Origin of the sequence: Streptomyces fulvoviolaceus (assembly GCF_000718165.1) — a bacterium.
In the GTDB taxonomy this organism is placed as follows: domain Bacteria; phylum Actinomycetota; class Actinomycetes; order Streptomycetales; family Streptomycetaceae; genus Streptomyces; species Streptomyces fulvoviolaceus.
The window spans coordinates 113,909-162,498 of record NZ_JOEY01000046.1; the positions used below are offsets into that span (position 1 = coordinate 113,909).

The 48,590-nt window shown below is 69.0% G+C and carries 38 protein-coding genes and 2 pseudogenes (1 of these 40 cut by a window edge); 31 read left to right on the top strand and 9 right to left on the bottom strand.

What is annotated here, in order from left to right; translation table 11 throughout:
- Positions 1–92: the 5' portion of an SDR family oxidoreductase gene (locus IG08_RS0139635; protein WP_030614705.1), read on the bottom strand. The gene continues 682 nt to the left of window position 1, outside the view; the window shows 92 of its 774 coding nt (coding positions 1–92); the start codon lies at positions 90–92; the stop codon falls past the left edge of the window.
- 100 nt (positions 93–192) lie between these two features.
- Here IG08_RS0139635 and IG08_RS0139640 point away from each other — a divergent pair, with 100 nt between their 5' ends.
- The 3 genes from IG08_RS0139640 to IG08_RS0139650 all read left to right on the top strand — a co-directional run bounded on the left by IG08_RS0139640 (position 193) and on the right by IG08_RS0139650 (position 2,235).
- Complete coding sequence (locus tag IG08_RS0139640) at positions 193–1,002, top strand: AIM24 family protein (RefSeq protein WP_030614708.1); 810 nt, start codon at positions 193–195, stop codon at positions 1,000–1,002.
- A gap of 74 nt (positions 1,003–1,076) precedes the next feature.
- Positions 1,077–1,703, top strand: coding sequence for a dihydrofolate reductase family protein (locus IG08_RS0139645; protein WP_030614711.1), 627 nt, complete (start codon positions 1,077–1,079; stop codon positions 1,701–1,703).
- Between the two features lie 142 nt (positions 1,704–1,845).
- The gene (locus IG08_RS0139650; RefSeq protein ID WP_030614715.1) at positions 1,846–2,235 is read left to right on the top strand and encodes a guanyl-specific ribonuclease; all 390 of its coding nucleotides are present in this window, start codon (positions 1,846–1,848) and stop codon (positions 2,233–2,235) included.
- A 71-nt stretch (positions 2,236–2,306) separates the two neighbouring features.
- Here IG08_RS0139650 and IG08_RS0139655 read toward each other — a convergent pair whose 3' ends face one another.
- On the bottom strand, positions 2,307–2,507 hold the full coding sequence (locus tag IG08_RS0139655; protein ID WP_030614718.1) for a hypothetical protein: 201 nt from the start codon (positions 2,505–2,507) through the stop codon (positions 2,307–2,309).
- Positions 2,508–2,676: 169 nt separating this feature from the next.
- Between IG08_RS0139655 and IG08_RS0139660 the strand changes: the two genes are divergently transcribed.
- From IG08_RS0139660 to IG08_RS0139670, 3 genes are all read left to right on the top strand, one after another.
- Positions 2,677–3,936 (top strand): sensor histidine kinase, encoded by a 1,260-nt coding sequence (locus tag IG08_RS0139660; protein WP_030614721.1) that lies wholly within the window; start codon positions 2,677–2,679, stop codon positions 3,934–3,936.
- A gap of 92 nt (positions 3,937–4,028) precedes the next feature.
- Entirely contained in the window at positions 4,029–4,709 is a 681-nt protein-coding gene (locus IG08_RS0139665; protein WP_030614724.1) for a response regulator transcription factor, read from the top strand.
- A 226-nt stretch (positions 4,710–4,935) separates the two neighbouring features.
- A complete protein-coding gene (locus IG08_RS0139670) occupies positions 4,936–6,120 on the top strand; it encodes a cytochrome P450 family protein (RefSeq protein WP_030614727.1) in 1,185 nt (394 codons plus the stop codon).
- An 82-nt stretch (positions 6,121–6,202) separates the two neighbouring features.
- On the opposite strand, the gene IG08_RS0139675 is transcribed toward IG08_RS0139670, so the two are convergent.
- Complete coding sequence (locus tag IG08_RS0139675) at positions 6,203–7,225, bottom strand: Gfo/Idh/MocA family protein (RefSeq protein ID WP_030614730.1); 1,023 nt, start codon at positions 7,223–7,225, stop codon at positions 6,203–6,205.
- A gap of 130 nt (positions 7,226–7,355) precedes the next feature.
- Here IG08_RS0139675 and IG08_RS0139680 point away from each other — a divergent pair, with 130 nt between their 5' ends.
- From IG08_RS0139680 to IG08_RS0139745, 12 genes are all read left to right on the top strand, one after another.
- Complete coding sequence (locus IG08_RS0139680) at positions 7,356–8,093, top strand: GntR family transcriptional regulator (RefSeq protein WP_106981115.1); 738 nt, start codon at positions 7,356–7,358, stop codon at positions 8,091–8,093.
- Between the two features lie 201 nt (positions 8,094–8,294).
- Positions 8,295–9,299: a sugar ABC transporter substrate-binding protein gene (locus IG08_RS0139685; RefSeq protein WP_030614736.1), complete on the top strand. Its 1,005-nt coding sequence runs from the start codon at positions 8,295–8,297 to the stop codon at positions 9,297–9,299.
- Positions 9,296–10,342, top strand: a complete 1,047-nt coding sequence (locus IG08_RS0139690; RefSeq protein ID WP_030614740.1) for an ABC transporter permease — start codon at positions 9,296–9,298, stop codon at positions 10,340–10,342. The genes IG08_RS0139685 and IG08_RS0139690 overlap by 4 nt, the downstream gene beginning before the upstream one ends.
- A complete protein-coding gene (locus IG08_RS0139695) occupies positions 10,309–11,109 on the top strand; it encodes an ATP-binding cassette domain-containing protein (RefSeq protein WP_078655919.1) in 801 nt (266 codons plus the stop codon). The genes IG08_RS0139690 and IG08_RS0139695 overlap by 34 nt, the downstream gene beginning before the upstream one ends.
- Positions 11,110–11,224: 115 nt before the next feature.
- On the top strand, positions 11,225–12,373 hold the full coding sequence (locus IG08_RS0139700; RefSeq protein ID WP_030614745.1) for an ROK family glucokinase: 1,149 nt from the start codon (positions 11,225–11,227) through the stop codon (positions 12,371–12,373).
- Positions 12,370–12,954, top strand: a complete 585-nt coding sequence (locus IG08_RS0139705; protein ID WP_030614748.1) for a hypothetical protein — start codon at positions 12,370–12,372, stop codon at positions 12,952–12,954. Before IG08_RS0139700 ends, IG08_RS0139705 begins: the two co-directional genes overlap by 4 nt.
- Positions 12,955–13,059: 105 nt before the next feature.
- Positions 13,060–15,888 (top strand): DEAD/DEAH box helicase, encoded by a 2,829-nt coding sequence (locus IG08_RS0139710; protein ID WP_030614751.1) that lies wholly within the window; start codon positions 13,060–13,062, stop codon positions 15,886–15,888.
- A 968-nt stretch (positions 15,889–16,856) separates the two neighbouring features.
- Positions 16,857–18,380 (top strand): SWIM zinc finger family protein, encoded by a 1,524-nt coding sequence (locus tag IG08_RS56090; protein ID WP_420823308.1) that lies wholly within the window; start codon positions 16,857–16,859, stop codon positions 18,378–18,380.
- Positions 18,381–19,759: 1,379 nt separating this feature from the next.
- Positions 19,760–21,241, top strand: a complete 1,482-nt coding sequence (locus IG08_RS0139730; protein ID WP_199820986.1) for a DUF3375 domain-containing protein — start codon at positions 19,760–19,762, stop codon at positions 21,239–21,241.
- Positions 21,238–21,861: a DUF4194 domain-containing protein gene (locus tag IG08_RS0139735; protein ID WP_030614761.1), complete on the top strand. Its 624-nt coding sequence runs from the start codon at positions 21,238–21,240 to the stop codon at positions 21,859–21,861. Before IG08_RS0139730 ends, IG08_RS0139735 begins: the two co-directional genes overlap by 4 nt.
- The gene (locus IG08_RS0139740; RefSeq protein WP_199820987.1) at positions 21,858–25,274 is read left to right on the top strand and encodes an ATP-binding protein; all 3,417 of its coding nucleotides are present in this window, start codon (positions 21,858–21,860) and stop codon (positions 25,272–25,274) included. Before IG08_RS0139735 ends, IG08_RS0139740 begins: the two co-directional genes overlap by 4 nt.
- A gap of 1 nt (position 25,275) precedes the next feature.
- Positions 25,276–26,460 (top strand): Wadjet anti-phage system protein JetD domain-containing protein, encoded by a 1,185-nt coding sequence (locus IG08_RS0139745; RefSeq protein WP_030614767.1) that lies wholly within the window; start codon positions 25,276–25,278, stop codon positions 26,458–26,460.
- 50 nt (positions 26,461–26,510) lie between these two features.
- Here IG08_RS0139745 and IG08_RS0139750 read toward each other — a convergent pair whose 3' ends face one another.
- The 3 genes from IG08_RS0139750 to IG08_RS0139765 form a co-directional block, all read right to left on the bottom strand.
- Positions 26,511–27,899, bottom strand: a complete 1,389-nt coding sequence (locus IG08_RS0139750) for an HNH endonuclease signature motif containing protein (RefSeq protein WP_030614770.1) — start codon at positions 27,897–27,899, stop codon at positions 26,511–26,513.
- Positions 27,900–28,686: 787 nt separating this feature from the next.
- A complete protein-coding gene (locus tag IG08_RS0139760) occupies positions 28,687–28,974 on the bottom strand; it encodes a hypothetical protein (RefSeq protein ID WP_030614773.1) in 288 nt (95 codons plus the stop codon).
- Between the two features lie 1,065 nt (positions 28,975–30,039).
- Positions 30,040–31,107: a DUF5937 family protein gene (locus IG08_RS0139765; protein ID WP_030614776.1), complete on the bottom strand. Its 1,068-nt coding sequence runs from the start codon at positions 31,105–31,107 to the stop codon at positions 30,040–30,042.
- 116 nt (positions 31,108–31,223) lie between these two features.
- Here IG08_RS0139765 and IG08_RS0139770 point away from each other — a divergent pair, with 116 nt between their 5' ends.
- The 4 genes and pseudogenes from IG08_RS0139770 to IG08_RS57805 all read left to right on the top strand — a co-directional run.
- A complete protein-coding gene (locus IG08_RS0139770) occupies positions 31,224–33,140 on the top strand; it encodes a CocE/NonD family hydrolase (RefSeq protein ID WP_234343079.1) in 1,917 nt (638 codons plus the stop codon).
- Entirely contained in the window at positions 33,137–34,498 is a 1,362-nt protein-coding gene (locus IG08_RS0139775; RefSeq protein ID WP_030614780.1) for a CapA family protein, read from the top strand. The genes IG08_RS0139770 and IG08_RS0139775 overlap by 4 nt, the downstream gene beginning before the upstream one ends.
- Positions 34,499–34,529: 31 nt before the next feature.
- On the top strand, positions 34,530–36,077 hold the full coding sequence (locus tag IG08_RS0139780) for an AbgT family transporter (RefSeq protein WP_030614782.1): 1,548 nt from the start codon (positions 34,530–34,532) through the stop codon (positions 36,075–36,077).
- Positions 36,078–36,224: 147 nt separating this feature from the next.
- A pseudogene (locus IG08_RS57805) lies at positions 36,225–36,404 on the top strand (transposase family protein); the annotation flags it as partial.
- Positions 36,405–36,483: 79 nt separating this feature from the next.
- Here IG08_RS57805 and IG08_RS0139785 read toward each other — a convergent pair.
- A complete protein-coding gene (locus tag IG08_RS0139785) occupies positions 36,484–37,407 on the bottom strand; it encodes a substrate-binding domain-containing protein (protein ID WP_234343082.1) in 924 nt (307 codons plus the stop codon).
- A 48-nt stretch (positions 37,408–37,455) separates the two neighbouring features.
- Positions 37,456–37,647: pseudogene (locus IG08_RS61770) on the bottom strand (LacI family DNA-binding transcriptional regulator); the annotation flags it as partial.
- Between the two features lie 95 nt (positions 37,648–37,742).
- On the opposite strand from IG08_RS61770, the gene IG08_RS0139790 reads away from it, so the two are divergent.
- The 7 genes from IG08_RS0139790 (at position 37,743) to IG08_RS0139820 (ending at position 44,304) form a co-directional block, all read left to right on the top strand.
- Positions 37,743–38,600: a nitrilase family protein gene (locus IG08_RS0139790; protein ID WP_234343080.1), complete on the top strand. Its 858-nt coding sequence runs from the start codon at positions 37,743–37,745 to the stop codon at positions 38,598–38,600.
- A gap of 68 nt (positions 38,601–38,668) precedes the next feature.
- Positions 38,669–39,955 carry a substrate-binding protein gene (locus IG08_RS0139795; protein WP_030614790.1) on the top strand — a complete coding sequence of 429 codons (1,287 nt, stop codon included), beginning with the start codon at positions 38,669–38,671 and terminating at the stop codon, positions 39,953–39,955.
- A 2-nt stretch (positions 39,956–39,957) separates the two neighbouring features.
- Positions 39,958–40,818 carry a branched-chain amino acid ABC transporter permease gene (locus IG08_RS0139800; RefSeq protein WP_030614793.1) on the top strand — a complete coding sequence of 287 codons (861 nt, stop codon included), beginning with the start codon at positions 39,958–39,960 and terminating at the stop codon, positions 40,816–40,818.
- Positions 40,815–41,855 (top strand): branched-chain amino acid ABC transporter permease, encoded by a 1,041-nt coding sequence (locus IG08_RS0139805; protein WP_052425050.1) that lies wholly within the window; start codon positions 40,815–40,817, stop codon positions 41,853–41,855. The genes IG08_RS0139800 and IG08_RS0139805 overlap by 4 nt, the downstream gene beginning before the upstream one ends.
- 5 nt (positions 41,856–41,860) lie before the next feature.
- Positions 41,861–42,577 carry an ATP-binding cassette domain-containing protein gene (locus IG08_RS0139810; RefSeq protein ID WP_043456371.1) on the top strand — a complete coding sequence of 239 codons (717 nt, stop codon included), beginning with the start codon at positions 41,861–41,863 and terminating at the stop codon, positions 42,575–42,577.
- On the top strand, positions 42,577–43,278 hold the full coding sequence (locus IG08_RS0139815) for an ABC transporter ATP-binding protein (protein ID WP_030614800.1): 702 nt from the start codon (positions 42,577–42,579) through the stop codon (positions 43,276–43,278). The genes IG08_RS0139810 and IG08_RS0139815 overlap by 1 nt, the downstream gene beginning before the upstream one ends.
- A gap of 3 nt (positions 43,279–43,281) precedes the next feature.
- The gene (locus IG08_RS0139820; protein WP_052425051.1) at positions 43,282–44,304 is read left to right on the top strand and encodes an asparaginase; all 1,023 of its coding nucleotides are present in this window, start codon (positions 43,282–43,284) and stop codon (positions 44,302–44,304) included.
- A 519-nt stretch (positions 44,305–44,823) separates the two neighbouring features.
- Here IG08_RS0139820 and IG08_RS0139825 read toward each other — a convergent pair.
- Entirely contained in the window at positions 44,824–45,498 is a 675-nt protein-coding gene (locus tag IG08_RS0139825; protein ID WP_030614805.1) for a GntR family transcriptional regulator, read from the bottom strand.
- 78 nt (positions 45,499–45,576) lie between these two features.
- On the opposite strand from IG08_RS0139825, the gene lhgO reads away from it, so the two are divergent.
- Both lhgO and IG08_RS0139835 read left to right on the top strand, forming a co-directional pair.
- Positions 45,577–46,827: an L-2-hydroxyglutarate oxidase gene (lhgO, locus tag IG08_RS0139830; protein ID WP_030614807.1), complete on the top strand. Its 1,251-nt coding sequence runs from the start codon at positions 45,577–45,579 to the stop codon at positions 46,825–46,827.
- 118 nt (positions 46,828–46,945) lie between these two features.
- Positions 46,946–48,316: an MFS transporter gene (locus tag IG08_RS0139835; RefSeq protein WP_234343081.1), complete on the top strand. Its 1,371-nt coding sequence runs from the start codon at positions 46,946–46,948 to the stop codon at positions 48,314–48,316.
- Positions 48,317–48,590: the final 274 nt, after the last annotated feature.

Here is a 48,590-nt window from a genome sequence, read left to right on the forward strand (position 1 = left end):
CCGATGCCGCGGCTGCCGCCGGTGACCAGGGCGACCTTGCCGTTCAGAGTTCCGTAAGACGCGCCGCAAGTGATTCCGTCAGTGGTTGTCATGCGTCCATCCCACCGCCCGCGGCGCCGAAGCGCTGGCGGCCGACGGACACCGATCTCGACCGACCGGAACCCTTCCCTCCGCCTCGCTCGTTCTCTTCACGTGACACTTCAGCAAGAGATCGTGGGCAACGCCATGCAGATGGCGGTCGTCAGCCTGCAGCCGGGGCAGACCGTGTACTGCGAGGCCGGGAAGTTCCTCTTCAAGACGACGAACGTGACCATGGAGACCCGCCTGAGCGGCCCGTCGAACGCCGACGGACAGCAGCAGCCCCAGGGCGGCATGGGCGGCATGCTGCGCCAGGCCATGGGCACCGCCATGCAGGTCGGCCAGCGCGCCCTCGCGGGCGAGTCACTGGCGTTCCAGTACTTCACCTCGACCCGCGGCGAGGGCACCGTCGGCTTCGCGGGCGTCCTGCCCGGCGAGATGCGTGCCCTGGAACTCGACGGCACGCGCGCGTGGTTCGCGGAGAAGGACGCGTTCGTCGCCGCGGAGTCCACCGTCGACTTCGGCATCGCTTTCCAGGGCGGCAAGACCGGCCGCAGCGGCGGCGAGGGTTTCGTCCTCGAGAAGTTCACCGGTCGGGGCACCGTCATCATCGCCGGCGCCGGCAACTTCATCGACCTCGACCCGGCCGACTTCGGCGGCCGTATCGAGGTCGATACGGGCTGCGTCGTCGCCTTCGAGGAGGGCATCCAGTACGGCGTTCAGCGCGTCGGCGGGCTGAACCGCCAGGGCCTGATGAACGCCGTCTTCGGCGGCGAGGGTCTCTCCCTGGCCACCCTGGAGGGCAACGGCCGCGTCATCCTGCAGTCCCTGACCATCGAGAGCCTCGCCAACGCCCTCAGGAAGGCCCAGGGCGGCGACAAGCAGGGCCCGACAGGCGGTCTCTTCTCGACGCACGCCGGCTGAACCGATGAGTTGCGGGTGTCGGTGGGGTCTGAGCTGATGGCAACAGACCCCACCCGAGAGAGAAGGCACCCCTCATGGGCAAGCTCGTCTCCCAGATCTTCGTCAGCCTCGACGGCGTCTACCAGGCACCCGGCGGCCCCCAGGAGGACCCCCGGGACGGCTTCGACCAGGGCGGCTGGACCGTCCCGTACAACGACGAGGACTTCGGTCGGTTCGTCACCGAGGTCTTCGGCAGCGTCGACGCGTTCCTGCTCGGCCGCCGTACGTACGACATCTTCGCCGCGTTCTGGCCGAAGGTGACCGATCCGGCCGACCCCGTCGCCTCGAAGCTCAACGCCCTGCCGAAGTACGTCGTCTCGTCGACCCTCACCGACCCCGAGTGGGCCGGCACCACCGTGATCAGCGGCGACCTCGCGAAGGAGGTCACCGCCCTCAAGGAGCGCACCGACGGCGAGGTCCAGCTGCACGGCAGCGGCGCGCTCGTACAGTCCCTGCTGGCACTGGACCTGATCGACACGATCCACCTGTTGACCTTCCCGGTCGTGCTCGGCGCGGGCCGCCGCCTCTTCGTCCAGGGCTCGGTGCCCACCGCCTTCAAACGCACCGGCGGGCTGATCACTTCGACGGGCGTCTCCATCCAGTCGTACGACCGCGCGGGCCGCCCGGAGTACGGCACCTACGAACTGCCCGAGAACGCCTAGCCCGACCTGCGGTCCTGCCGTCCGGCCGTTTCGTAAAGGCGCCGGGCGGCAGGTTAACTTCGCGAAAACTCATCGGACTTGACGGGAAAATCTCCGGAGTTGTCATTGACATGCCACTGTCTACGCGCGTCATCATGTGGTCATGAGATTCCCCCCACGAATCACCCGCATCGGCGCCGCAGCCGCCGTACTGTCCGCCCTCCTCGTCGGCGGCACCGTCGCCACCGCCACCCCGGCGGCCGCCGCGGTCGGCAGCATCTGCTACAGCGACCTGCCCTCCCAGGCGTACGACACCCTCGAGCTGATCGAGGCCGGCGGTCCCTACCCGTACTCCCAGGACGGCACCGTCTTCCAGAACCGGGAAGGCATCCTGCCCTCCCAGTCGACCGGGTACTACCACGAGTACACGGTCATCACTCCTGGTTCGTCTACGCGCGGAGCCAAGCGCATCGTGACGGGCGAGGAGGCTCAGGAGGACTACTACACGGCCGACCACTACGAGTCGTTCGACCTGGTCGACTACGGCTGCTGAGCCGAGCCGTTCACGGTCGCCCGCCGAGGTGACCTGAGGAACCGTGCGACCGCCGGAGGTCCGGTCCGCGTTCAGCCGGACCTCCGGCTCCCGGCGGCGGCGAACAGCGCGAACGCCAGCACGATGAGGGCGACGCTCGCGTAGACCTCGTAGCCGTCGAGAAAACCGATCCGCTGTACGAAACCGATGTGCCAGTCGGCGAACTCGTGCAGCAGCCCCATGACGCCCTGTACCAGGGCGAGGAAACCGATCAGCTCCAGCAACTGCTTCATGGGAAGACTCTCGCCCCGCGGACCCCCCACAGACATCGGCCGCGGGGCGAGCCCCGTCCCGCGAAAGCATCGAGCGTGCCGGGCCGATCGCGTCGAAAGTCTCGGGCAGTGCGACTTTGGTCGCCGATCGCGGGCACAGAGAGGTGCGGCGGGCCCTCACTGCGTAGATTTGTCGACCGTGAGTGTTGACGAGACGGTGCCCGAGCCGCCCGCCTTCCCCGGCCGGCGCTGGCTGATGCCGTCCGCCGTGATCCACGAGTTCGCCCCGGACACCGGACGACCCGGCCGGCGGCCCCGGCGCACCGCGCGCGACTGGATCGTCGACTTCTCCTGCTTCCTGCTGGCCGTGCTGGTCGGCATAGCCGGAGCGGACGCGCTGACCGACAACCCGCACGTCTCGCACGACCTCGCCGTCGTCGACCAGCTGCTCGGCGCGCTGGCCTGCGCGGCCGTGTGGCTGCGCCGCCGCTGGCCGGTCGGGCTGGCCGTCGCGACGATCCCCGTCGGGTTGGTTTCCGACACCGCCGGCGGCGCCTGCCTGATCGCCCTGTTCACACTCGCCGTGCACCGCCCCTTCCGGTACGTGGCCTGGGTGGGCGGTATCTCCGTCGCGCTGACCCCGGTCTACTTCTGGCTGCGCCCCGACCCCGAGCTGCCGTACCTCGTCGCGGTCGCCCTCTTCGGGCTGCTGACCGCGGCGGTGGTCGGCTGGGGCATGTTCGTGCGGTCCAAGCGACAGCTCATGCTGAGTCTGCGCGACCGCACCCGGCGCGCGGAGACCGAGGCTCGGCTGCGTGCCGAGCAGGCGCAGCGGCTCGCGCGCGAGGCCATCGCCCGCGAGATGCACGACGTCCTCGCGCACCGGCTGACGCTGCTGAGCGTGCACGCGGGTGCCCTGGAGTTCCGGCCGGACGCACCCGGGGAGGAGATCGCGCGGGCGGCCGGAGTCATCCGGGAGAGCGCGCACGAGGCCCTCCAGGACCTGCGGGAGATCATCGGCGTCCTCAGGGCGGGCGAGCCGGACGAGGCGGGCCGCCCCCAGCCGACGCTCCCGGCGCTGGACACGCTGGTCGCCGAATCCCGCGAGGCCGGCATGAAGGTCACCCTCGACAACCGCGTCACCGACCCCGCCGCCGTCCCCAGCTCCGTCGGCCGCACCGCCTACCGCATCGCCCAGGAGTGCCTGACCAACGCCCGCAAGCACGCCCCCGGCACGGAGGTCACGGTGACCGTCACCGGTGCCCCGGGCGAGGGCCTCGTCGTCTCCGTACGCAACCCCGCACCCGAGGGCGAGGTGCCGCACGTCCCCGGTTCCGGCCAGGGCCTGATCGGCCTGGGCGAACGCGCGATGCTGGCCGGAGGTCGGCTGGAGCACGGGCCGGAGGAGGACGGGGCGTTCCGGGTCCGGGCCTGGCTGCCGTGGGGATGACCCACGAACTGGCGCTGCCCTCCGGGGTGTTCGGGACGCCGGCCGCCGCGGCTTGCGCAACTCACCCGCCCCAAGCGTGATTACGTGAGCCCATGACTGCCATCAGACTGCTCCTCGTCGACGACGACCCGCTGGTGAGGGCCGGCCTGTCCCTGATGATGGGCGGCGCCGACGACATCGAGATCGTCGGCGAGGCGGCGGACGGCAGCGAGGTCGAGGCGGTCGTCGACCGCACCCGCCCGGACGTCGTCCTCATGGACATCCGCATGCCCGCGGTGGACGGCCTCGCGGCCACGGAGCGACTGCGCGGCCGCAAGGACGCCCCGCAGGTCGTCGTCCTGACGACCTTCCACGCGGACGAGCAGGTGCTGCGCGCCCTGCGCGCGGGCGCCGCCGGGTTCGTCCTCAAGGACACCCCGCCCGCGGAGATCCTCGACGCGGTCCGCCGGGTCGCGGCCGGCGACCCCGTCCTGTCGCCCACCGTCACCCGTCAACTGATGGAGCACGCGGCCGGCACCGCCGCCGACACACGACGAGCACGCGCGCGTGAACGCATCACCGCCCTCAACGACCGCGAACGCGAGGTCGCCGTGGAGGTCGGCCGGGGCCTGTCCAACGCCGAGATCTCCGCCGCCCTCTTCATGAGCGTCGCCACCGTCAAGACCCACGTCTCCCGCATCCTGGCCAAGCTCGACCTCAACAACCGTGTGCAGATCGCCCTGTTGGCGTACGACGCGGGACTGTTGGAGGAGACGGAGGAAGACGGGCACTAGCGCCCGTCCGGCGGGTCATGCCGGCGTCGCGGGGTCTGGCACGCGTTGTCGTTGGTCGCCGACGCTCTGCGTCACTCTCACCTCCGCCCTGCAGCCGCACGCACCAGACCCCGCCCGGGTTGCCGACGGGCGCCGCTTCTTACCGCCGGCCTGATCCGCCGGACGGGCACTAGCGGTGGATGCCGGGCGTTGTCAGTGCGAGAGGGAACCGGGGGAGGGGACGGCGATGACAGAAGTGATCGACCTGGGGGAGTACGGCGACGCGTTCCGCACGGACCCGCATCCGGTGTACGCGCGCCTCCGTGAGCAGGGCCCCGTGCATCGAGTACGGCCGCCCGGTTCCCGCGCCGACTACTGGACCTGGCTCGTCGTCGGGTACGAGGAGGCGCGCGCGGCGCTCGCCGACCCCCGCCTGTCCAAGGACGGCAGCAAGATCGGGGAGGCGTTCCTCGACGACGACCTGATCGGCAGGCATCTGCTGAGCGCCGACCCGCCCGAGCACACCCGCCTGCGGGGGCTGGTCTCGCGCGCCTTCACCATGCGGCGGGTGGAGGCACTACGGCCGAGGGTCCAGCAGATCACCGACGACCTGCTCGACGCCATGCTGCCGCTCGGCCGGGCCGACCTGGTGGAGTCGCTGTCCTACCCGCTGCCGATCACTGTGATCTGCGAACTCCTCGGCGTGCCCGAGATGGATCGCGCGGAGTTCCGGAAGCTGTCGACGGAAGTGGTGGCACCCACCAGCCCGGACAGTGTGTACGACGCCTATGTGCGACTCGCCGAGTACCTCAAGGAGTTGATCGAGGACAAGCGGTGCGCCGGACCGAGCGACGACCTGCTCAGCGACCTGATCCGCACGACGGCCGAGGACGGCGACCGCCTGTCCCCGCAGGAACTGCGCGGCATGGCCTTCATCCTGCTGATCGCCGGCCACGAGACGACGGTCAACCTCATCACCAGCGGCGTCCACGCCCTGCTCACCCACCCCGACCAACTCGCCGCCCTGCGCGCCGACATGAGCCTGATGGACGGCGCGGTCGAGGAGATGCTGCGCTACGAGGGCCCGGTGCAGAACGCGACCTTCCGGTACGCCGCCGAGCCCCTGGAGATCGCCGGCACCCGGATGGAGGCGGGCGACCCGGTGATGGTCTGCCTCACCGCGGCCGACCGCGACGCGGCCCGCCATTCCGCCCCCGACCGCTTCGACATCCACCGCGACACCCGGGGGCATGTCGCCTTCGGCCACGGCATCCACTACTGCGTCGGTGCGCCCTTGGCCCGACTGGAAGCCCGCACGGCGATCCGGTCGCTGCTGGAGCGCGCCCCGAATCTGAGCCTGGACGGCCCACCCGGTGAGTGGCTGCCGGGGATGCTGATGAGGGGGGTGCGGAGCCTGCCGGTGCGTTGGTAGGTCTGGTCGAGGTCCACTTCCTGGCCGACCGAGACGGGCGGCGGGTGGGCAACGGTCCCGGGGTCCAGGGAGCGGAGCCCTTTCACAGCACCGCGGCTCCGGCACCTCCCGGGAGCTCCGCCAGCCGCACAGCGCGCCGCTCCCGCCGGGACACCTCACACGCCTCCGCGATCCGCAGCGCCTGCAACGCCTCACGCCCGTCGCACGGGTTCGCCCGCTCCCCCCGGACGACCTCGACGAACGCGGCCAGTTCAGCCTCGTACGCAGGCCCGAACCGCTCCAGGAACCCGGTCCACGGCTTGGACGCCGCCGGCGGCCCCGTCGGCTCCGTGGACGCGATCGGCGTACGGTCGTCCAGCCCGACCACGATCTGGTCCAGTTCCCCGGCCAGCTCCATCCGGACGTCGTAGCCCGCCCCGTTCAGCCGCGTGGCCGTGGCCGTGGCGAGCGTCCCGTCGTCGAGCGTGAGCAGCACCGCTCCTGTGTCCACGTCACCCGCCGCCCGGAACATCGCCGGACCGGCGTCGGACCCGGCCGCGTACACGTCGACCACCTCGCGCCCCGTCACCCAGCGCAGGACGTCGAAGTCGTGGATCAGGGTGTCCCGGTACAGCCCGCCGGACAGCGGCAGCCACGCGGCCGCCGGCGGCGCCTGGTCGGACGTCAGCGCCCGGACGGTGTGCAGCCGCCCGAGCCGCCCCGAGCGCACCGCCTCCCGCGCCCCCGTGTAGCCCGCGTCGAAGCGGCGCTGGAAGCCCATCTGCAGGACCGTCCCGGCCGTCTCCACCTCGGCGATCGCCTGCAGCGTGCCGGGCAGGTCGAGCGCTATGGGCTTCTCGCAGAACACGGGGAGCCCCGAGCGCGCCGCCCGGCCGATGAGTTCGGCGTGCGCCGACGTGGCCGTCGTGATCACCACGGCGTCCACGCCCCACTTGAAGATCTCGTCCACCCCCGGCGCGGCCGTCTCTCCCAGGCGGTTGGCGAGCTCCTGGGCCCGCGAGGGGTCCGCGTCCGTGAGGATCAGCGAACCGACCTCCCGATGACGGCTCAGCGTGTTCGCATGAATGGTGCCGATGCGGCCTGTACCGATGACCCCGATGCGCATGTGAACAAAATGTGGGTAAGGCCCCCACGCTGTCAATGCGTATGTCCGGACAATCGAACTACACGACTTCCCGTCAACAACTCACGGAGCTACGCTCGGCCCCGTGCCGAAACCAGGAGTGGACCCGACCGTGACGCTCGAGCTCAGTGTGGACCGGAGCAGTCCGGTGCCCTTGTACTTCCAGCTGTCCCAGCAGCTCGAGGCCGCGATCGAACACGGAAACCTCACCCCCGGCAGCCTGCTGGGCAACGAGATCGAGCTGGCCGCCCGGCTCGGCCTCTCCCGGCCCACGGTCCGCCAGGCCATCCAGTCGCTCGTCGACAAGGGTCTGCTCGTGCGCCGCCGCGGCGTCGGCACGCAGGTCGTGCACAGCCAGGTCAAACGCCCCCTGGAGCTCAGCAGCCTCTACGACGACCTGGAGGCGGCCGGTCAGCGTCCGGCGACGAAGGTCCTGGTCAACGCCGTCGTCCGGGCGACCGCGGAGGTCGCCGCCGCACTCGGCGTCGCCGAGGACAGCGACGTGCACCGGGTGGAACGGCTGCGGCTCGCGCACGGCGAGCCGATGGCGTATCTGTGCAACTACCTGCCGCCCGGGCTCTTCGACCTGGACACCGCGCAGCTGGAGGCCACCGGCCTGTACCGCATGATGCGCGCCGCGGGGATCACCCTGCACAGCGCCCGCCAGTCCATCGGCGCCCGCGCGGCCACCGCCGCCGAGGCCGAGCGGCTTGCCGAGGAGGCGGGCGCCCCGCTGCTCACCATGCAGCGCACGACCTTCGACGACACGGGCCGTGCGGTGGAGTTCGGCGACCACATCTACCGCCCGACCCGCTACTCCTTCGAGTTCCAGCTCCTCGTACGCCCCTGAAGGTCTTTTGAAGGCCCTCGTACGACCCTGAAGCCGGGGCTCCGGTTCGTCGCAATGTCAGGACAATGCGACCGTCTCGCGCTCCCCGGTCACGGGCTGTACGACCCCTGTGTTCAAGAATGGGACGTTTGGGGCTGGTGAGGTCAACAAGGTCATCAGCCCCTTGCGCACGTCAGAACACAGCAAGAAGGGCACGGCCTCGTGGCACGTTTGAGGACCTTGGCAGGAATCGCGCTGGCAGGGGCACTCTCCGTGTCCCTGGCCGGCTGCAGCAGCACCGGCGGCAAGCGCGCCGAGGACGCCCGCGAGGCCGCGTCGGCCCAGGGGAAGGCGGCGGTGAACACGCCCCGCTGGACCTTTGCGATGATCACCCACTCGGGCGACGGCGACAGCTTCTGGGACATCGTCCAGAGCGGCGCCGAGCAGGCGGCGGTCAAGGACAACATCGACTTCCTGTACTCCCACGACGACGAGGCCCAGCAGCAGGCGCAGCTCGTGGACGCGGCCGTGGACAAGAAGGTCGACGGCATCATCGTCACGCTCGCCAAGCCCGACGCGATGAAGGCCGCGGTAGCCCGAGCCGAGAAGGCCGGCATCCCCGTGATCACACTGAACTCGGGCTCGGAGGAGTCCAAGGAGTTCGGCGCCCTCGCCCACATCGGCCAGGACGAGACCATTGCCGGCCAGGCGGTCGGCGACGAACTCAACGACCGCGGCCGCAAGAAGGCGATCTGCGTCCTGCACGAGCAGGGCAACGTCGGCCACGAACAGCGCTGCGCCGGCGTCAAGGAGACCTTCGACGGCACGGTCGAGAACCTCTACGTCAACGGCACGAGCATGCCGGACGTGCAGTCCGCGATCAGCGCCAAGCTCCAGGCCGACAAGTCGATCGACACGGTCGTCACCCTCGGTGCCCCGTACGCCGACACCGCGGTGAAGGCCAAGCAGGACGCGGGCAGCAAGGCCGAGATCGACACCTTCGACCTCAACGCCAAGGCGGCCGCCGAACTCAAGGTCGGCACCCTCGGCTTCGCCGTCGACCAGCAGCCGTACCTCCAGGGCTACGAGGCCGTCGACCTGCTGTGGCTGTACAAGTACAACGACGACGTCCTCGGCGGCGGCAAGCCGGTCCTCACCGGCCCGCAGATCATCACCAAGGACCAGGCGGCCGCCCTGGAGGAGTACACCGAGCGGGGCACCCGATGAGCGCCACCGCCTCCGCCTCCGCCTCCGCCGACGAACGGCTCCTCGAGACCTCGCCCCTGCGCAAGCTGCTGGGCCGCCCCGAACTCGGCTCGGTGGTCGGCGCGATCGCGGTCTTCGTCTTCTTCGCCCTCGTCGCCGACGGCTTCCTGCGCGCAGCGAGCCTGAACACGGTCCTCTACGCCTCCTCGACGATCGGCATCATGGCGGTCCCGGTCGCCCTGCTGATGATCGGCGGCGAGTTCGACCTGTCGGCAGGCGTCCTGGTGACGACGTCCGCGCTCGTGTCGTCGATGTTCAGCTACCAGATGACCGCCAACACCTGGGTCGGCGTGGGCGTGTCCCTGCTGGTCACCCTCGCCATCGGCGCCTTCAACGGCCTCATGCTCACCCGCACCAAGCTGCCGAGCTTCATCATCACGCTCGGCACGTTCCTGATGTTGACCGGGTTGAATCTCGGGTTCACCAAGTTGATCGACGGCACGGTCTCGACGAAGTCGATCTCCGACATGGAGGGCTTCCCGAGCGCGCAAGACGTCTTCGCGTCGACGTTGACGATCGGCGACGTCAACGTCAAGATCACGATCCTGTGGTGGTTCGGCCTGGTCGCGGTGGCCTCCTGGATCCTCCTGCGCACCCGCGCCGGCAACTGGATCTTCGCCGTCGGCGGCAACCAGGACGCGGCCCGCGCGGTCGGCGTCCCCGTGACGAAGACCAAGGTCGGCCTCTACATGGGCGTGGCGTTCGGCGCCTGGATCTCCGGTCAGCACCTGCTCTTCTCGTACGACGTCGTCCAGTCAGGCGAGGGCGTCGGCAACGAGTTGATCTACATCATCGCTGCCGTCATCGGCGGCTGTCTGATCACCGGCGGCTACGGCAGCGCGATCGGCTCGGCGGTCGGCGCGTTCATCTTCGGCATGACCAGCAAGGGCATCGTCTTCGCCGAGTGGAACCCCGACTGGTTCAAGTTCTTCCTCGGAGCGATGCTGCTCCTCGCGACCCTGCTCAACGCCTGGGTCCGCAAGCGCGCGGAGGCGACCAAGTGACGCTCGTCGAGCTGACCGACGTCAGCAAGCACTACGGCAACATCCGCGCCCTCGAGGGCGTCTCCCTGGAGGTCCACGCAGGGGAGATCACCTGCGTCCTGGGCGACAACGGTGCGGGCAAGTCAACATTGATCAAGATCATTGCGGGACTGCACCAACACGACGGCGGTGTCCTTCGTCTCGACGGCGAGGAGGCGAAGCTGTCCTCCCCGCGCGAGGCCCTGGACCGCGGCATCGCCACGGTCTACCAGGACCTGGCCGTCGTACCGCTCATGCCGGTCTGGCGAAACTTCTTCCTCGGCTCCGAACCACGCAAGGGCCCCGGCCCCTTCAAGCGCATGGACGTCGACTTCATGAAGAAGACCACCCACGCCGAACTCCTGAGAATGGGCATCGACCTACGAGACGTGGACCAGCCCATCGGCACCCTCTCGGGCGGCGAACGCCAGTGCGTGGCGATCGCGAGGGCGGTCTACTTCGGAGCGAAGGTCCTGGTCCTGGACGAGCCGACGGCAGCCCTGGGCGTGAAGCAGTCGGGCGTGGTCCTGAAGTACGTAGCAGCCGCACGCGATCAGGGCCTGGGAGTCGTGTTCATCACCCACAACCCGCATCACGCGTACATGGTGGGCGATCGTTTTGTCCTCCTGAAGCGAGGGACGATGGTAGGCAACCACACACGTGACCAGATCACCCTGGACGAGCTGACACGCCAAATGGCAGGCGGAAATGAGCTGGACGATCTACGCCATGAACTGCAGCGGACCTAAGGGGCGCGGGGAACTGCGCGACCAGCCCCCACGCACCCGCACCCGGCAAACATCGCGCACCCCCTTTGCTCCCCCGTTCGGCAGCGCCCCCGCGCGTGCGGCAGAATCGGCCCCGATGAGCACCTACGGCAACTTCAGCGCCCCCATCGGCTCCCGCCGCGCCCCAGCGCTCCGCACGGTCGGTACGAGGGAGCGCCGCTCGCACCTCACGGCCCCCCGCGTGCCCACGGTCGGCATCGACATCGGCGGCACAAAGGTGATGGCGGGCGTCGTCGACGCCGACGGCAACATCCTGGAGAAGGTCCGCACGGAGACGCCGGACAAGTCCAAGAGCCCCAAGGTCGTCGAGGACACCATCGTCGAACTGGTCCTGGACCTCTCCGACCGCCACGACGTGCACGCGGTCGGCATCGGCGCGGCCGGCTGGGTCGACGCCGACCGCAACCGCGTCCTGTTCGCGCCCCACCTGTCGTGGCGCAACGAGCCCCTCAGGGACCGCATCACGAGCAGGCTCTCCGTCCCCGTCCTCGTCGACAACGACGCCAACACCGCGGCCTGGGCCGAGTGGCGCTTCGGCGCCGGCCGCGGCGAGGACCACCTCGTCATGATCACGCTGGGCACCGGCATCGGCGGCGCGATCCTGGAGGACGGTCAGGTCAAGCGCGGCAAGTACGGCGTCGCCGGCGAGTTCGGCCATATGCAGGTCGTGCCCGGCGGCCACCGCTGCCCGTGCGGCAACCGCGGCTGCTGGGAGCAGTACAGCTCGGGCAACGCACTGGTCAGGGAGGCGCGCGAACTGGCCGCGGCCGACTCCCCGGTGGCGTACGGGATCATCGAGCACGTCAAGGGCAACATCGCCGAGATCACCGGGCCGATGATCACCGAGCTGGCCCGCGAGGGCGACGCCATGTGCATCGAGCTGCTCCAGGACATCGGCCAGTGGCTCGGTGTCGGCATCGCCAACCTGGCGGCCGCACTGGACCCCTCGTGCTTCGTGATCGGCGGCGGTGTCTCCGCGGCCGACGATCTCCTGATCGGCCCGGCGCGGGACGCCTTCAGGCGCCAGCTGACCGGCCGCGGCTACCGCCCCGAGGCCCGCATCGTCCGCGCCCAGCTCGGCCCCGAGGCCGGCATGGTCGGCGCCGCCGACCTCGCCCGCCTGGTCGCCCGCCGCTTCCGCCGTGCCAAGCGCCGTCGGGTGGAGCGGTACGAGCGCTACGAGAAGTACGCGGAGTCCCGCCGCACCACCCGGGAGTCCCTGTGACGGCGTCCCTGCCGCGCCAGGCCTCGACGTCCCCGGACGAGCCGCCCCGGCCGACCGAGGACCGCCGCCACAAGATCCGACGCAGGGCGATCACCCTGCTCATCATCGGCCTGCTCATCGGCGTCCCGGCCGGCTATTTGGTGATCTCCGCCAACCAGAGCCGCAACAGCGGCAAGGACAAGGAGGAGAAGTACTCGGCGACCGGCCTCACCGCAGGCTGGCCGTCCAAGGTGCAGCGCCGTCTCTACCAGGTGCCGGTCCCGCACCCGGCGGACCTGATCGCCTACTACGAGACCAACAACTGGAGGACCAGCCGCCTCTACGTCCAGTTCCGGACGACGAACGCGGGCCTGGACACCTTCCTCACGGGCATGGGCGTCAGCCGCACCGACCTGAAAAAGGGCGACATCAGCATCGGCGCCCGTGACCAGAAGATCACCGGCTGGTCGTTCGCCGGCCCCGGGCAGTGGTGGGGCTTCGTCCACAAGCAGAAGGACCCGGCGCCGACCCAGGACGTCGTCGTGAACCTGGCCAATCCGGCCTTCCCGATGGTGTACGTCGTCTCGCGCACGGTTCCTTAGAGGAGATGTGGCGGGCCTCGGCCGGTCGCCGGAGCCGATTGTCAGACCCCGCCCGTAGAGTCGAAGACGGCTGATCCGACTCACGGGCGGGAGGTGACAGGACGTATGAGCGACACGGCCACGGTGGCCGGGCGAGTGGAGGGGGAGGTCCCCGTCCGGCTTGCCGCCGTCTTCCTGCCCGCGCCCCTCCCGCGCGAGGGCCGGATCGCCTTCTGGGACCCCGAGGGCGGCCCCCTGCCCGCCACCGAGCACACCGAGCTCACTGTCGTACGACGGCACGGCGCCGGAGTGCGCCGCAGGACCACCCCCGCACTGACGCTCCCGCTCGGCGAGGCCCTGCCGCTCCTCGTCCGCGCCCGGCGCGACCCCGCCGCCCACCCCGCCACCGCCTGCTGGGGCGCGGCCGCGCTGCAAGCGCTCGGACTCACGGCCCGCGGCCGGCTGCTGCCCGGCCTCACGGCCACCGGCCACGACGCCTGGCGGGCCGGGCCCCTGGACCCCGACGACATCGCCTACCTGCGGGCCGTCGCGGCCGCCCTGCCGCACGAAGGACACGCGGTCCCGCTGCCCGGCCCGGGCCCGCTCCGGCTGCCCGAACCGGAAGCGCTGATGCGCTCCTTCCTGGACGCGGTCGCGGACACCCTGCCCCGCACCCCCGCCGCGCCGTACACCTCCGGCAAGCCCTTCGCCGCGCGCGAACCCCAGCGTCTGCCCCACGCCCACGACTGGGCCGCGGAGGTCGCCGCCGGCATGGACGCGGGCGTGCGGATCTCGCTCCGCCTGGACCTCTCGGCCTACGACCTGTTCGATGCGGACGGCGACGGCAGGCGCAGCGCGGGCGCGGCGATCGTCCAGGTGCACAACCTCGCCGACCCCACACTCGTGGCCGACGCGGCGGCCCTGTGGGCGGGCGACGCGGACGCTGCCTTCGGGCCACGCGCGCGCGTGGACGCGGCCCTCGCGGTGCGGCGCGCGGCCCGGGTCTGGCCGCCGCTCGACCGTCTCTCCGAACAGGACGCGCCCGACGTACTGGCCCTGTCCGAGGAGGAGTTGGGCGACCTGCTCGGCATCGCGGCGACCCGGCTCGCGGCGGCCGGGGTGGCCGTGCACTGGCCCCGGGACCTGGCGCAGGACCTGACCGCGGCCGCGGTGGTCCGACCCGCACCGGGCTCCGCGACCGACGGCACCGGCTTCTTCGAGAGCGAGGAACTCCTTCAGTTCCGCTGGCAGTTGGCGCTCGGTGGCGACCCGCTCAGCGAGGCCGAGATGGACGAGCTCGCCGAGGCCCACCGCCCGGTCGTACGGCTCAGGGACCAGTGGGTGCTGGTCGACCCCGCCCTGGTCCGCAAGGCCCGCAAGCGCGAACTGGGCCTGCTCGACCCGGTGGACGCCCTGTCCGTCGCCCTCACGGGCAGCGCGGAGGTCGACGGCGAGACCGTGGAGGCGGTACCGGTCGGCGCTCTCGCCACCCTGCGCAACCGACTCACGGCCGGTATCAAGCCCGCCGAGCCACCGCCGGGCCTGCGCGCCACCCTCCGCGACTACCAGCTCCGGGGCCTGGCCTGGCTCGACCTCATGACCTCCCTCGGCCTCGGCGGCTGCCTCGCCGACGACATGGGGCTCGGCAAGACGATCACCGTCATCGCCCTGCACCTGCGCCGGGCACGCCGCGAGCCGACCCTCGTCGTCTGCCCGGCCTCCCTGCTGGGCAACTGGCAGCGGGAGATCACCAGGTTCGCGCCCGGAGTTCCGGTCCGCCGTTTCCATGGTGCGGACCGCGCCCTGGACGACCTCGACGGCGGCTTCGTCCTCACGACGTACGGCACCATGCGCTCGGCGGCGGCCACCCTCGCCCAGCAGCGGTGGGGCATGGTCGTCGCGGACGAGGCCCAGCACGTGAAGAACCCGTACTCGGCGACGGCGAAGGCCCTGCGCACGATCGAGTCCCCGGCGCGCGTGGCCCTGACCGGCACACCGGTCGAGAACAACCTGTCGGAGCTCTGGGCGTTGCTCGACTGGACGACACCCGGACTGCTGGGCCCGCTGAAGTCCTTCCGCGCGCGGCACGCGCGCGCGGTGGAGAACGGCGAGGACGAGGAGGCGGTGGCCAGGCTGGCTCGCCTGGTCCGGCCCTTCCTCCTGCGTCGCAAGAAGTCCGACCCCGGCATCGTCCCCGAGCTCCCGCCCAAGACCGAGACCGACCACCCGGTCCCGCTCACCCGCGAACAGGCCGCGCTGTACGAGGCGGTGGTGCGCGAGTCGTTGCTGGCCATCGAGACCGTGGACGGCATCGCCCGCAGGGGCCTGGTGCTGAAGCTGTTGGGCGCGTTGAAGCAGATCTGCGACCACCCCGCGCTGTACCTGAAGGAGGACGTCCCGCCGGCGGCCACGGACCGGCTCGCCACCCGCTCCGGCAAACTCGCCCTGCTGGACGAGCTGTTGGACACCCTCCTGGCCGAGGACGGCTCGGCACTCGTCTTCACGCAGTACGTCGGCATGGCCCGCCTGATCACTTCCCACCTGGCCGCCCGAGCGGTCCCGGTGGAACTCCTGCACGGCGGCACGCCGGTACCGGAGCGCGAGCGCATGGTGGACCGCTTCCAGAGCGGAGCGACCCCGATCCTGGTCCTGTCGTTGAAGGCTGCCGGTACGGGCCTGAACCTCACCCGCGCGGGCCACGTCGTCCACTTCGACCGCTGGTGGAACCCGGCCGTCGAGGAACAGGCCACCGACCGCGCCTACCGCATCGGCCAGACCCAGCCCGTCCAGGTTCACCGCCTCATCACCGAGGGCACGGTCGAGGACCGCATCGCCGAGATGCTCGAAGCCAAGCGCGCCCTCGCCGACGCGATCCTCGGCTCCGGCGAATCGGCCCTCACGGAACTGACGGACCGCGAGCTGTCCGACCTGGTCTCGCTCCGGAGGACGTCATGACGTCCCACCCCGCCGACGAGGTCCGCCGCGCCCTACGGGCGGCGCGTGAGCGCGCGGAGCGGGGGGAAGGCGCGGAGCGGGGGGAAGGCGCGGACGGTGAGAGGTCGGGGGCAGCTGAAGAGGGTGCGGCGCCGGAGCCTGCGGCGCCGGAGAGGCCTGCGGTGCCGGAGGAGGGCACGGTGCCAGGAGAGGGCACGGTTCCGGTGCCTCAGAAGGCCGCTGTGTCTGCGGAGACCGACGCGGCCACAGGGCCTGAGGCGGTCGTGGGGCCGGACAAGTCTCCGGCGCCGCACGCCCGGCCGGGTGACGCAGCGCGTGCGGCGCTCCGGCAGGCCATTGCCGCCAGGCGCGGCTCGGGTACGGGTGCCGGCGATGCCGGTGTCGGGGGCGGTGCCGTTCCGGAGCCGGACGACCCCGATGGGCGAGATGCGGCTGCCGGGGGCGGTGCGGTTCCGGGCGCGAACGGTATCGCTGGGCACGGCTCGCGCCCGGGTGGCGAAGACGCCGGGCCCGGCACAGGATTCGGCGGCGTGGCGTCCGGTGACTCCGACGGTCCCTCGGAGAGCCCGGGCCAGGGCGGATCGGGCAGCGCACCCGGCTCCGGGCCAGAGGGCTCGGCCCAAGGCCTGTCAGGCAGTGCCGGCGGCTCGGCCCAGGGAGCCTCGACCGGCGGTGTCACCGGTGAGGAAACGGAACCGACCGGCGGCGCGACACAGGACGACGTAGCCGCTCCGCGGGACCCACGCCCCGCGGATGTCGCGCGCGAGGCGCTGCGCGCGGCCCGTCGGGCTCAGGCGGACGCCGCGAGTCTGGAAGCCGAGGCCGGGCGCCGTTCGCGGCGTGTCGCTTCGACCTCGGAGACAGGGTCCGCCCCGCGGCCGCGTCCCACCCATCCGGCCCCACCCCGGGCCCGGGCCGCAGGTGTCAGGGCACGCGACCTACGGGAGTTGCTGGCCGACGCCTTCCGGATGCCCGTAGACCTTCCGGACGCGAACGAGCAGGCCGACGACAACGACGACAACGGCGACAACGGCGACAATGGCGACAACGAGGGCACGCGGCACGGGAGTTCGGATCGGCCGGCGCACACGGACACCGGCAGCGAACCGGCGACCCCGGCTTCGCCCCCACCGGGTGAGGACCCCGCGGTCCACTCGCACGCACAGTTCTTGCTCCACCCCTCCCCGCTCTCCCCGGACCCACCTGCCCCACCCCGCCACCCCCGTTCCATGGCCTCTCCCAGCCGCGACGGTGAGCTGCGGCGGACCTTCGCCGCTCTCCCGCCCCTCGCGGCGACGGGCGGGGCCTTCGCCGAGACCTGGTGGGGCAACGCGTGGGTCACCGCGCTGGAGGAGGGCGCGCTGGACGCCAAGCGGCTGGCGCGGGGGCGCGGGTATGCCGAGCAGGGGCATGTGGACGCCATCACGGTGACGCCGGGGCTGGTGCTCGCGTATGTGCAGGGGAGCCGCCCCCGGCCGTACCGCGTGCAGGTGCGGCTGCGCACGCTCGACGACGCGGACTGGGACCGGTTCCTGGATCTTGCGGCCGAGCGGCCCGGGCACATCGCCGCGCTGCTCGACAAGGAGATGCCCCAGTCGCTGGCCGACTGCGGAGTCCCACTGCTCCCCGGCGCCGGTGACCTCGAACCGCACTGCAGTTGCCCCGACCGCGGTCACCCCTGCAAGCACGCCGCCGCCCTCTGCTACCAGACGGCACGTCTGCTCGACGCCGACCCCTTCGTCCTGCTCCTGCTGCGCGGCCGCGCCGAACGCGAGCTGCTCGACGCGCTGTCCCGCCTGAGCGCCGCCCGCGCGGCCCGTGCCGCCCAGGAACAGGAGCCGGCGCCGTTGCCCGGTGTGCGGGCGAGTGAAGCCCTGGTGCCTCGTCAACTCCCGCCCCTGCCCGCGCCGTTGCCCCTGCCTCCGCATCCCGGGCAGCCCCCGGTGTACCCGGCGGCCCCGGGCGGCCCGGACCCCTTCGCCCTGGACCAGCTGGCCACCGACGCCGCCGCCCGCGCCCACGCACTCCTCGGCACCGGCCGCGACCCCGTCGGCGAACTCACCCTGTGGCAGGACGCGGTGCGGCTCGCCGCGGCCCGCCCCGGTTCCGGGCTCACCGCCGCCACCCGTGCCCTCTACGCCTCCCTCGCCTCCGCCACCGACCGCACCCCGTCCGAACTGGCGCGCGCGGTCGCCGCCTGGCGTCAGGGCGGTATCGAAGGCCTCGCCGTCCTCGAAGAACCCTGGGACCCGCCGGCCGGCCGTTTCGACCGCGCCCGCCCCCTCCTCCTCGGCGCCGACCTCCCCGCGTTCCGCCCCGCGCACAACCGCCTCACCCACCCCCGCGGCCACGTCCAACTCCGTCTTGGCCGCGACGGCCTGTGGTACGCCTACGAGTCGGAGCCGGGCCAGGACGACTGGTGGCCCCGCGGCACGCCGGACCTGGACCCGGTCGGCGCCCTGACGGGCCTCGGCACACCGGGCGACCTCTGACCCCAGCCGGCCTCCGTCGGCCCCCCGCCGGCCGACTTCGCCCCTGCGACCGACCGCCGGCGCCGGGGTCGTACACCCTCCTGGCCCGCGCCACCGACACCACGGGCCGCACGCAGCCGGACAGCACGGTGCTCAACACGCAGGGTTACCTCTCCGACGCCGTGGTCCGGCATTCGGTGAAGGCGGTGTGAGAGTTCGCTGATGATGTTCGGGAGTCAGGTGTGGGGAGTGGGGGCCCAGGGGTCGGACAGTAAGAAACGGCGGTTAGCGTGGAGCGGTGAGTGAGACGAAGACCCCTGCCCTCCAGTACCGATTCGACGGCCCGGAAGACGCCCCGGTGCTCATCCTCGGCCCGTCCCTCGGTACCACCTGGCACATGTCGTAGAAGCCGTCTTCTGGCGTCGACGTGGTCCAAGTCGGGAGCGTTTGTCCTGTTCAGGGCCTTGTGGTTCAGGAGCGTCGACGCTGTTGGTGACACGCGCGTGACAGGTGTGACCGATGTGGCCCCCCGGCGGCTTGATCCGGCGGGGGTCTCCGCGTACGGGGACGGGCCCAATTGAGCGGTGGTCGATGGGGTTTGCTCTGCTCCGGTTAGCTGTTCTGGGCTGCGAAACAAGGGCGGCTGTCGAGAACCCTGAGCGCGTGCCATCGAAGTTGACCGGAATGCGGGTCAGTGCCCCCGCATCAGGAGGTGGAGCAGTGTCACCACGGCGACACCGACGACTAGGGCGGTACCGAACGACGGGTGCTTGAAGGCGACGTACACAGTGCCGCAGCCAGCGAGCATGAGCAGTACCATCCGTTGATCTATGTGCCCGTTCATCCGCGAGGCCCTCCCTGTATTTGCGCCGTCATGGCTGTCACAGGGAAACAGCGACTGGAATTCCGGCAGAAGACCCAACCGGATCATGGACTCTTCTGATCTTGAGGTGGCCTGTCGCGCTTTCCTGTGGCCCGATGTGTTGACGGCGACACCACCCAGCTCTCGCCGGGCGCGATCACGATGCGATGGCACGGCCTCGCGTCCGCACGGATGGCGCAGGGCGTCGGCGGACCGGTAGGCGAGCCGAAATCCCCGGCCAGGGACTCGAAATTGTGTTCGTAAATGGCTGTAAGGGCGAGGAACGGGAACGATCCGGAATCCGGATGTATCCGGCCCCTTGCCTTGCCGTTTTCCCTCCCCGAGGCAGCCTGGCCTATCCCGTCGTCGGCTCCGGCCGAGTCCCATTGTCAGTGGTGGCCTCTACGGTTCCTTGTGGCCGGCGCGGAATGCCTGTGCACGGCTGCGAGGGCATGAGTGCCGACCGAGTGGGGCGTGCGTTTTCGCCGTTGGCGGGAAATGCGGTCGTACTTGCTGGGCTGGTGAGAGGGCAGGATGTATGGAGTTGGACTACGACCGACTGGTCGCGCTGCGGAAACAGAGCGCTGCTTGGCGGCTGCTGAAGGCCGACAACGCCGCGCTGATGCTGAGCTTCTTCAACAAGGTGTTCGTCGAGCAGGGAGCGCGCTCGATTGCCGGTGCGGAGCTTGTCGAACGGCTGGACGACGAGTTGTTCGCCCTCAATGACCGGTTGGGGCAGGGCGCGTTTCCCAAGTCCGCGAAGGCGTATCTGGATGACTGGTCGGAATCGGGGAACGGCTGGCTGCGCAAGTATTACCCGCCGGATTCGGACGAGCCGCACTACGACGCCACGGCCGCGGTCGAGAAGGCGATCGCGTGGGTCCGGTCGCTGGAAGAGCGTTCGTTCATCGGCACGGAGTCGCGCCTGAATACGATCTTCGATCTGCTGCGGCAGATGACGTTCGGCACCGAAACCGACCCCGAGGCGCGACTGGCCGAGCTCACCCGTCGACGGCATGAAATCGACCAGGAAATCGAGCGTGTTGAGGCCGGCGAGGTAGACGTCCTGGACAGCGCGGCGCTGCGGGACCGCTACCAGCAGGTGACGACGACGGCGCATGGGCTGCTGGCCGACTTCCGCGAGGTTGAGGCGAACTTCCGGGACTTGGACCGGGACCTGCGGAGCAAGATCGCCGCGTGGGACGGGGCCAAGGGCGAACTCCTGGACGAGGTGCTAGGCAGCCGCGAGAGCATCGCAGCATCGGACCAGGGACGGACCTTCCAGGCGTTCTACGACTTCCTGCTCGCCCCGAGCCGTCAGGACGAACTCAAGACGCTGCTGGCCGAGGTCGAGGCGATGGAGGCCATCGACGAGCCTGACCCGCGCATGCGTCGCATGCCCCGGGACTGGCTGGAGGCCGCCGAACGCACCCAGGCCACGGTGCGGCAGCTGTCGGACCAGCTCCGTCGGTTCCTGGACGACCAGGTGCGCTCGGAAGACCGCCGCGTCCTGGCACTGGTGCGCGCGATCGAGACGCAGGCCCTGGCCCTGCGCGACGTGCCGGGCGTGAATCTGGTCGCCGAGATCGATGCGGCAGCCCCGGCCATCGCCCTGCCGATGGAGCGGCCCTTGTATACGCCGTTGGTCAAGGCGCCGATCGACAGCACCGGCATCGAGGCGGGGGACGAGGAGTTCACCGCCGACGCCTTGTTCGAGGCGGTGTATGTGGAGCCCGCCCGGCTCACGGCCGCGGTGCACCACGCCCTGGGTTTGCGCACGCAGGTGTCCTTGGCCGAGACGCTGCGCGAGCACCCCCTAGAGCAGGGGCTCGCCGAACTGGTCGCCTACTTCGCGCTACCGGACGACGGGTTCACCACCGTGTTCGACGACCACCGCCAAGAAGAGATCACGTGGATCGGCGAGGACGACGTCCAGCAGGTCGCCACCGTGCCCGTGGTCACCTTTGCCCGCACCAGCCCCGGCATCGCCTGGGTATCCAGCCCGAAGGAGCGGCGATGACCACACCTGCCACCCCGACCCCGCAGCAGCCGTACGCCCTCTCGCTGCCGGTCAACCAGCTACTCAAGGGCCCGGTCTTCCGCGACCAGCACGAGCGGGCCTGGGACGCCCTCCTGCATCACAGCGCCGGCGTGAAGGACTACGTCGACGTCATGGGGCTGCGCGTGGTGATCGACGAGATGGAGGGCTACGCCTTCCTCCAGTCAAAACCCGACGACGAGGACGATGTCCGCGATCCCCGCATGGCGCCGCGGCTGATGCCCCGCCGCTCGCTGTCCTACCCCGTCAGTCTGCTGGTCGTGCTGCTGCGCAAGCGGCTCGCCGAGTTCGACGCGGGCGCCGACGGCACCCGCCTGATGATCACCCGGGACGAGATCGTCGAGATGATCCCCATGTTCCTCCCGGCCGGCAGCAACGAGGCACGCCTGGTCGACCAGATCGACGGCCACATCAACAAGGTGGTGGACCTGCAATTCCTGCGCCGCCCTCGCGGGCAGGAGCAGCTGTTCGAGGTGCAGCGGATCATCAAAGCCTTCGTCGACGGGCAGTGGCTCGCCGACTTCGACACGAACCTGGCCCAGTACGCGGCCACCCACACCCCCCAGGAGAAGCAGCAGTGATCCCCGCCCAGCCCGGCCCCGCCGACACAAGTGCCTCCACCGACCTGGCTGCGGCAGGCTTCCGGCTGGAGCGTCTGGAGGTCTACAACTGGGGCACGTTCGACAAGCACGTGTGGTCGTTCGGCCTCGCCGGCGCCAACGCCCTGCTGACCGGTGACATCGGTTCCGGCAAGTCCACCCTGGTGGATGCGATCACCACGCTGTTCATGCCCGCCCGCAAGATCGCCTACAACAAGGCGGCCGGTGCGGAGAGCGGCGAGCGCAGCCTGCGCTCCTACGTGCTGGGCCACTACAAGTCCGAACGCAACGAGACCACCGGGACGACCAAGCCGGTGGCGCTGCGCAAGCCGGGCAGCTACTCCGTCATCTTGGGCGTGTTCACGAACCCGGCGCTGGCGGCGACCGTCACGCTGGGGCAGGTGTTCTGGCTGGCCGACGGGAACGCCACCAGCCCCGAGCGGCTGTTCCTCGTCGCCGACCGGGCGCTGTCCGTCGGCGGAGACTTCGCCGACTTCGGCACCGAGGTGCGGGCGCTGAAGAAGCGTCTCGAATCGGCCGATGTCCGCGTCCACAAGACGTTCCCGCCGTACAGCAAGGATTTCCGGCGCCGGATGGGCATCGAGTCCGAACAGGCGCTGGAACTCTTCCATCAGACGGTGTCGATGAAGTCGGTGGGCAGCCTGGACGAGTTCGTGCGCAGTCACATGCTCGAACCGTTCGATGCAGCGGCGATGACGGACAACATTGTGAGCCACTTCGACGCTCTGACTACCACCTACAACTCCGTTCAGCGGGCCCGCGCCCAGATCGATGCCCTCACCCCGCTACTTGAGGACTGCGACGCCTACGACGGCCTGGCCGCACGCATCGAGGAAGCCGACGCCCAGCAGGCCGCCCTGCGATACTTCATCGCCCAGCGCACGTCGGTGCTGCACGAGGCCCAGCGCGCCGAGGCGGAGCGGATGCTCACCCGCCTGGAGGGTGAGAAGAAGACCGCGAAGGACGAGCTGGAGCGGCTGCGGGACCAGGAACGCCGGTGGGAACTGCAGCGTGAGGGCCTGGGCGGCGGGCGCCTGGGTGAACTGGAGCGCCAGATCGAGGAGACGGAGCAGCAGCGCGCCGCTCAGGAGAAGCGCGCCCGCCAGCACGCAACCCTGCTGGAGCAGGCAGAGCTGGCCCCGGTCACCGATCAGGCGCAGTTCACCGACCGCCTTGAGGAGATCGCCCGGGCCCAGCACGACGTCGCCGCGACGACACAGGAGACGCGCACGGCCCTGGAGACGCTCGCAGTCGAGACCGCACAGCTGAATCAGCGGGCCGAGGACCTAAACGCAGACCTGATCAGTCTGCGCTCGCGCCGCAGCAACATCCCCCGCAAGCAGCTGGAGGTACGCGCCCGCCTGAGCCGCGAACTCGGCATCGAGGACAGTGCCCTGCCCTTCGCCGGCGAACTCATTCAGGTCCGAGACGAGGAACAGGCGTGGGCCGGATCCGCCGAGCGGCTGCTGCGCGGCTTCGCCGTGTCCCTCCTGGTCCCCGGCGATCAGTACGCTCGCGTCTCCGACTGGATCAACGACCACCACCTGGGGACGAAGCTGGTCTACTTCCGCGTCCCGGACAAGCTCCCGCCGCGGCGCTTGCCCACCGGTGCGTCCACGGCGCTGTTCACCAAGCTCGAAGTGCGCGAGGACTCGCCGTTCGCCCCGTGGCTGGCCGGCGAGCTCGAACGCCGTGCCTCCCACGCCTGTGTGCCGACGATGGAGGACTTCCGCCACGCCGAACTGGCCATCACCGCACAGGGGCTGATCAAGGGGGCGCGGGGCCGCCACGAGAAGAACGACACCACCAGCATCGGCGACCGCAGCACGTATGTGCTCGGCTGGACGAACCAGGCGAAGATCGATGCCCTCCTGGATCAGGCGGTACGGGTCCATGGCGCCCAGCGCGAGATGGAGAAGAAGAAGCGCGGGCTGGGAGCCGCGTACGAGGACGCCATCAGCCGTGACAAGGTCCTTGACCGGCTGGCGGCGATGCTGGACTACAGCGAGATCGACTGGCCGTCCGCGGTACGGCGCATCACCGAGCTGACTGCGGAGAAGCAGCGCCTGCAAGCCGCCTCCGAGGACCTGGACGAACTCACCCGTCGCCTCACCGAGATCGCCGACGAAATCACCGAACAGGGGGCCGCCTACGAGAAGGCCAGCCAGCGCTGGGGGCGGGTCGACGGCGAGCGCGACGCCGCTGAACGCGCCTGTGACGAGGCCCTCGCGGTACTCGACGAACCGGCCGCCGGCGCTGCACAGGCGCACTTTCCGGCCCTCGAGCGGCGCTTGACTACCGCCCGCCTGGAGTGCCGGACCGCGCAGGAGTGGGCGCAGGCCGAAACCCTGCTGCGCGAGGAGATGACGGCGCACAAGCACCGCTGGGCCAAGGAGCAGACCCGCCTCGCCCAGACGATCGCCGCCCAGATGAGCTCCTTCCGCACCACCTATCAGGTCGAGACCAGCGAACTCGACGCCTCCGTCGCTTCCGCCCCCGGATACCGTGCCCTGCACCAGCAGCTCGTCGCCGACGACCTGCCGCGCTTCCAGGACCAGTTCCGCACCTACCTGAAGACCAACGTGATCCGCGAGATCGCCGGATTCCACGCGCAGTTGAACATCTGGGCCGACGAGATCGGCGACCGCATCCACACCATCAACGAGTCGCTGGCCGGCATCGACTACAACCCGGGCCGCTACATCATGCTCAAGCCCGAGCAGACCCCCAACACCGAGATCCGCGAGTTCACCGCGGAACTGCGCGCCTGTACCGACGACGTCCTATCCGGCGACGACTCCGACCTGTACTCCGAGGAGAAGTTCCACCAGGTCCAGCACCTAATCGAACGCTTCAAGGGCCGCGAAGGCCACGCGGACAGCGACCGCGGCTGGACCAAGCGCGTCACCGACGTGCGGTACTGGTTCGTCTTCAGCGCCAGCGAACGACGCCGCGAGGACGACTCCGAGTACGAGGTGTACTCCGACTCCGGCGGCAAATCCGGCGGACAGAAGGAGAAGCTCGCGTACACCATCCTGGCCGCCTCTCTCGCCTACCAGTTCAAGCTCGACACCACCCACAGCAGGAGCCGTACCTTCCGCTTCGTGGTCATCGACGAAGCCTTCGGACGCGGCTCAGAGGAATCCGCCCGCTTCGCCCTGGACCTCTTCAAGCGCCTGGGCCTGCAACTCCTCATCGTCACCCCGCTGCAGAAGATCCACGTCATCGAGCCCTACGTGTCCGCCGTCGGCTTCGTCGACAACCCCAGCGGACACCACTCCCGCCTACGCACCCTGACCATCGCCCAGTACCGCCAAGAACGCCTCGCCCACACCCTGGCCGGCCTGCAGCCCACCGCCGGACAGGGAAACTGAGATGACGACGCATCAAGGCTCCAACTGGACTACGCCGCAGGCCGTCCTCGAACGCCTCCGCAAACGCTGGAACACGGGTACCTACCTCACCCAACTCGCCGACGGGGCACCCTGGGAACCCGTCGAGATTCCCCTGCGCGGCCCCAAAGCTGGCGACATCACCCGCCACTACGACGACGTCCTCGCCTGGACCGAATCGTGGGCGCCCAGCGCACACCGGCACCTGCGCATCGAATACCGCCGACTCGGCGGACGCCTGGCCGGCGTGAACAACATCCCCGACCGCGTCTGGATCGACGACCGCGACGACCTCTGGCGCCTACTCGGCGTCACCCCCACCGTCGCCCGCTACCAAGCCCTGCTGGCCTCTACCCAGGAAAGGCTGCCCGCTCTCATCGACTGGATGGTCGCCCATCCCATGCAGGTCCTCCAACGGGAGGCCGACTGGCCCCGCCTGGAGGACACGATCCGCTGGATCACCGACTACCGTGGACCAGCCGTCTACCTGCGCCAGCTCGACGTACCCGGCGTGGACACCAAGTTCATCGAACGTCACCGCGCCATCCTGACCACCCTGCTCGAGCAGTGCCTTCCCGACGACCGCATCGACACCGCGGCCGCGCGCACTGACTTCGCCGCCCGCTTCCGCTTCCTGCGCAAGCCCGCCTACCTGCGATTCCGGCTGCTCGGCGGCGAGTCGGTGGGGGGCTTCAGCGAACTCACGGTCCGCGCGGATGAGTTCACCGCGCCGCCGCCCGGCATCACGACCGTGTACGTCATGGAGAACGAAACCACCTACCTTGCCTTCCCCGACCAGCCCCACAGCATCGTGATCCACGGCGGCGGCTACGCCGTCACCCAACTATCCGCCCTGACCTGGCTGCACGATGTGCGCCTTGTGTACTGGGGCGACCTGGACACTCACGGGTTCACCATCCTCGACCGGCTGCGTCGGTCCTTCCCGCATACGCGGTCCATCCTGATGGACCGGAGCACTCTCCTGGAGCACCGCGGCCAGTGGGTGAAGGAAGACACGCCCACCCACCAGCCTCTCGGCACACTGACGCCGGACGAGGCCGATGTCTACGACAACCTCGTGGACGGCGAGTTCGGCCCCAACGTGCGACTCGAACAGGAACGCGTGCGGTTCCACCTGCTCGAAGACGCCCTGAACGAGCTCCGCTAGGCACCGCACACACCATCAGCCGGCTTGTCGGTGCCGATGAAGGGGCAGGTTCATCGCGCTGCGGCGAGTAGTTCCTGGTGCCTGGCGAGGGCCGTAGCGCGAAGGAGAGCACGGAACTCGTCGGTCACCGTCCCACGGGTCTTCAGGGCATGGCAGTTCGGGCACAGAGCGATCATGGCTTTGGGAAGGTCCTCGCCCCCCTTGGCGTGATCGTCTATGTGATCTACTTCCAACAGGTAGGAGCCATTGCGGCTGAGTGCCGAGGTGTAGCGGGGATCAGGGCAGCGGGGGTTCTCGCAGCCCCCTTGGCTGCGCTCGAGCACCGCATAGCGGGATGCGGCGATACGGCTCAGTCGCTGACCACCTTGGGGTCGGCGGCGATGGCTCTTGCCGTCCCGCACGGCGCCCTCCGCCCGGGCATTCAGCTCCGCGTACCGCAGAGCCGGAACTGCCATACGGCGCAGGAGGACAGCGGTCATCCGGCAGCGGTCGAGTGCATCGGCGGCCGGTTCCTCGGCCGGCAGTGCGAAGTGACCTGCGGCCGAGTCCCAGTCGTTGTCGAACTCGCCGTGGCGCAGACGCGCGCACTCCCAGCGGCTGCGGTTCAATTTCGTGAGTGTGGTCGCCGTGTCCGGCCACAGGGCACCGTAGGGGAGGCCGTCCCGTAGCCAGGCGTACTCCAGCCCCGTGTAGATAGCGGCGTACTGGAGGTTGCGTCCGTAGGTGACGACGCGCTTGCCCTGGAGTCTGCGCAGCAGGGTGTCAGCTACCTCGCGGAAACGGGGGGCGGCTTCGAGTTCCTCCGGGCCGGCATGGCCGAGCCGAAGCTGCTGCAGGTATGTCGCTTCCCATTCGGGGTTGATGAATTGATGCCATCTCTTGCGGCCGCCGGCCGAGGTGATTGCTATCTCGTAGGGCACGGCCCGTTCCCGGGGCGGGGTGGACGGAGCGGGCGACCCGATGGCGCTGACGGCCAGAATGACCGTATCGGGATCGTCGAGGACGTCCTGTGCCCAACGGATCGCAGCATTGCGGATGGCTTGGGCTTCGTCGGCATCGGGTGCCGCCGAGAAGGTGACAGCTCGATCCGCGCGGTAGACAGGCGACGGTGGATACACGGTCTCCTCCCATCCCAGCGTCGCGCGCCCGGTGCTCGTGGGCACCCCGGGGATGCCAATCAGCTGCGGAGGCCCGAGCACGTAGGCGTCGGGACGGAACAAGTTTGACGCGCGCAGCCCCGCGACCCTGAGCTGGCCGGCGGACTTCAACCCCTTCGGCAACCGCGGGTAGCGCTGAACCAGGCTCCTGAAGACGTCGTTCGGTTGTGCATCCGGGTTCTCGACGTAGACCGGCGCGCCGAACCCGGCGGGAGTGGCACCGCACACCACATGTTGCTCACCCACGGGGCTGAACGGGGCGGCATCGAACTCTACGAACATGTGTAGCTGTTGACTCCATGGAGATGGACGAGGACCTGGAGTGAATTTAACCCGACAGGCTCGTGGCCTGAGCTGTTGCGGCCCGGTCAAGGCCCCCTGCAAACGAAAGCCGACCGTCAAGCAGAGACGCAGATCATGGGCCCGCGTCGGCCGGTCTGCGCCCTGATCATCGGCCCGACCGCGGCACCTATCCCGAGCTGATGGAAAGTCTCACACGGCCGGTCTTCGACCGGGCCGTGCGCTGGGTGCACGTGGCGGAGATGCTGGCACAGGTCTGGAACGGAGTGGACGGCGGGTAATTCCGGAAGGGTCCGCCCTCGTTCGGCCGACAGCGCGGGCAGCGTCTCGCTCGTTGTGCGGGTGTGGACGACGAACGGAGGGTTGCGGACCGGGTGCCGTACGGGGTGGACCAGCAGCGCCGCGGGCTGAGGTGCCACCTCGAAACCGCCCTGGCCCGGCGCCTAGGAGTGGTGCCCAAGTCGTCGGCACCACCGTCTGGCTGCCCCCACACCAGAAGGGGGCAGCCATGAAGGTCACCGAGGCCACCCCGAGGCATCTGCGCCATCGCGGCCACCTACCTTCCCGCCGACGACACCCAGGCCGCCGCCCGCCACTTCTTCCGCGCGCTGGACGACGCGATCCACCAGCGCTTCGAGGACGAGCCGCTCAGCCCGCTGGAGCTGCGCCGGTGTCCGCGAGGCCAGTGCTGAGCGGCTCGGCTGGCCGTTCACCTGGATGCTTCACTCGCTCGGGTCTGCTGATCGATGGACTGACTCGATCAGCAGCGTCACGTCCCGAGGCACCAGAGGGCCCACATGCGCGCCCTCACCGTTGCTGCCCTGGACGCGGCGCTTATCTCGACCGCTTGCGACGACAGCGGCGGTGGCGACGGCGGCACGCGCAGGAACAGTAGCGCCTGCAAGATCGACACGGTCGGAACCAAGGTCAGTCCCGCCAGCGTCGCCTGTCCGTCGGCGACACCGGCCTGGTACCCGTCACCGTCACCAACCAGGACGTCAAGTGCCCCCTGGACGGCTTCCCCGGCGTCGAACTGCAGGGGGAGCGGCGTCGACACGACCGTCCAGCTGGCTACGGCGACGCGATTTGGGTTCTGTCAGCGATCACGGGGAGCGGTAACGACCAGTGAGAGTGGTGTTCGATTCCAGTGTCTGCGCCCGGGTGCGCCGCACCGGATATCGCCAGATGTGACGCTCCCATCGCATTCCGATGACGCATCATGTGGAGTGCGTGGCGGTTCTTGAGCCTGGGGCAAAGAGTGCCTGACCTGCGGGTTTGGGTGGTGTTCGTTATGTGTGCTGTGGGCGTTACGGGCGATGTCCTGACGCACGTTTGACGCATGGTCGACGCACGTTCTGATGTGTCGTCAGGTGTCTTGGGCTGCAGCTCAGTAGCCTGCGGGGGCTGGGATCTGGCTGAGGGCTTTACCGAAACCTTGCCGAGTCAGTAGGAGTTGGGGCCGTGCGGGCTCCAATGGTGGGAAGGGCCGCAGGTCGTCAGGACGGGGTTCTGGGACGTCGGGTAGCTGTGGAGTCCTGCCCAGCGGGTTCAGGCGCTGGAGATGTGCGTCGGCTCTGGTCTTCTCCTGCCCGGTCGGCAGAGCTTCTACTTGGGCCCGGACGGCCGTGACGTAATCGCTCAGCCGAGTCGCGTGGCGCCATGCTTCCGCCTGGGCTTCGAGGCGCTTCACGCGGCATGTCTCGGCGTAGTCGATGTGGGCCTGCCGCATCGCGGCTTCCCAGCGCAGTCTCTGCTGTCTGGCCGCTTCCAGGTCTGCCAGTCGCTTGCGTTCGGCGGCTTCTCCGCGGAGCATCACTTCCTGCGCGATCCCTGCGAGTTGGTTTTCCAGGCGGCGGTCGGAGGGAGTTGTAGTCGAAGTGGGGGATGCGGACCCAGGAGTGCTTCTTGGCGTCAGCGAGTTCCTTCTCGGTGGGAGTGTGCTCGCTTCGGTCCTGTTCTTGCAGGATGAGGAAGCCGACTGCCTGCCCTCGGGGGTAATGGTGAAGTGGGGTGGGGCGTTTCGGCGCCGATGTGGTGGAGGAGCGCCACGCGTTGCTCCCATCTCGGCGATATATCCTCGAGTCCCGGTGGCAGTGATGAGTGCCGGAAAGCCCCGCTTCGGTCAGCGCACGATGGCGCGCAGCAGTTCCACTCCCATCTGCATAAGCTTCTGCACATCGACCCGGTGGTAGACGTATCTGCCGCTTCGCTCTGAGGTGAGCACGCCGGCCGCGCGGAGTCTGGCGAGATGCCGTGACACCTGTGGTCGGGTCATGTTCATACGGCGGGCGAGATCGGAGGTGGTGATCGCCTCGTTCACCAGATGACGGCACAGGGCCAGGCGCGCGGGATCCGACAGAATGGTCAGCCGTTGCTGCATTTCGTCGATGGACGCGGGCTGGCTGTGCCAGGCCACCGGATAGTGCACCACCACGGGGAAACCGGCCTCACCGCGAATGATGAGGTGCGGGCGTCCGTGAATGGTCGGGACGAGAAGGGTGCTGTTTCCCCGGAGGGCGACGGTCAGGTTCTGCAGTTTGTCGAAGCGCACCGCCCTGCCGCCCTGGACCGGCTGGGCGGCAGGGCTGACCGACGAGATCAGCTCGGCGAGCGGCAGCCCGCGCAGCCTCGAACGGGTCTGGTCGGCCTCCTCGCGCAGCCGGTCGTGAATACGCTCCCATTCCTCGGCGAAGAATTCCCCGACGCAGTCCGTCAACGTCCGCATCAGCACGGCGCGGAATTCTTCCGGGTCGTCGACAAGCGACCTCGCCAGCTCACCGCGTGAGAACGAGCGCGCTTCGCACGCGGCGATGAATTCGCGCGGCCGGGAAACCGCCTGCCGGGGATCGAAGTCTCCGCCCTGGATCGTGTAGGCGGCGGCCTCGACGAAATCGCGCTCCGGAAGCCGCGACAGCCGCTCGATCTCCGCGTCCACGTCCGTGTCGAGCGGGCTGCTCAACGGCAGCAGCAGACGGCAGCGGCGGCGGGCCCAGAGCGGCGCGAAGCGCGTCAGCCGGGCCCGCAGATCCGGAGACAGCGCCTCGTCGGTCCGCACCAGCCACGCCCGGTGTTCGAGGTGATGGTCGGGCTCCGCGAGCGCGTGCAGACAGGCCTGGAGCTCGGAGATCGGTGAGATGCCGATCTGCACGTCCGAGCTGTTAGCCCCCCTGAGGTCAAGTAGCACCGGCACCCGGTCAGCCTAGCCCGACTGTTGTCGCCTCCGCGATAACAGTGGGTTCACGCCGTGGTCAGCGGCGTAGCGTCCCCGCTCACATACACCGATGCGAGCGATGTGAAGGAGTGCACGTGGTGGACAGTCCGGGTGGGCACGACGTCTGGCAACGCGTACCGGAGCCGGGTTCAGGGTGGCGTCAGGTGATCTCGGTGCCGGTGCGCGACGGCGTCGAACTCGTCGCGGACGTCTACGCCGCCGAGCCGGACCCGGCTCCCCGGCCGGTCCTGCTGGAGCGCACGCCCTACGGCCGCTGCAGGGCACGTGGCTCGGACGGCGCCTTCGAGTCCTGGAACCCGCCTCCGCCGGAGGCGGTGTGCCGGCGCCTCGTCGAACGCGGCTACCACGTCGTCCGTCAGGACTGTCGCGGCCGGGGCGACTCCGGCGGCACGTTCGTGAAGTACCTCAACGAGGCGGAGGACGGTCACGACACCGTCGAGTGGATCGCCGCCCAGCCGTGGTGCGACGGACGGGTGGCGACGATGGGCGTGTCCTACGCCGCACACGTGCAGACCGCGCTCGCCTCGCTGGGCACCCCGCACCTGTCCGCGATGTTCCTCGACTCCGGCGGCTTCGCGAGCGCCTACGAGACCGGGGTCCGCCTGGGCGGGGCCTTCGAACTCAAGCAGGCCACCTGGGCCTTCGCCCGCGCCAAGACCAGCGCGGAGACCCTCGCCGACCCCGTCAGGGCCGCCGCGCTCGACACCGAGTCGATCGAGGAGTGGTTCCGGCATCTGCCGTGGCGCCGGGGCCACTCACCCCTGCGGCACGCACCGGAGTACGAGGGCTATCTCTTCGAGCAGTGGGAGCACGGCCGCTTCGGGCCGTACTGGCAGCAGCTGGGCATCTACGGGCGGGGCCACTTCGACCGTTTCCCCGACGTGCCGAGTCTGCACATCTCCAGTTGGTACGACCCCTACATCCAGACCGCTGTCGAGAACTTCCGCGAACTCGGCGCACGCAAGACGAGCCCGGCGTACCTGGTGCTGGGGCCGTGGACCCACGGCAAGCGGAGCTTCTCGTACGCGGGGGACGTCGATTTCGGCCCCGAGGCGACGCTGGACGGCAACCTGGCGCCCGACTACGTCGAGTTCCGGGCCGACTGGTTCGACTCCCAGCTGAACCCGACGGCGTCCAACCCCCCGGCCGTCCGGTACTTCCGGATGGGCGGCGGCTCGGGGAAGCGCAACGCCGACGGCCGGATCGACCACGGCGGTCGTTGGCTGAGCAGCTCGACCTGGCCGCCGGAGTCGTCGTACACCTCGCGGTTCTTCCTCAACGCGGACGGCAGTCTCAGCTCGGAGCGCCGAGCTGTGGGGGAGTCCCCGGAGACCCCGGCCTTCTCGGCCTCCCCGGAGTCCCCGGAGTATCTGGAGTACGACCACGATCCACGTGACCCGGTGCCGACGATCGGTGGGCAGGTCACGTCGGGTGAACCGGTGATGGTGGGCGGGGCCTTCGACCAGCGCCCCGACGACCGGACGTTCTCCCTGTCCCGGTCGCGGCTGCCGCTCGCCTCCCGGCCCGACGTCCTCACCTTCGAGACCGAGCCGCTGGAGAAGGACGTCGTCGTGGCCGGTCCGGTCGTCGCCCGGCTCGCGGTGTCGTCGAGCGCGGCCGACACCGACTTCACCGTCAAGCTGATCGACGTCCACCCGCCGAGCGCCGACTACCCGGCCGGCTTCGCCATGAACCTCACCGACGGCATCCTCCGATGTCGCTACCGGGACTCGTTCGAGACACCGTCACCACTCGAACCCGGGCGGATCTACGACGTGACGGTCGAGGCGCCCGGCACCGCCAACCTCTTCGCCCGTGGCCACCGGATCCGGGTGGACATCAGCTCCAGCAACTTTCCCCGGTTCGACGTCAACTCCGGCACCGGCGAGCCGGAGACCACCGACCGCCGTCAGGTGATCGCGACGAACAGGGTCTTCGTCGACGGGCGCTCCACGATCACGCTGCACCTCCTCGCCGTGGAGCAGATATGAGCACCGCCTCCGCCTCCACCGCATCCACCTACGCCGTCTCCGACACGGGTCTCACCCTCGCCGCCGTCGGCGACCTCGTCCTCGACGACGACGTCCTGACGCCACGCCTGGAAGCGACCTCCCCCGAACTCCTCGGCCTCCTGCGCGGCGCGCACGTCACGATCGGGAACTTCGAGACGACCGCGATCGACTTCGACCGCTTCGCCGGCTGGCCCGAGGCCGAACCCGGCGGATCATGGCTGGTCACCTCGGAGCGCGGCGGAGCCGATGTCCGTGCCATGGGCATCGACATGGTGTCGCGTGCGAACAACCACGCCACCGACTGGGGCGTGGCCGGCCTTCGCTCCACCAGTGCCGTCCTCGATGAGGCCGGACTCGTCCATGCCGGCGCCGGAGAGTCGCTCACCGCGGCCCGGGCACCGCGCTACCTCACCACCCGGCGCGGACGGGTCGCGCTCGTGTCGGCCGCGACCCGCTACCAGGCCATGTCCCTGGCCAGTGACCCGTTCGGGATCGTGCCGGCCCGCCCCGGGATCAACGGCCTGCGCACCACGAAGTGGTTCGGTGTGCGCCCCGACGAGCTCAGGTCCCTGGCCGCGATCCGGGACAGTCTGCCGCCCGCGTCCCTGCATCACACCGCCCGCAAGGCCGACGCACGGGACGGCTCGGTGACGCTCGGAGGAACCGCGTTCATCTCGTCCGAGGCCACCGGTGGCCAGGTCGGGCCGTACTGGAAGGTCGACGACGAGGACATCACCGCCTTGCGCACCAGCGTGCGCCAGGCCAAGCAGAGTGCCGATGTCGTCGCGGTCGCCCTCCACACCCACGAACCGGGCAACTACAGCGCCGAGCCGCCCCCCTTCCTCCACGACCTCGCGCACGCCGCGGTCGACGAGGGCGCCGACGTCGTCCTCGGCCACGGCCCCCACCAGTTGCGGGCGATCGAGGTGTATCGCAACCGGCCGATCTTCTATTCGCTCGGGAATTTCATCTTCATGCAGAACCGCCAATTCCCGCTGACCCGTGAGGCGTGGCGGCGCACCGGCCTGGACCCGTCTCGGCACACTCCCGGCGAGATGCTCGAACAGAAACGGCTCAAGGGGCCTTTCAGCGACCGGGTCTGGTACGAGAGCGTCGCGGTGTCTCTGTCATTCGAGAACCAGGGCGCCGTCGACATCACGATTCACCCGTTGACCCTCACGTTCGACACACAGCATCATTCCGACCGGGGAACTCCTCGACCGGCGGACGTCACTGCCGCACATCGCATACTCAATCGACTCCGCACACTTTCCGAGGCGTACGGAACCGAAATCCTCCTTGGCAACGGCCAAGGCTGCATCCGCATCGACCGATAAGCGCGTACCTCGGTAAAGGAGCCAGCGAGAAATGACTGCCCCCTCAGAAGTACAGCAGAGACCCCAGCGACTCACCCGGTTCCTGGACGGCGTCGAACGGATAGGCAACAAACTGCCCCATCCGTTCTGGCTGTTCTGGATCCTGGCGGTCGTCGTGGTCGCCACCAGCGCGATCATGGCCGCGGCCGGCGTCACGGTCATCGACCCGGCGACCGGTGATCCGTCCCCGGTGAAGAACGCCCTGTCGGTCGCCGCGGTCCGCGAACTCACCCTCGGTGCCGAGGAGTCGTTCCTGACCTTCGGGCCACTGGGCACCGTACTGATCATCATGATCGGCCTCGCGGTCGCCGACCGCTCGGGCATGCTCGAAGCGCTGGCCCGCCACACGCTGGGACGTGTCCGCCCCAGCCATGCCGTCTTCGCGGTCTGCGTGGCCGGGGCGATGTCGAAGTTCCTGTCCTACAGCGCCTATGTGATCCTCGTACCGCTGGCCGCGCTCGTCTTCAAGGCCGTCGGACGGTCTCCCATGCTGGGCATGATCGTGGCCTTCCTGTCGATCAACGCGGCCGGTGACGCGAACCCGTTCATCGCTCCGAGCGACGTCATCTTCGCGAAGATCGCCACCGAGGCCGCGCAGATCGTCGATCCCGGGGCGATCGTCCGGCCCACCGACAACACCTACTTCACCACCGTCTCCGCGGTCGTCCTCGCGATCGTTCTCACCGTGGTCACGGAGAAGGTCCTGTCCAAGCGTGAGCACGAACTCGTGCCCGACGACGGCGCCACCGGCCCGACCACCGGCGTCCGCTCCGGCTCCGTCCCCGACGAGGTCGAAATCCGCGCGCTGCGCTGGACCGGCATCGTCGCCGCGGTCTTCTTCGGACTGCTGGTCATCGGGATGATCCCGGCGGGCTCCCCGCTGCGCGGTGAGAACGGCGCCATCCTCGACTCCACGCTCTTCAACAGCATCGCGCTGGTCCTGAGCCTGTTCTTCCTGCTCATCGGGGCCACCTACGCCCGCCTGACCGGCAAGCTCACCAGCTCGTCCGACCTGCCCACCTTCATGGCGGACGGGATCAAGTCGATCGCGCCGCTCCTCGTGCTCTTCTTCGCCGTCTCGCAGTTCCTCGCGCTGTTCCAGTGGACCGGCATCAGCACCGTCGTCGCGGTACGGGGAGCGGAGGGCCTGAAGAGTCTCGACGCCCCGGTCTTCATCGTGCTCATGCTGCTCATCGCCGGTATCGCCCTGCTGAACCTGCTGATCACCAGCGGGACCGCGCTGTGGGCGCTCATCGCTCCGGTGATCGTTCCCATGACCATGCTGGTCGGGGCCAACCCGGCCACGGTCATGGCCGTCTACCGGATCGCGGACTCCTGTACCAACTCCATCACCCCGATGAGCGCGACGTTCGTCCTCACCGTCGGCTATCTGCAGACCTATCAGAAGAAGGCGGGAATCGGCACCCTGGTGTCGTTCACCCTCCCCGCCGCCATGGCGATGATGGTCGCCTGGATCGCCCTGTTCGCCATCTGGTACGCCGTGGGTCTGCCACTGGGCCCCGGCTCACCGGTCCACTGACCGCGCCGATCCACTGACCACGCCGGTTCGCTGAGCTTCTTCGAGTTGGCTACCGATCAGGTGACGGTCCACGAAGCGCAACGGGCGAGGCCCCTGAGCTGTTGATCGAGATGTCTGACGTCTCAACCACACTGCTCAGGGGCCTCGTTGGTCATCTGTCCTGCCGCACTCGACCTGCCCCACGACCTGGCGAAGATCGCTGCCGGGTTCCGGATCAGCGAGTCCACCGCCCACGCCTACACCAGCGCGGTCATCCACCTGCTCGCCGAACGTGCGCCGGGTCTGCTGAGGGTCCTGCGCGAGGCCGATGTGGACTGCGTCCTCCTGGGGGCGCAACCGCTGATCTCGGATGCTCGTCAAAGCGGATCAAGCGCAGTCTGCGGCTGTCTGCCGACGTATGACGCGCTCATTGTGCCGGTCTGCGAGTCGGCCGACGAGCGGGTGCCTGGATCGGTACCCCGTTGTGCCCAGGAGACGCCTTCTTCAGGATTCGTCCGGATTTGCCCCGTGTGCGCACAGTCGGATCCGAGGACTCCCGGACAACAAGCTCTGTCGGCAGGCGCCGCTGGGACGGCGCATCGCTGGTCTCACCGCGGAGGCGGGCGACGAGTAGGCGGGCGGCCTCGGCGCCCATCTGGTGGAGGGCGCTGCGAACCGTACTCAGGGGGACGGGAAGATCCCGGGCAATGGAGATGTCGTTGAACCCTACGACGGCCACGTCCGTTCCGATCTTGCACTCGAGGTCGCGCAGGGTCCCCATGACACCGATCGCGGTCATGTCGTTGACCGCGAAGATGGCCGTCGGCGGCCGTTTCTTGCGCATGAGCCTCAGCGTGGCGGCCCGGCCGCCGTCAGCGTCGAAATTGGAGTGGATCACGAGATCGCGCGGGGTGTCGATTCCGCGCTCGGCAAGCGCGTCCAGGCATCCTCTGGTCCGTTCCCTCCCGGTGCTGGCGTAGGGCTGGCCGGCGATGATGCCTATGCGTCGATGACCGAGATCAGCCAGGTGTGTGCCCACCAGGCGTCCGCCCGTGTAGTCGTCGGCTGTGACGGAGTCGAACCCGTCGTGGGTTCGGCTCACGAGCACGAAGGGCGTGCCGCGTGCGGTCAGCTCCGCCAGGAACGGACTGTCGGCGTGGGCATCCCCGAGGATGAGGCCGTCCACGCGGCGGCTCAGTAGCAACTCGGCGCGGCGACGTTGTTCGTCGGGGGAGTCGAGCGTGTTCGCCACAACGGTTTGGTAACCGAGTTCCGTCGCGGCGTGGTCGATGCCCTCGTAGATGGTGCTGAGCACGACGTCGGTGAGGTGAGGGACGAGCACGCCCAGCATGTGCGTCTGCTTCGACCGCAGACTGGCGGCCTGAGCGTCAGGCTCGTAATTGGCCTGCCGGGCGATCTCCAGGACGCGTTCGGCCGCCGCGGAGGACGGCGGCAGCCCCTGCCGGGAGCGGGCCAGGACACGCGAGGCGGTGGACACGGCGACCCCTGCGGCCGCCGCGATCTCGCGCAACGTCGCGCGCCTCGCTGATCCTTCCTCCACTGTCCTGCTCCCTCCGGTCGAACCGTCCATGAAGAGAAGAGTCTCTCAAACGTTGACGCCATGCAATCGTTTCTGTAGTTTCGCGGAAACGTTTCCGCGCTGCTCCTGTCGAGAGGGTGTCTCCCGTGGTCGATGACCCAGGTGTTGTCCGCGTCGCCTGCGTCCAGATGCGTCCCCAGGTCGGTGAGCCCGAGCTGAACGTCCGCCGGTCGGCGGAGTTCGTCTCCGCCGCGGTCGCCGGGGGTGCGTCCCTCGTCGTGCTGCCCGAGCTGTGCAATTCCGGATACGCCTTCGACAGTCGAGAGGAGGCCTGGGCCGGAGCCGAGGAGATTCCCGGCGGAAAGGCGTGCCGGGCGTGGGAGGAGCTGTGCCGTCGGCACGGTATCCACCTGGTTGCCGGGATCGCCGAGCGATCCGGCTCGCGGCTGTTCAATTCGAGCGTCGTGTTCGGCCCCGACGGGTATGTCGGCACGTTCCGCAAGGTGCACCTGTGGGACCGGGAGAACCTCTTCTTCGAACCTGGCGATCTCGGATTTCCGGTGTTCCAGACGCCGATCGGCCGTATCGGAACCTTTATCTGCTACGACGGCTGGTTTCCCGAGTCCTACCGTGAATGCGCTGTGCGGGATGCGGACATCATCTGCGTCCCGACCAACTGGGTGCCGATTCCGGGACAGGCAGAAGGCCAGCCGGCCATGGCGACTGTCCTGTGCATGGCGAACGCCCACTCCAACTCCGTCTACGTCGCGGCGGCCGATCGGGTCGGCGCCGAGCGGGGGCAGCCGTTCATCGGCCAGAGCGTCATCGTCAGCTACACCGGCTGGCCGATAGCGGGCCCGGCGTCCCCTGATGCCGAGGAGATCGTCTACGCCGACCTCGACCTCAAGCAGGCTCGGGCGGCGCGCCGCTGGAACGACTTCAACGACCCGGTTCGGGACCGGCGGCCCGAGGCCTACACCGGCCAGTCGTCGACCACACCGTAACAAATCGGCGTGAGCGTCCGCGTCGTATCATCCCCAACCCGGCTGGACCAGACAAAAAGGGAAACACCATGACAATCTCGTCACCGCGTGGCTTCGACCGGCGGTCCTTCCTCAGATCCTCTGCCTTCGCGGCCCTGGGCGCGAGCGCCGCGGTTCCGCTGCTCGGCGCGTGCGCACCGCAGTCCTCCTCGAAGAATGCCTCGGGCGGGAAATCCGACCCGATCAAAGTCGGTGTCATCTCGCCCCTGAGCGGTGCGTGGACGGTGTACGGCAAGGCTCACATCGCCGGGTTCAAGCTGGCCGTCGACGAGATCAACGCGGCCGGAGGCACCCTCGGGCGCAAGTGGGAGATCGTGCAGGCCGACTCGCAGACCCAGCCGCAGGTGGTGACCGAGCAGGCCAACAGGCTCATTCGCGAGGAGAACGTCGCGTTCCTCGCGGGCACGTTCAGCAGCGCCGAGCGCAACGCCGCCGGGCCTGTGGTGACCGCGGCCGACAAACTGCTTCTGTATCCCACCTTCTACGAGGGGCAGAGCCAGAAGTACTACCCGGGTGTGTGCAACCCGAACATCTTCATGTTCGGTCCCGAGCCGTCGGAACAGGTCTGGCCGCACATGGACTACATCGTCAAGAAGCACGGTGGAAAGTTCTTCATGGTGGGTTCGGACTACGTCTGGCCCAGAGAGACGAACCGGCTGACGAAGCAGAAGCTCACGGAGCTGGGCGGCAAGGTCGTCGGCGAGGTCTACATCCCGTTCAACACCCCCCAGTACGGTTCGGTCCTCTCACAGATCAAGAAATCCGGCGCGGATGTGATATTCCTCTCCCTCACCGGTTCAGACACCGTTAACTTCCGTCGCCAGCTGGCCGCAGCCGGAATGAAGAAGGACTTCATCGTCTGGACGGTGGACGACGAGGAAGCCGCGACATCCGGAATCGGCCCCGAAGCGACGGCCGGCGACTACGTCAGCTTCGACTACTTCTGGTCCATCGACACCCCGAACAACGCGGCGTTCCGGAAGAAGGTGCGAGCCGCATCCGGCAATGTGCTGATGGACACGGTGGGCGTGGCCATGTACAACGCCGCTCATATGGCGGCGAAGGCCATCGAGCTGGCCGGAGACGTCAGTACGGACGGCATCCGCGAAAAGCTCGGAGGCATGACCTTCGACAAGGCGCCGCAGGGATCGATCACCATGCGGGCCGAGGACCACCAGGCGGTGCTGCCGTCCTACCTCGTCAAGGTGCGTCCGAACTGGACCGGCACCGACGACATGTTCGAAGTAGTCCACAAGGTCGCGTCGGTGACACCCAGCGCCGCAGCCTGCACCGATCTGCCCCTCAAGGCCAAGTAGCCATGACGCAAGTCATCTCGGTGGCGCTGGACGCCATCAGTACGAGCCTTGTCCTCGCGCTGGTCGCCATGGGTCTGGCCGTGGTTTTCGGGTTGGTCCGAGTGATCAACATGGGCCACGGGGCCATGCTCGCCCTGGGCGCCTACATCACCTGGACGCTGGCCCAGCACGGCCTGCCCTTCTTCGTGTCCGTCATCGTGTCGGCCCTGCTGGTCGGGGTGATCGGCCTGCTCTTCGAGGTCGTCCTGATCCGGCACTTCTACGACAAACAGTTCGAGACCCTGCTGATCACCTGGGCCTTCTACCTCGTGGCGACGCAGCTGATCAAGGTCTTCTGGGGGACGGACCTGCACAGCGTGGCGAATCCGATCCGGGGGACGTTCACGATCGGTGGCGCCGTGATCGGACGCTACGTGGCTGTCGTGTCCCTGGTGTCACTGCTGCTGTTCGCGTCGGCCGGCTGGGTCATGTACCGCACAAGCGTGGGCATCCGGGTGCGGGCCATGATCCAGAACCGGGAGATGGCCATGATGCTGGGGGTCAGGGCATCGGCGATGTACCGCGCGATCTTCGCCCTGGGGGCAATGCTCGCCGGGCTCGCGGGGGGACTCATCTCGCCGATGTTCAGTGTCGAACCGGACATGGGCACCCTCTGGCTGGTACGGAGCTTCTTCGTCGTCACCGTGGGCGGTCTCGGATCGCTGGTGGGCGGCACGCTCATCGGCAGCGCGTTGATGGGCGGGATGACGACCCTCGTGTCCCTGGTGGCCCAGCAGGTGTTCGCGCAAACGGTCGTCTTCGCGCTCGCCGTGATCGCTCTGCGATTCCGCCCGGCGGGCATCCTCGGAAAGAAGGCCGCATGATGGTCGACCACTCCGGCGGGACGCGCATCGAGTCCGTCCGCCGCCGTCCGGCAGCCGCCGCGGTACGCAGATGGGCCTCGGGTGAGAACATCGCCGCGTCGGCGGTCTTCGTCGCCCTGTTCTACGTGCCTTATCTGTTCGCCGGCTATCCCGTGTTCGTGCTTCCGCAGTACATGCTCTTCGGTGTCCTCGCGATGAGCCTGTGCCTGCTGTGGGGCCTGGGGGGAATGGTCAGCTTCGGCCAGGCCGCCTTCTTCATCGTGGGCTCCTATTCCATGGGCATCGCGGTGCGTGACATCGCGGGTTCCCTCGGGCCCTGGGCCGGAATCGGCATGGGGGTCGCCATCGCCGCGGCCGCCGCGGGGGCCGTGGGCTACTTCCTCTTCAGCGCCCGGGTGCGGGACTCCTACTTCGTGCTCGTCACCCTGGCCATCTCCACCATCGCCCAGGTCATCGCGAACTCCGCGTCGGGACTGACCGGCGGTTTCAACGGAATGTTCGTGCCCAGGGTCACTCTCGACCTGCCCGGACTGGCGCTCTCCCTGGAAAGCGACCTCGGCGCCTACTACGTCATTTTCCTGCTGACTCTTCTGACGTATCTCGGCCTTCGCGCACTCCAGCGGTCGGCCTTCGGCAAGGTCCTCGTGAGCATCCGCGAGAACGAGGAGCGTACCGAGTCACTGGGATACAACACGGCCCTGCGCAAGACGCTCGCCTTCGCCATCGCCGGAGGAGTGGCGGCCCTGGCCGGAGCGTTCTACGCGACCGACGCCGGATTCGTGTCACCGGACCTCGGCGGGGTGCTGTTCTCGACCAATGTCGTGGTCTGGGTGGCGATCGGCGGCCGGCAGTACCTGCTCGGGGCGATCGTCGGGGCGATCGGCATCTCGGCTCTGTCGAACCAGCTCAACGCATGGATCCCCACCTACTGGCAGCTCCTGCTGGGACTGCTCTTCTTCGTGGTCATCGCCTTCTTCCGGCGTGGCCTGGTGGGGACAATCCTGGCGATCCGTCTGCCCATGAGGAAGGCCCAGTGACCGCCATGCTCGAAGTTCGCGGAATCTCGAAGCGGTTCGGAGGAGTACAGGCGAACACCGATGTGAGCCTCGCTCTTCCGGACTCGGCGATCCGTTGCGTCATCGGCCCCAACGGAGCAGGGAAGTCCACTCTGGTCAGCATGCTGTCGGGCCATGTCAGGCCCGACCGGGGGACCATTCACCTGCGCGGCAAAGACATCACCACCTGGCCGGCTCACCGCGTGGCCTCGGCCGGCATGGTGCGCAAGTTCCAACGTCCGTCCTTCTACCCCGAGTTGACCGTTCGCGAGAACCTGGAGATCGCCGTCCTGGGCAGCGGACTGCGGCGACGAGCCCTCGCCGCCCGCGTACGGGAGGTCGCCGAGAGCGTCCGCCTCGGCGACGCGCTCGACAAGCCGGCCGCTCATCTGCCCCACGGGCGCACGCAATGGCTCGAAATCGGGCTGGTCGTCGGCCGACGGGCGCAGATCATGCTGCTCGACGAGCCCACCGCCGGCATGACCCCCGGGGAGACGACGATGACGGCCGACCTGGTGCGGGAACTCGTCGCCACCCAGGGCGTCGCCGCGATCGTGGTGGAGCACGACATGGGATTCGTGCGCGCGCTGGACGCCGAAGTCACCGTGCTGCACCTCGGCCGCGTCATCGCGGAAGGCTCGATGTCACAGATCGAGCAGGACGCTCAGGTCCGTGCTGTCTATCTTGGCGAGGAGGTGGCCTGATGCTCGAAGTACGTGACGTCGTGGCCGGATACGGGAACGGGACCGTCCTGCACGGGCTTTCGCTGTCCGTCCAGCGCGGCGAGATCGTGGGAATCCTGGGGCGCAACGGGATGGGCAAGACCAGCCTGATCCGTGCCGTGGCCGGTCTGCTGCGCCTGCGTGAAGGCACCGTCCGGCTCGACGACATCGATCTCAGCCGCGCTCCCGCGCATGCCCGTGCGCAGCACGGCATCGCCGTCGTGCCGCAAGGGCGCGGTGTCTTCCCGGATCTGACGGTCGACGAGAACCTGAAGCTCGGGCGTATGGCGGCCGGTAAGCGCAGCCGCCCCGGACGGCTGGGGGAGGTTCTCGACTACTTCCCCCGGCTGGGCGAGCGGGGGTCCCAGGCGGCCGGCACGCTGAGCGGCGGCGAGCAGCAGATGCTCGCCATCGGCCGGGCGTTGATGTCCGAGCCGCAACTGCTGCTGCTCGACGAGCCCTCGGACGGCATCATGCCCGTACTCGTCCAGCAGATCGCCCAGAACATCGTGGACATCAACCGGAACGAGGGACTGACGACCGTGGTCGTGGAGCAGAACGTGCCGATGGTGCGGAGCATGGCCGGGCGCTGCCTCCTGCTGGAAGGCGGTCAAGTGATCGCCGAAGGTCTGCTCGACGCTCTCGCGGACAGCGGTCGGCTCGAACAGCATCTCGGAGTCTGACGCATGGGAACGACTCGTGTCGCACTGCTCGGCACCGGCGGCACCATCGCCTCCGCATCGGGAGCGGACGGTCAGCTGATCGCCCGGCGCTCGGTCGCGGAGCTGCTCGACGGATGCAATGTGCCGGCAGGCATCTCGGTCGAGCCGGCGGTCGACCTCGACCGGATCAACAGCTGGGACATGGACCCGCGAAGGATGTGGCGTCTGGCCGCCCGCATCCAGGAGGTGCTGGCCGAGCCCGAGGTGGCCGGAATCGTGATCACCCACGGCACCGACACCCTTGAGGAGACGGCGTTCGCGGTCGACCTGGTCACCGCCGCGGACAAGCCCGTTGTCTTCGCGTCGGCGATGCGCAGCGCGGACTCGACCTCGGCCGACGGACCCCGCAACCTCTCCAACGCCGTCGCCGCCGCGGCGAGTCCGGAACTGCGGGGCCTCGGCGTCCTCGTCCACGCGTCCGACGAACTCCACGCGGCACGGTGGGTCCGCAAAGTCCACACGCATCACGTTGATGCGTTCTCCTCGCCGACCTTCGGACCGGTCGCCACCATCGGTCCCGCCGGACGACTACGGCTGGTGCACCGCAGGACCGCGCGCTGGACGCCGGCGTGGCCGCTCGACCCCGACGTCCAGGTGGTCGCCATGACCCCGTACACCGGGTTCACTCCCGGCCTCGTGCGGGCCGTCATCGAACACACAGGGGCTCGCGGGCTGGTACTCGAAGGCTTCGGCCTCGGAAACCTCCCGGGAAACCTGACGAGCGTGGTCGGCGACCTGACGGAGAGAGGCGTGCTCGTGGTCATCGCGTCGCGTGTCATGGCAGGCGGCACGTTTCCGGTCTACGGCGGAGACGGGGGCGGCGTGGGACTGGAGAGCGTGGGCGCGGTCTTCGCCGGTGGACTGTCGGCCGCGAAAGCACGCCTGCTGCTCATGTGCTGTCTCCCCGGCGCTTCTACGGCGGAAGCCCGCGCGAGACTGGTGGACGCCCTCGATGTTCTTGACGGAGGCTTTCAGGTCGCGCGGTGACCGTCGAACCGGCCGAACTAGGACTGAAGGGCTTTTGGACCACGCCGACGCAGATCCTCGCCGAACCGGCCTGGGCATCGAGGCTCAGCAAGGAGGACCGGCGCGGGCTGACCGCGCGCACCGGCGGCCGTCCGGGCTTCTTCCCGGCCGGGAGCAGCGGCTCCAGCTTCGCCCACTGGGCATTCGTCAGATCGTGCCTTCCACGAAGTGGATCTTGACACATCAAGATCCACTTCTGAAACGCACCCTAGCCGGCTGACCAAGCCACTCCGCCTCCGGCGGTGAGCAGGAAGTGTGTGCCCCGACGGCTCAATCGGTTGGAAGGGCGCCGCACACCGCGCAGCAAGCCTCCCGCTTTACACACAGCCTGGGTTCCGCGGGCCTGCGTGCCCTGGGCCGAGGTCGCTCGAATGAGGGAACGAAGCTCGCCGACCTGGCTGGGCTTCACTCGCCCCGACCCGGGTGTTCATCCACCCGCGGTAGCGACTGGCGAGGGTCATCGGCGGTCAGCCCGGGTGCTCACATCACCCCTGTTGTGAATCCGGCCGAGATGCGGTGGGCGGCGAGGACGTGGTCACGGGCGCCTTCGACGTGGGCGGTGATCACGTCTCGCAGTGCCTGGGCGTCGCGGGCTTTGAGCGCGTCGACCATGGACTGGTGTTCCTCGTCGATGCGCTGCAGTTCATCGCCCGAGCGGACCCAGAGGCGACTGTAGGGCTCGACCAGGTGCAGTAGCTGGTCGACGAAGCGCAGCGCGATCCGCCGCTCGGAGAGCTCGTAAATGCGTCGGTGGAACTGGTAGTTGAGCGCGGCTCGGCCGTCTGCGCCGGCACCCTTTTCGCGCATCTGGTCTGCCAGTGCCTGCAGTTCGTCGATGTCCCGCTCGCGGCACCCTCGCACGATCTCTTCGGCGAGGGGCGGTTCGAGTTGCAGACACAGTGCGAACAGCTCGGCGATGTCGTCATGACTCAGTTCGGCGACGATCATGCCCCGCTGGGGCTGCACCTCGATGAGGCCCTCAGCGGCAAGGGCGTGCAGAGCCTCGCGCAGCGGGATACGGCTGACTTTCAGGTCGGACGCGAGCCGTTCCTGGATCAGGCGGGTCCCCGGGAGGAGGTCGCCGCGCCGGATCGAGGTCCGCAGCTCGGCGGCGATCACGTCGGCACTGTTTCTGACACGGTCGGCAGCAGTCACAGCCTAAGGATACCTATTGCGCCACCCGCAGCGGGTGTATACATTCGCTGCGAGCTGTTCAGGAGAAAGGTCACCCGAATGTCACGTGCGGTAGATGTTGCCGTCATCGGCGGAGGTTTGCTTGGGCTGGCGACAGCCCGAGCGATTCTTTGCGCAGAGCCTCGGGCCTCTGTAGCCGTCCTGGAGAAGGAAGGGCGGTGGGGTGCACACCAGTCGGGGCACAACAGCAACGTAATCCACAGCGGCCTGTACTACACACCCGGCAGCCTCAAGGCGAAGTTGGCCCGCGTCGGCGGCGAGGCGATGATCCGGTACTGCGAAGAGCACGATGTGCCGGTGAGGCGTACCGGCAAACTGGTGGTGGCCACGACCTTTGACCAGCTGGCCCGCCTGGGTGCGCTCGAGGCCCGCGGCCAGGCCAACGGTGTTACGGTGCAGCGTCTGGACCGCAGGGAGATTGCCGAGCGCGAGCCGCATGTAGCGGGGATCGCAGCGCTGGCGGTCGCAGACACCGCGATGACGGACTTCGGCCATGTGTGCCGCGCTCTGGCGGCCGAGCTCACTGCACTCGGCGCGGATCTGCGCACCGACTCGCAGGCGCTGTCGTTCACTGAGTCCGGCGACCGGACAGTCGTCCATACGCCCGGCGGGGAAGTCCGGGCGCGGGTCGTCGTCAACTGCGCCGGCCTCCACAGCGACAAGATCGCCAAAGCGGCCGGGGACCGGCCGTCGGTGCGCATCATGCCTTTCCGCGGTGAGTACGCCGAGATACGTCCGGAGCGCAGAGGGCTGATCAACAACCCGGTCTACCCGGTGCCCGATCCTGACCTGCCGTTTCTGGGCGTGCATGTGACCCCGATGCTCGACGGGTCGGTCCACGTGGGACCCAACGCCGTGCCCGCCCTGGCCCGCCAGGGCTACCGGTGGCGCGACATCGACCCCCGCATGCTGGCGGAGCTGGCCCGCGATCCCGCCCTGCGCGCACTGGCCCGGCGTTTCTGGCGCCATGGAGTCACCGAGATCAGCCGGTCACTGATCTGGCCATTGTTCGTGCGTGACGTGCGCCGGCTGATCCCGGAGATCGAAGGCAAGGACTTGCGCCGGCACGGCAGCGGCGTGCGCGCGCAAGCCGTCACTGCGACCGGGGAACTGGTCGACGACTTCGTCATCAGCCGGACCCCACGTGCCATTCACGTGCTCAACGCCCCCTCACCCGCAGCGACTTCGAGCCTGCTCATCGGAAGCCAGATAGCGGCCGATGCCTTCGACCAACTCGATCTCGGCGACGCAGCCCGCAGCGTGCGCCAGGCGCACCTGCCCAACCGCTGAACCGGCCGTTCCCTGAGCCCGGCCCGCCCCTGCCACACCCACCCTTGCGCAACTACTGCTTCGGCAGGGCGAGCCGCACTTGCCCACGCCATTTTTCTCAACGATGAGAGGACCGCTCATGACGAATGCCCGCCAGGGAATGGGGGCGCCGCCCACTCCGGCCAGCGATGTCTCGGCACGCCGACGCGTGGCCATCGCAACCATCGTGGGCTCCGCGCTGGAGTGGTACGACTTCTATCTCTACGCCGCGATGGCCGCGCTCGTCTTCGGCGATCTCTTCTTCCCGGCCGCCGACAGCACCTCCGGCACCCTGGCAGCCTTCGCCACCTTCGCGGTGGGATTCGTGGCCAGGCCGGTCGGCGGAATCCTCTTCGGACACCTCGCCGACCGCGTCGGCCGCCGAAAAGTCCTGATGATCACGCTCATACTCATGGGAACCTCCACCGGACTGATCGGCCTGCTGCCCGGCTACGCCACCGCCGGCACCTTCGCCCCCGTCGCCCTCACCATCCTGCGGGTGCTGCAGGGACTGGGCTCGGGCGCCGAGTACAGCAGCGCGGCGGTGGTGGCCTACGAACACGCCAGCAGCGACCGCCGAGGCCGACAAGGCGCCTGGCCCGCCCTGGGGCTCAACATCGGCCTGCTGCTGTCGTCGCTGACCGTGGCCGTGCTGACCAGCACGGACAAGAATTTCCTGATGACCTGGGGCTGGCGCATCCCGTTCATCGCGAGCTTCGCCCTCGTCGGGGTGGGACTGTGGGTGCGCCGCCAGGTACCGGAAACCCCCGCGTTCCAGGAGAACACCGCAGGCGACAAGAGCGACCGGTCGGCTGCGAAGATGCCCCTCATCACGCTCCTGCGGCAGGACTGGCGCGGCCTCCTAGTCGTCATGGCCATCGCCCTCGGTTACAACGCCCTGAGCTACATCTTTAAGACGTTCTCACTGGCCTACCTGACAGAGTTCCAGGGCGTTGCGGCGAATGTCGGCGCATTCGGTATCTCGCTGGCCAGCGGTACCGCGATCATCACTGCCCCAATATTCGGATGGGCCAGCGACCGCTTCGGCAGCCGCCGCGTACTCATGGCGGGAGCCGTGGCCGGGGGCCTGTTCGCGTTCCCCTTCTTCATGCTCCTCGACAGTAAGAACAACGCTGCGATCTACCTGTGCCTCGTGATCGCGACGGGTGTACTGGCACCGGCCATGTTTGCGCCACAAGGATCGTTCCTCTCCGAGCAGTTCCCGGCCTTCGTCCGCGCCAGCGGGGTGGGCGTCGGACGCGAGTTCGGCGGCGCCATCTCCGGAGGCCTGGCCCCGCTGGCAGCACTGGCCATCGTCGGCGCCAGTGACACCCACGCCACCTGGGGTGTTTCGCTGATCTTGATCGCCGGTGCCGTCGTGGTCGTGATTGGCGCGTCCCTCGACCAAGGCAGGCGGCACGTCCTGAACGACGAAGCCGTCGTCCCGGTCGTCGAACGGGCGGCACGGTAACCGGCTGCACGAGCCCCGGTCGAATTCCGTCCGCTGGTCGGCAGTCTCCCCAACCGGAGCTGCCGCCTGACCCTTGAGCCGGGGTGCGGCGTCACCACCTGACCCGAGCGCGCGGCCCTGGCGGCGCCCTGCGGATCAGCCCGCATGGCGCCGCCCAGGGCACTGCGACCGCCTGCAGTCCCGGCCAGGAACGCGCGCTTCGCCCGGGCGGCGGGCGACCCCTACCGCTACGGCGTCTACCTCCGCCCTGACCCCGTGACCTGCGCCGCCGTCA

Excerpts from the sequence above, each read along its gene's own strand:
- IG08_RS0139675 (WP_030614730.1), bottom strand. The coding sequence starts at position 7,225 with ATGCGCATCGGGGTCATCGGTACAGGCCGCATCGGCACCATTCATGCG.
- IG08_RS0139645 (WP_030614711.1), top strand. The coding sequence starts at position 1,077 with ATGGGCAAGCTCGTCTCCCAGATCTTCGTCAGCCTCGACGGCGTCTAC.
- IG08_RS0139800 (WP_030614793.1), top strand. The coding sequence starts at position 39,958 with ATGACGCAAGTCATCTCGGTGGCGCTGGACGCCATCAGTACGAGCCTT.
- lhgO (WP_030614807.1), top strand. The coding sequence starts at position 45,577 with ATGTCACGTGCGGTAGATGTTGCCGTCATCGGCGGAGGTTTGCTTGGG.
- IG08_RS0139815 (WP_030614800.1), top strand. The coding sequence starts at position 42,577 with ATGCTCGAAGTACGTGACGTCGTGGCCGGATACGGGAACGGGACCGTC.
- IG08_RS0139650 (WP_030614715.1), top strand. The coding sequence starts at position 1,846 with ATGAGATTCCCCCCACGAATCACCCGCATCGGCGCCGCAGCCGCCGTA.
- IG08_RS0139655 (WP_030614718.1), bottom strand. The coding sequence starts at position 2,507 with ATGAAGCAGTTGCTGGAGCTGATCGGTTTCCTCGCCCTGGTACAGGGC.
- IG08_RS0139700 (WP_030614745.1), top strand. The coding sequence starts at position 11,225 with ATGAGCACCTACGGCAACTTCAGCGCCCCCATCGGCTCCCGCCGCGCC.
- IG08_RS0139835 (WP_234343081.1), top strand. The coding sequence starts at position 46,946 with ATGACGAATGCCCGCCAGGGAATGGGGGCGCCGCCCACTCCGGCCAGC.
- IG08_RS0139795 (WP_030614790.1), top strand. The coding sequence starts at position 38,669 with ATGACAATCTCGTCACCGCGTGGCTTCGACCGGCGGTCCTTCCTCAGA.
- IG08_RS56090 (WP_420823308.1), top strand. The coding sequence starts at position 16,857 with ATGCCCGTAGACCTTCCGGACGCGAACGAGCAGGCCGACGACAACGAC.
- IG08_RS0139745 (WP_030614767.1), top strand. The coding sequence starts at position 25,276 with ATGACGACGCATCAAGGCTCCAACTGGACTACGCCGCAGGCCGTCCTC.
- IG08_RS0139690 (WP_030614740.1), top strand. The coding sequence starts at position 9,296 with ATGAGCGCCACCGCCTCCGCCTCCGCCTCCGCCGACGAACGGCTCCTC.
- IG08_RS0139670 (WP_030614727.1), top strand. The coding sequence starts at position 4,936 with ATGACAGAAGTGATCGACCTGGGGGAGTACGGCGACGCGTTCCGCACG.
- IG08_RS0139780 (WP_030614782.1), top strand. The coding sequence starts at position 34,530 with ATGACTGCCCCCTCAGAAGTACAGCAGAGACCCCAGCGACTCACCCGG.
- IG08_RS0139710 (WP_030614751.1), top strand. The coding sequence starts at position 13,060 with ATGAGCGACACGGCCACGGTGGCCGGGCGAGTGGAGGGGGAGGTCCCC.
- IG08_RS0139810 (WP_043456371.1), top strand. The coding sequence starts at position 41,861 with ATGCTCGAAGTTCGCGGAATCTCGAAGCGGTTCGGAGGAGTACAGGCG.
- IG08_RS0139665 (WP_030614724.1), top strand. The coding sequence starts at position 4,029 with ATGACTGCCATCAGACTGCTCCTCGTCGACGACGACCCGCTGGTGAGG.
- IG08_RS0139820 (WP_052425051.1), top strand. The coding sequence starts at position 43,282 with ATGGGAACGACTCGTGTCGCACTGCTCGGCACCGGCGGCACCATCGCC.
- IG08_RS0139785 (WP_234343082.1), bottom strand. The coding sequence starts at position 37,407 with ATGCTGGGCGTGCTCGTCCCTCACCTCACCGACGTCGTGCTCAGCACC.
- IG08_RS0139775 (WP_030614780.1), top strand. The coding sequence starts at position 33,137 with ATGAGCACCGCCTCCGCCTCCACCGCATCCACCTACGCCGTCTCCGAC.
- IG08_RS0139735 (WP_030614761.1), top strand. The coding sequence starts at position 21,238 with ATGACCACACCTGCCACCCCGACCCCGCAGCAGCCGTACGCCCTCTCG.
- IG08_RS0139730 (WP_199820986.1), top strand. The coding sequence starts at position 19,760 with ATGGAGTTGGACTACGACCGACTGGTCGCGCTGCGGAAACAGAGCGCT.
- IG08_RS0139805 (WP_052425050.1), top strand. The coding sequence starts at position 40,815 with ATGATGGTCGACCACTCCGGCGGGACGCGCATCGAGTCCGTCCGCCGC.
- IG08_RS0139750 (WP_030614770.1), bottom strand. The coding sequence starts at position 27,899 with ATGTTCGTAGAGTTCGATGCCGCCCCGTTCAGCCCCGTGGGTGAGCAA.